Source organism: Patescibacteria group bacterium, assembly GCA_040390045.1.
Taxonomy (GTDB): domain Bacteria; phylum Patescibacteriota; class Minisyncoccia; order Phycocordibacterales; family SIBU01; genus SIBU01.
The window spans coordinates 57,672-112,286 of sequence record JAZJZC010000003.1 but is presented as its reverse complement, the minus strand read 5'-3'; the positions used below and the strand labels follow the sequence as shown (position 1 = coordinate 112,286).

At 43.7% G+C, this 54,615-nt stretch carries 67 protein-coding genes and 7 tRNA genes (2 of these 74 running past the window's edge); 21 read left to right on the top strand and 53 right to left on the bottom strand.

Translation table 11 applies throughout. The features are described 5' to 3' along the window. From argS to V4467_03415, 10 genes are all read right to left on the bottom strand, one after another. Positions 1-785, bottom strand: partial view of an arginine--tRNA ligase gene (argS, locus tag V4467_03460; GenBank protein ID MES2088022.1) — the start only. 928 nt of this gene lie to the left of the window's left edge; 785 of the gene's 1,713 nt are visible here — the first part of the coding sequence; the start codon lies at positions 783-785; its stop codon lies beyond the left edge, outside the window. Between the two features lie 45 nt (positions 786-830). Continuing rightward, the gene (dut, locus tag V4467_03455) at positions 831-1,253 is read right to left on the bottom strand and encodes a dUTP diphosphatase (protein MES2088021.1); all 423 of its coding nucleotides are present in this window, start codon (positions 1,251-1,253) and stop codon (positions 831-833) included. A gap of 4 nt (positions 1,254-1,257) precedes the next feature. Next, positions 1,258-1,905, bottom strand: coding sequence for a dTMP kinase (gene tmk, locus V4467_03450; protein ID MES2088020.1), 648 nt, complete (start codon positions 1,903-1,905; stop codon positions 1,258-1,260). Between the two features lie 52 nt (positions 1,906-1,957). After that, positions 1,958-2,278: a helix-turn-helix transcriptional regulator gene (locus V4467_03445; GenBank protein ID MES2088019.1), complete on the bottom strand. Its 321-nt coding sequence runs from the start codon at positions 2,276-2,278 to the stop codon at positions 1,958-1,960. A gap of 111 nt (positions 2,279-2,389) precedes the next feature. Then, a complete protein-coding gene (locus V4467_03440) occupies positions 2,390-2,752 on the bottom strand; it encodes a helix-turn-helix transcriptional regulator (GenBank protein ID MES2088018.1) in 363 nt (120 codons plus the stop codon). 109 nt (positions 2,753-2,861) lie between these two features. After that, positions 2,862-3,071, bottom strand: coding sequence for a hypothetical protein (locus tag V4467_03435; protein ID MES2088017.1), 210 nt, complete (start codon positions 3,069-3,071; stop codon positions 2,862-2,864). Between the two features lie 86 nt (positions 3,072-3,157). Next, complete coding sequence (locus V4467_03430; protein MES2088016.1) at positions 3,158-3,478, bottom strand: hypothetical protein; 321 nt, start codon at positions 3,476-3,478, stop codon at positions 3,158-3,160. A gap of 47 nt (positions 3,479-3,525) precedes the next feature. Further along, complete coding sequence (locus V4467_03425; protein ID MES2088015.1) at positions 3,526-3,918, bottom strand: hypothetical protein; 393 nt, start codon at positions 3,916-3,918, stop codon at positions 3,526-3,528. A gap of 2 nt (positions 3,919-3,920) precedes the next feature. Further along, a complete protein-coding gene (glyA, locus tag V4467_03420) occupies positions 3,921-5,093 on the bottom strand; it encodes a serine hydroxymethyltransferase (protein MES2088014.1) in 1,173 nt (390 codons plus the stop codon). 168 nt (positions 5,094-5,261) lie between these two features. Then, positions 5,262-5,765 carry a deaminase gene (locus tag V4467_03415; protein MES2088013.1) on the bottom strand — a complete coding sequence of 168 codons (504 nt, stop codon included), beginning with the start codon at positions 5,763-5,765 and terminating at the stop codon, positions 5,262-5,264. Between the two features lie 72 nt (positions 5,766-5,837). Here V4467_03415 and V4467_03410 point away from each other — a divergent pair, with 72 nt between their 5' ends. The 3 genes from V4467_03410 to dcd are packed head-to-tail and all read left to right on the top strand — an operon-like array spanning position 5,838 to position 7,875. Then, positions 5,838-6,674 carry a thymidylate synthase gene (locus tag V4467_03410; protein ID MES2088012.1) on the top strand — a complete coding sequence of 279 codons (837 nt, stop codon included), beginning with the start codon at positions 5,838-5,840 and terminating at the stop codon, positions 6,672-6,674. A gap of 2 nt (positions 6,675-6,676) precedes the next feature. Then, the gene (locus V4467_03405) at positions 6,677-7,174 is read left to right on the top strand and encodes a dihydrofolate reductase (protein ID MES2088011.1); all 498 of its coding nucleotides are present in this window, start codon (positions 6,677-6,679) and stop codon (positions 7,172-7,174) included. Between the two features lie 47 nt (positions 7,175-7,221). Beyond that, entirely contained in the window at positions 7,222-7,875 is a 654-nt protein-coding gene (dcd, locus tag V4467_03400; protein MES2088010.1) for a dCTP deaminase, read from the top strand. Positions 7,876-8,129: 254 nt separating this feature from the next. Here dcd and V4467_03395 read toward each other — a convergent pair whose 3' ends face one another. From V4467_03395 to V4467_03365, 7 genes are all read right to left on the bottom strand, one after another. After that, positions 8,130-8,381 carry a hypothetical protein gene (locus V4467_03395; GenBank protein ID MES2088009.1) on the bottom strand — a complete coding sequence of 84 codons (252 nt, stop codon included), beginning with the start codon at positions 8,379-8,381 and terminating at the stop codon, positions 8,130-8,132. 255 nt (positions 8,382-8,636) lie between these two features. Beyond that, a complete protein-coding gene (gene rplK, locus V4467_03390; protein ID MES2088008.1) occupies positions 8,637-9,062 on the bottom strand; it encodes a 50S ribosomal protein L11 in 426 nt (141 codons plus the stop codon). Between the two features lie 94 nt (positions 9,063-9,156). After that, positions 9,157-9,702, bottom strand: coding sequence for a transcription termination/antitermination protein NusG (nusG, locus tag V4467_03385; GenBank protein ID MES2088007.1), 546 nt, complete (start codon positions 9,700-9,702; stop codon positions 9,157-9,159). A gap of 6 nt (positions 9,703-9,708) precedes the next feature. Further along, complete coding sequence (gene secE, locus V4467_03380) at positions 9,709-9,888, bottom strand: preprotein translocase subunit SecE (protein ID MES2088006.1); 180 nt, start codon at positions 9,886-9,888, stop codon at positions 9,709-9,711. A gap of 155 nt (positions 9,889-10,043) precedes the next feature. After that, complete coding sequence (locus V4467_03375; GenBank protein ID MES2088005.1) at positions 10,044-10,850, bottom strand: SIMPL domain-containing protein; 807 nt, start codon at positions 10,848-10,850, stop codon at positions 10,044-10,046. Positions 10,851-10,956: 106 nt separating this feature from the next. Beyond that, complete coding sequence (locus V4467_03370; protein ID MES2088004.1) at positions 10,957-11,559, bottom strand: hypothetical protein; 603 nt, start codon at positions 11,557-11,559, stop codon at positions 10,957-10,959. A gap of 104 nt (positions 11,560-11,663) precedes the next feature. Beyond that, entirely contained in the window at positions 11,664-12,599 is a 936-nt protein-coding gene (locus V4467_03365) for a bifunctional 5,10-methylenetetrahydrofolate dehydrogenase/5,10-methenyltetrahydrofolate cyclohydrolase (protein MES2088003.1), read from the bottom strand. Positions 12,600-12,666: 67 nt separating this feature from the next. On the opposite strand from V4467_03365, the gene V4467_03360 reads away from it, so the two are divergent. From V4467_03360 to V4467_03345, 4 genes are read left to right on the top strand one after another with little or no spacing between them, the layout of a single operon-like run. Further along, positions 12,667-12,939, top strand: coding sequence for an AbrB/MazE/SpoVT family DNA-binding domain-containing protein (locus V4467_03360; protein ID MES2088002.1), 273 nt, complete (start codon positions 12,667-12,669; stop codon positions 12,937-12,939). Further along, entirely contained in the window at positions 12,936-14,480 is a 1,545-nt protein-coding gene (locus tag V4467_03355) for an efflux RND transporter periplasmic adaptor subunit (GenBank protein ID MES2088001.1), read from the top strand. The genes V4467_03360 and V4467_03355 overlap by 4 nt, the downstream gene beginning before the upstream one ends. A 2-nt stretch (positions 14,481-14,482) precedes the next feature. Beyond that, complete coding sequence (locus V4467_03350) at positions 14,483-15,199, top strand: ABC transporter ATP-binding protein (protein MES2088000.1); 717 nt, start codon at positions 14,483-14,485, stop codon at positions 15,197-15,199. A gap of 3 nt (positions 15,200-15,202) precedes the next feature. Further along, positions 15,203-16,441, top strand: a complete 1,239-nt coding sequence (locus V4467_03345; GenBank protein ID MES2087999.1) for an ABC transporter permease — start codon at positions 15,203-15,205, stop codon at positions 16,439-16,441. 45 nt (positions 16,442-16,486) lie between these two features. Here V4467_03345 and V4467_03340 read toward each other — a convergent pair whose 3' ends face one another. The 8 genes from V4467_03340 to V4467_03305 form a co-directional block, all read right to left on the bottom strand. Further along, positions 16,487-17,239 carry a hypothetical protein gene (locus V4467_03340; GenBank protein ID MES2087998.1) on the bottom strand — a complete coding sequence of 251 codons (753 nt, stop codon included), beginning with the start codon at positions 17,237-17,239 and terminating at the stop codon, positions 16,487-16,489. Between the two features lie 191 nt (positions 17,240-17,430). Next, positions 17,431-18,009, bottom strand: coding sequence for a TIGR00725 family protein (locus V4467_03335; GenBank protein ID MES2087997.1), 579 nt, complete (start codon positions 18,007-18,009; stop codon positions 17,431-17,433). An 80-nt stretch (positions 18,010-18,089) separates the two neighbouring features. Next, entirely contained in the window at positions 18,090-18,404 is a 315-nt protein-coding gene (locus V4467_03330) for a YerC/YecD family TrpR-related protein (protein ID MES2087996.1), read from the bottom strand. 199 nt (positions 18,405-18,603) lie between these two features. Beyond that, complete coding sequence (locus V4467_03325; GenBank protein MES2087995.1) at positions 18,604-19,476, bottom strand: UTP--glucose-1-phosphate uridylyltransferase; 873 nt, start codon at positions 19,474-19,476, stop codon at positions 18,604-18,606. A gap of 139 nt (positions 19,477-19,615) precedes the next feature. Beyond that, on the bottom strand, positions 19,616-20,710 hold the full coding sequence (locus V4467_03320; protein MES2087994.1) for a hypothetical protein: 1,095 nt from the start codon (positions 20,708-20,710) through the stop codon (positions 19,616-19,618). Positions 20,711-20,882: 172 nt separating this feature from the next. Continuing rightward, the gene (locus tag V4467_03315; GenBank protein MES2087993.1) at positions 20,883-21,740 is read right to left on the bottom strand and encodes an aminoglycoside phosphotransferase family protein; all 858 of its coding nucleotides are present in this window, start codon (positions 21,738-21,740) and stop codon (positions 20,883-20,885) included. 11 nt (positions 21,741-21,751) lie between these two features. Then, entirely contained in the window at positions 21,752-22,315 is a 564-nt protein-coding gene (locus V4467_03310) for a hypothetical protein (GenBank protein MES2087992.1), read from the bottom strand. 164 nt (positions 22,316-22,479) lie between these two features. Further along, on the bottom strand, positions 22,480-24,162 hold the full coding sequence (locus V4467_03305; protein ID MES2087991.1) for a helix-turn-helix domain-containing protein: 1,683 nt from the start codon (positions 24,160-24,162) through the stop codon (positions 22,480-22,482). A gap of 78 nt (positions 24,163-24,240) precedes the next feature. Between V4467_03305 and V4467_03300 the strand changes: the two genes are divergently transcribed. Next, entirely contained in the window at positions 24,241-26,577 is a 2,337-nt protein-coding gene (locus tag V4467_03300; GenBank protein MES2087990.1) for an HAD-IC family P-type ATPase, read from the top strand. 190 nt (positions 26,578-26,767) lie between these two features. On the opposite strand, the gene V4467_03295 is transcribed toward V4467_03300, so the two are convergent. From V4467_03295 to V4467_03265, 7 genes are all read right to left on the bottom strand, one after another. Next, a tRNA-His gene (locus tag V4467_03295) sits at positions 26,768-26,838 on the bottom strand. A gap of 42 nt (positions 26,839-26,880) precedes the next feature. Then, positions 26,881-27,456 carry a cob(I)yrinic acid a,c-diamide adenosyltransferase gene (locus tag V4467_03290; protein MES2087989.1) on the bottom strand — a complete coding sequence of 192 codons (576 nt, stop codon included), beginning with the start codon at positions 27,454-27,456 and terminating at the stop codon, positions 26,881-26,883. A gap of 189 nt (positions 27,457-27,645) precedes the next feature. Further along, positions 27,646-27,727, bottom strand: a tRNA-Leu gene (locus V4467_03285). Positions 27,728-27,820: 93 nt separating this feature from the next. Continuing rightward, positions 27,821-28,264, bottom strand: coding sequence for a 50S ribosomal protein L19 (rplS, locus tag V4467_03280; GenBank protein ID MES2087988.1), 444 nt, complete (start codon positions 28,262-28,264; stop codon positions 27,821-27,823). Between the two features lie 72 nt (positions 28,265-28,336). Continuing rightward, positions 28,337-29,185 carry an RluA family pseudouridine synthase gene (locus tag V4467_03275; GenBank protein ID MES2087987.1) on the bottom strand — a complete coding sequence of 283 codons (849 nt, stop codon included), beginning with the start codon at positions 29,183-29,185 and terminating at the stop codon, positions 28,337-28,339. A 75-nt stretch (positions 29,186-29,260) separates the two neighbouring features. Further along, complete coding sequence (gene uppS / locus V4467_03270; protein ID MES2087986.1) at positions 29,261-29,947, bottom strand: polyprenyl diphosphate synthase; 687 nt, start codon at positions 29,945-29,947, stop codon at positions 29,261-29,263. A 3-nt stretch (positions 29,948-29,950) separates the two neighbouring features. Further along, on the bottom strand, positions 29,951-30,247 hold the full coding sequence (locus V4467_03265) for an acylphosphatase (GenBank protein ID MES2087985.1): 297 nt from the start codon (positions 30,245-30,247) through the stop codon (positions 29,951-29,953). 59 nt (positions 30,248-30,306) lie between these two features. Between V4467_03265 and V4467_03260 the strand changes: the two genes are divergently transcribed. Further along, positions 30,307-30,380, top strand: a tRNA-Val gene (locus V4467_03260). A 492-nt stretch (positions 30,381-30,872) separates the two neighbouring features. On the opposite strand, the gene V4467_03255 is transcribed toward V4467_03260, so the two are convergent. From V4467_03255 to ruvX, 8 genes are all read right to left on the bottom strand, one after another. Then, a tRNA-Arg gene (locus tag V4467_03255) sits at positions 30,873-30,947 on the bottom strand. Between the two features lie 53 nt (positions 30,948-31,000). Continuing rightward, positions 31,001-31,342, bottom strand: a complete 342-nt coding sequence (locus tag V4467_03250) for a hypothetical protein (GenBank protein MES2087984.1) — start codon at positions 31,340-31,342, stop codon at positions 31,001-31,003. 3 nt (positions 31,343-31,345) lie between these two features. Continuing rightward, positions 31,346-31,930, bottom strand: a complete 585-nt coding sequence (locus V4467_03245; protein ID MES2087983.1) for a hypothetical protein — start codon at positions 31,928-31,930, stop codon at positions 31,346-31,348. Position 31,931: 1 nt separating this feature from the next. Continuing rightward, positions 31,932-32,468, bottom strand: coding sequence for a hypothetical protein (locus tag V4467_03240; protein MES2087982.1), 537 nt, complete (start codon positions 32,466-32,468; stop codon positions 31,932-31,934). Then, complete coding sequence (pilM, locus tag V4467_03235) at positions 32,461-33,552, bottom strand: pilus assembly protein PilM (protein MES2087981.1); 1,092 nt, start codon at positions 33,550-33,552, stop codon at positions 32,461-32,463. Before pilM ends, V4467_03240 begins: the two co-directional genes overlap by 8 nt. Positions 33,553-33,635: 83 nt before the next feature. Next, a complete protein-coding gene (locus V4467_03230) occupies positions 33,636-34,229 on the bottom strand; it encodes a VTT domain-containing protein (GenBank protein ID MES2087980.1) in 594 nt (197 codons plus the stop codon). An 88-nt stretch (positions 34,230-34,317) separates the two neighbouring features. Then, positions 34,318-34,695: a hypothetical protein gene (locus V4467_03225; GenBank protein MES2087979.1), complete on the bottom strand. Its 378-nt coding sequence runs from the start codon at positions 34,693-34,695 to the stop codon at positions 34,318-34,320. Positions 34,696-34,789: 94 nt separating this feature from the next. Further along, positions 34,790-35,173 (bottom strand): Holliday junction resolvase RuvX, encoded by a 384-nt coding sequence (ruvX, locus tag V4467_03220; GenBank protein ID MES2087978.1) that lies wholly within the window; start codon positions 35,171-35,173, stop codon positions 34,790-34,792. A 116-nt stretch (positions 35,174-35,289) separates the two neighbouring features. Between ruvX and V4467_03215 the strand changes: the two genes are divergently transcribed. From V4467_03215 to V4467_03195, 5 genes are all read left to right on the top strand, one after another. After that, positions 35,290-35,376, top strand: a tRNA-Ser gene (locus V4467_03215). Between the two features lie 263 nt (positions 35,377-35,639). Then, entirely contained in the window at positions 35,640-36,734 is a 1,095-nt protein-coding gene (locus V4467_03210) for an aminopeptidase P family protein (protein ID MES2087977.1), read from the top strand. Positions 36,735-36,780: 46 nt separating this feature from the next. After that, positions 36,781-37,248, top strand: a complete 468-nt coding sequence (locus V4467_03205) for a hypothetical protein (GenBank protein ID MES2087976.1) — start codon at positions 36,781-36,783, stop codon at positions 37,246-37,248. Positions 37,249-37,331: 83 nt separating this feature from the next. Then, positions 37,332-37,403: transfer RNA gene (locus V4467_03200), tRNA-Arg, on the top strand. A 301-nt stretch (positions 37,404-37,704) separates the two neighbouring features. Then, positions 37,705-38,301 (top strand): methyltransferase, encoded by a 597-nt coding sequence (locus V4467_03195; GenBank protein ID MES2087975.1) that lies wholly within the window; start codon positions 37,705-37,707, stop codon positions 38,299-38,301. Between the two features lie 443 nt (positions 38,302-38,744). Here the strand turns inward: V4467_03195 and rpsT are convergent, their stop codons facing one another. Beyond that, complete coding sequence (gene rpsT, locus V4467_03190; protein ID MES2087974.1) at positions 38,745-39,008, bottom strand: 30S ribosomal protein S20; 264 nt, start codon at positions 39,006-39,008, stop codon at positions 38,745-38,747. A 120-nt stretch (positions 39,009-39,128) separates the two neighbouring features. Between rpsT and ruvA the strand changes: the two genes are divergently transcribed. Continuing rightward, positions 39,129-39,704 carry a Holliday junction branch migration protein RuvA gene (ruvA, locus tag V4467_03185; protein ID MES2087973.1) on the top strand — a complete coding sequence of 192 codons (576 nt, stop codon included), beginning with the start codon at positions 39,129-39,131 and terminating at the stop codon, positions 39,702-39,704. Positions 39,705-39,735: 31 nt separating this feature from the next. Here ruvA and V4467_03180 read toward each other — a convergent pair whose 3' ends face one another. Beyond that, the gene (locus V4467_03180) at positions 39,736-39,939 is read right to left on the bottom strand and encodes a hypothetical protein (GenBank protein MES2087972.1); all 204 of its coding nucleotides are present in this window, start codon (positions 39,937-39,939) and stop codon (positions 39,736-39,738) included. 134 nt (positions 39,940-40,073) lie between these two features. After that, complete coding sequence (locus V4467_03175) at positions 40,074-40,637, bottom strand: hypothetical protein (protein ID MES2087971.1); 564 nt, start codon at positions 40,635-40,637, stop codon at positions 40,074-40,076. On the opposite strand from V4467_03175, the gene murE reads away from it, so the two are divergent. The 3 genes from murE (at position 40,636) to V4467_03160 (ending at position 44,081) form a co-directional block, all read left to right on the top strand. Then, positions 40,636-41,922, top strand: a complete 1,287-nt coding sequence (gene murE / locus V4467_03170; protein MES2087970.1) for a UDP-N-acetylmuramyl-tripeptide synthetase — start codon at positions 40,636-40,638, stop codon at positions 41,920-41,922. The genes V4467_03175 and murE overlap by 2 nt on opposite strands. Before the next feature lie 213 nt (positions 41,923-42,135). Beyond that, positions 42,136-43,083, top strand: coding sequence for a bifunctional DNA-formamidopyrimidine glycosylase/DNA-(apurinic or apyrimidinic site) lyase (gene mutM, locus V4467_03165; GenBank protein ID MES2087969.1), 948 nt, complete (start codon positions 42,136-42,138; stop codon positions 43,081-43,083). Positions 43,084-43,139: 56 nt separating this feature from the next. After that, on the top strand, positions 43,140-44,081 hold the full coding sequence (locus V4467_03160; protein MES2087968.1) for a hypothetical protein: 942 nt from the start codon (positions 43,140-43,142) through the stop codon (positions 44,079-44,081). Here V4467_03160 and V4467_03155 read toward each other — a convergent pair. After that, the gene (locus V4467_03155; protein MES2087967.1) at positions 44,078-44,590 is read right to left on the bottom strand and encodes a TrmH family RNA methyltransferase; all 513 of its coding nucleotides are present in this window, start codon (positions 44,588-44,590) and stop codon (positions 44,078-44,080) included. The two genes, V4467_03160 and V4467_03155, sit on opposite strands and share 4 nt — an antisense overlap. Before the next feature lie 22 nt (positions 44,591-44,612). Between V4467_03155 and V4467_03150 the strand changes: the two genes are divergently transcribed. Next, positions 44,613-45,014, top strand: coding sequence for a DoxX family membrane protein (locus V4467_03150; protein MES2087966.1), 402 nt, complete (start codon positions 44,613-44,615; stop codon positions 45,012-45,014). 287 nt (positions 45,015-45,301) lie between these two features. Here the strand turns inward: V4467_03150 and V4467_03145 are convergent. From V4467_03145 to V4467_03110, 8 genes are all read right to left on the bottom strand, one after another. After that, positions 45,302-45,374: transfer RNA gene (locus V4467_03145), tRNA-Lys, on the bottom strand. A 52-nt stretch (positions 45,375-45,426) separates the two neighbouring features. Further along, complete coding sequence (locus V4467_03140; GenBank protein MES2087965.1) at positions 45,427-45,840, bottom strand: hypothetical protein; 414 nt, start codon at positions 45,838-45,840, stop codon at positions 45,427-45,429. A 9-nt stretch (positions 45,841-45,849) separates the two neighbouring features. Further along, on the bottom strand, positions 45,850-46,581 hold the full coding sequence (locus tag V4467_03135; protein ID MES2087964.1) for a hypothetical protein: 732 nt from the start codon (positions 46,579-46,581) through the stop codon (positions 45,850-45,852). Positions 46,582-46,656: 75 nt separating this feature from the next. Continuing rightward, a complete protein-coding gene (locus tag V4467_03130) occupies positions 46,657-46,971 on the bottom strand; it encodes a hypothetical protein (GenBank protein MES2087963.1) in 315 nt (104 codons plus the stop codon). Positions 46,972-47,096: 125 nt separating this feature from the next. Further along, the gene (locus tag V4467_03125) at positions 47,097-47,774 is read right to left on the bottom strand and encodes a hypothetical protein (GenBank protein MES2087962.1); all 678 of its coding nucleotides are present in this window, start codon (positions 47,772-47,774) and stop codon (positions 47,097-47,099) included. Between the two features lie 102 nt (positions 47,775-47,876). Continuing rightward, positions 47,877-48,161: a MoaD/ThiS family protein gene (locus V4467_03120; GenBank protein MES2087961.1), complete on the bottom strand. Its 285-nt coding sequence runs from the start codon at positions 48,159-48,161 to the stop codon at positions 47,877-47,879. Between the two features lie 92 nt (positions 48,162-48,253). Continuing rightward, entirely contained in the window at positions 48,254-50,797 is a 2,544-nt protein-coding gene (locus V4467_03115; GenBank protein ID MES2087960.1) for a DNA polymerase, read from the bottom strand. A gap of 101 nt (positions 50,798-50,898) precedes the next feature. Then, a complete protein-coding gene (locus V4467_03110) occupies positions 50,899-51,591 on the bottom strand; it encodes a hypothetical protein (GenBank protein ID MES2087959.1) in 693 nt (230 codons plus the stop codon). A 277-nt stretch (positions 51,592-51,868) separates the two neighbouring features. Here V4467_03110 and V4467_03105 point away from each other — a divergent pair, with 277 nt between their 5' ends. Next, entirely contained in the window at positions 51,869-52,144 is a 276-nt protein-coding gene (locus V4467_03105; GenBank protein MES2087958.1) for a hypothetical protein, read from the top strand. A 19-nt stretch (positions 52,145-52,163) separates the two neighbouring features. Here V4467_03105 and tsaE read toward each other — a convergent pair whose 3' ends face one another. After that, positions 52,164-52,610 carry a tRNA (adenosine(37)-N6)-threonylcarbamoyltransferase complex ATPase subunit type 1 TsaE gene (gene tsaE / locus V4467_03100; protein MES2087957.1) on the bottom strand — a complete coding sequence of 149 codons (447 nt, stop codon included), beginning with the start codon at positions 52,608-52,610 and terminating at the stop codon, positions 52,164-52,166. A gap of 517 nt (positions 52,611-53,127) precedes the next feature. On the opposite strand from tsaE, the gene V4467_03095 reads away from it, so the two are divergent. Next, positions 53,128-54,615 carry the 5' portion of a type II/IV secretion system protein gene (locus V4467_03095; protein ID MES2087956.1) on the top strand. Its footprint extends 189 nt past the window's final position, so the window shows 1,488 of its 1,677 coding nt (coding positions 1-1,488); the start codon lies at positions 53,128-53,130; the stop codon falls past the right edge of the window.

The window sequence follows — 54,615 nt, the reverse complement described above, 5'->3', positions numbered from 1 at the left end:
AAATAATAATCAAACTTTGTATCAAGTTTTTTGTAGAGAATTTCAAAATGAGCAAGACTCACCTCCCTGCCCCAGGCGTACAATTGGTTTATTTCAGAATCACTTTTTTCAAAAATGATTTTGTTTAATTCCTTAATGCGGGCTTCGGAAGTTTTATCTTCGTCGTATGCCACAGAGCCGGCTGCGTACGCCTTTCCAAGAAACACAATTTTTTCATGCAAACTAGCGCTTTCTTTTGGCATTTCTGAAACCAACTTTTGCATACCGAAAATGGCTTTCGCCACGTGAAGGCCGACATCACCCTGATACGTATCTCGTTTTACTTCTGCCGCTTGAAATTCCCAAATACGAGAAAGCGATTCACCGATATTGTTACTCATCATGTGGCCGATATGGAGTTCCTTGAAAAGGTTGGTGTTGGTGTATTCAACAATGATTTTTTCGCCCTTCCGTGTCGAATTTTTTCCAAAATTTCCGCCCTCCTTTAAAACAGTCGCAACATTTTCCGTAAAGAAAGTTTTGGCAAGATAAAAATTAATGAAGCCCGGGCCGGCGATTTCGAGCCGCTCGAAATCGCGAGGTTTACTTTTCTCCAATTCAACTAGAATTTTTCCCGCTAACTCTCGCGGTTTCATTTTTAAACTTTTTGCCAAAGCCAGAGCGATATTCGTCGAAAAATCTCCGTTAGTAATTTCGGCTGGGTGCTCGAGAACTACCTCGGCCGACTCAATGCCGATTTTTTTTAGACTTTCCTGTATTAATTTTTTTATTTTTTCCTCAATCATAATTATTTTCTCCTCTTGTCTACATACTACTGTCTACCAACTAATCTACTTTCTTCCAGTGCTCCCAAACTGCCCCATCCCCCTACTGCTATCTGAAAGTTCCTTCGCCTCAACAAGCTTAGCAATTGCCACCGGAAAAATCACGAGTTGTGCCACTTTATCACCTTTTTCAAAGGTGTACGCTTTGTCACCTAAATTTACCAGATGCACATTGTACTCGCCACGAAATCCTGCATCAAACACTCCGCCCATACAATGAAGTCCTGCTTTTGAAATACCTCCCTTGTCTTTGACGATAGCGGCGTAACCCTCTGGAAATTCTAAAGCGAAACCGTTAGCAAAACGATGGTGCGCTCCGGGAGCTACCGTCACCTCCTCCAACGAAAACAGATCAAGCCCCACGTCTCCCGGATGAGCGTAACTCGGCAATTTGGCGTCGGGGTGTAATCGTTTAATTTTAATTTCCATACAATTATTTTAATAGGGCGCTTTTTATTGCCTCAAAAAACTTTTCCTTCCCCTCCGGAATTGTGCCACTCGAATCAATAATCACGCTTGGTACTTTTTTTAGAAATTCTAAATAGCCTTCGCGAATTCTCTGGTGAAAATCCAATTTCCGCTGATCAAAATGGTCTGTCTCCTTGCGACGTTCTGCCACACGCTTGAGGCCAATCGCAGGATCGATATCGAGAAAAATATAGAGGTCAGGCTGCGCATCACGTAAGTAAATATTACGAATATCCCAAAAAAGTTTTTCTAATTGCGGCGCCTCTTGGCCAAAAATTTGATAGGCGTAGGTTGAAGAATCGAAGCGATCAGAAATAACATGAACTCCCTCATTAAGTGCTGGAATAATTTTTTTCTGAAGGTGGTCGTGTCGCGCGGCCCACACAAGACCAAACTGAGTTTCAGGCGAAGCATTTTTTGATTCGGGACGAGAAAGCATCAAATTGCGAATTTCTTCAGCAAACGGAGAACCTCCAGGCTCGCGTGTAGCTAGAAATGTGGCTTGTCCCGAGCTCGGCGTCGAGGGAAAAATTTCCGGCAAAAAACCCATCAGGGTACTTTTCCCTGCCCCTTCCCCACCATCGATCACAATAAATTTTCCTTTCTGCGTCATACACGACATTGTAACCGACAAAGAAAAAAGACGCGAGGTGGCGTCTTTCAAATCAAAACTTTCGAGCGAGACTACTGCGAAGTAAAGTCTCAAGTGACCCTATTATTTCTGCACGAGTTGCGACAGGAAACTTTTCAAGAACTAGAATTAGTGATCTGTAGTCTGTTTTTGTCGGTCCTTCAACCATCAACTTAATTAACTTAACCAGAGTTACGGATGGTTGGCCGCCACCATTAAGAATTCCATTAATGTGGGTAAAGGATACCCCAAGATGCTGGGCGCACTCTCTTTGATTCCACCCGCTCATGAGAAAAAGTTGCTGAAACTCCCTGGCGAGCCCTGCTAACTCAATATCAATCCTGTGTTTTGCCATAAACGCATGAGTTGTTCTGTAAGCTGTTTGAACACTACCACGCGACCTAAACTTCCTCAAGTTTAAAAAAGAAAAAAGACGCGAACCATAAACGGAGTGCGTCTTTGAAAATTAAATTTGGTAATCGTCTTCCGCGCTCGGGCTCAGAGTCGTTGGATCGAATAATTCCAAAAGTTGCATCCCACTTCCGGTGAGTTGTCCTCCGACCTGGACTCGGCCTTCATGTGAAAGGTTTGTGAGCAGTCGAGCGATAGCAACCGGCTGTGAAGATTCGTGTAAAAGTACCAGCGCCCTTAAAGAAACGACGAGTCGGATACTTGGTTGATCACCACGAAAAATCTTAAAAATACAATTTGGAGTAACTCCAAGGGCCTTTGCTAGTTTTGTTTTGGTCAAACCTAATTTCTCAGCAAGCTCCATAAACTCCTTCCCCAAATCACATTCGCTGTACCTCCGCCATCTTCTTTTGCTCATAAAAAACTAAAAAATCTAACAAAACTATATCACGAAGATGTATCCACCTTGAAAAAAATCAAAAGAAAAAGACGCGAACCGAACCGTGAACGGAGTGCGTCTTTGAAAATTACTTTGCCGAGCGGGCTCTTTCGCGAGCTATCTCGCCCGCCTTTTGACGGTCGCCTTCAGTAAACCCAGTCAGGTTGAGAGATTGTCCAGAACCTTCATCTTCCAAAACCTGCCAAAGCGGGCGCGAGCTCGGAGGTTTGGGCGCGCCACAAGTCCAAAGAAAATTGAAAATTTTCCCTGGAAGATCAATCAAAAAATCAATAATCATAGGTCAAATTTCGACTTCATCCATCATACCCTCTTCTATTTTTTTCGCAATTTCTTAGGATTTTGCTCAAAATTTGGTTTTTTTGTTTAACTCTCAAACACAGGAAACACTTTGTATCCTGGCTTTAAAAACCTACCGTCAGTTTTTGCTGGGTCATTCACCTTAACCTTAAAACCGAATTCTGTATCGCAGAACTCCTGAAAATCTAATGCTTCCTGCCAGGTTTTAAATTCAATATAACGAGAACCATTGTAGCTACTAAATTGGCAACCCAGATCAGTGGCATATTTTTCCATTTTCCTATACGCCGATTCACGCATGGCTTCATCCTTTTGAAAATCCTCTTGGGAATGAAACATAGCACTCTTAGAAACCTTGCCCAAATTTTCAGGCTGTTCTGGATTCATATTATTTCGATAATTATATATTTACTTTTTTCATGCTTTTCACGTAATTAAAATCTAACCCGCAAGTCTTCAGTGTCGGATAAATCAAGAGGCAAATCAAATAAACGTTTGAAGTTCATCCTCTGTTCGATTACAACTTTTGCCTTTTCAACCCTAGGGCCGCCAGGAGGCATATGTAATTCCGCATCCTTAATATAGATACGCTGACCATGTGTTCCAGTACCTACGTTTATCTCTGCTCTTCCGGTTTCCAGTAGCGTACGGATATCCTCATCATCCAAAGGTGAAAAACTTGTCCTATCTGTCCCTTGAACATTTCTCTGAATTCCATTTATGACTGACCCAAGAAGCGTTGCGTCCTTTGAGTCGAGGGCTTTACGAAGTTGTGTAAGATATACATTGATAGGTTGTTCCGGAACATTTTGGGGAATTTCATTCATAGTTATTTTCTCAAAACTTCATCTATTTTCTGCGCAATCTTGCGAAAATCTTTTTCTTTTTTTCCGCGTGTCGTTTCTGCTGGCGTACCGAGACGAATGCCCGATGGATCCATGGGTTTTCTAGTATCGAAAGGAATCGTATTTTCGTTAACAATAATTCCCGCCGCTTCCAGTTTATCTGCCGCTTCTCGCCCGCTAATTCCTTTCCCGTCTTGCCAAACATCAACGCGCAACAAATGGGTTTCTGTCCCACCTTCAACAATTCTCCAGCCAAGTTTGGCAAGTTCGTCCGCTAGCACTTTCGCATTTTTAATTATTTGGGACGCGTACTTTTTGAATGCGGGCGTATTGGCTTCTTTGAGAGCAACAGCCACCGCGGCAATTTGATTGAAGTGTGGGCCACCTTGAAGACCTGGAATAATAATTTTGTCTATTTTTTTGTTAAACTCGCGTTCGTCAATTTTGGAAAAAATCATGGCCGAACGCGGACCGCGAAGTGTTTTGTGCGTAGTAGTAGTCACTATGTCAGCATACAAAAATGGTGACAGATACACTTTTCCTGCTACAAGTCCCGCGAAATGCGACATGTCTACCATGAGAATTGCTCCTGAAGCGTCTGCAATTTCTCGAAACTTTTTGAAATCTACCACGTGCGCGTAGGCGGTAAAACCCGCAACGATAATGTTGGGCTTTTCAGCAACAGCAATTTTTTTTACTTCTTCATAATCAAGTTGTTCAGTTTCTTTTGAAAGTCCATACGGCACTTGCATCCAAAATTTTCCAGTCATAGAAACTGGTTGACCGTGAGTGAGATGTCCTCCATGCGAGAGTGTCATACCCATAATTTTCCCTCCTGGTGGCACAAGCGCGGAATACACTGCGAAGTTGGCAGGCGAACCTGAAAGCGGCTGGACGTTGACACTCCACCGTTGCGGATCAAGATCAAAAAGTTCCAACGCGCGTTTTTGCGCGAGCAATTCAACCTCATCGACAACCTTTGTACCGCGATAATATCTTTTTCCTGGATACCCTTCCCCATACTTGTCGGTCAGTTTTGAACCGAGTGCTGTCAACACATCTTTTGAAACATAATTTTCCGAAGCGATAAGATTGATCACCTTCTTCTGCCGAGCTTCTTCGAGTTTTATAAGTTTTTCAATTTGTTTGTCTTTCATGTGGATAGATTAAAAGAATTAAGTCCCGATGCGAAGCGATCGGGATCCCGAACTCCGAGTACGGAGCATCGGGAAATAAAATCAGATTTGGAAAAACTTATACCATAGTAAAACCATTCTAACACAGCCTTTTGGCAAAAGAAAAAGGACCCTAGACGGGCCCTTTTCCTACTTTCCAATTATATTTTCCGGAAATTTAGGATTAAAAAGCTTATCACTGCCCTCAAGAAGATAGACATCTTTGATACCGCCGGCGATCATCGAATTCCAACACGGTTCACAACACCACCAGTGTCCCCACAGATAGACATCAGCCCCTGTAGTATCCAGCCCTTGTTTTTGAGCAGTTTTGACGACACGCGTTTCGGAATGATTTTTTGATGACGCGCATCCCGGGCAAAGCCAATATTTTTGCCCTGAAGGAATTTTTAAAATGCGGCGCACACACCAACCGGCTTTATGAAGTTGAAGCATTTTTTTATTCTTCAAACCAGACTGATTTGCGGCGCGAGCAATTACCGTTCCGTCTTTAACCAAGACTGCGCCATTCGGATGGTTATAATCTGTCGAAAGTTCCCTGCACGCTGTTTCAGCCGCGCGCATAAATCGATCATGAGCAGGGACAAATTTAACGGTTCGTCCTTCGGGCATGTAGGGAAAAGGAATATTCATGGGCCCATTATAGCAAAACGTTTTTTGATTGCGAGAGCAACATAAAGGCACTATAATTCAATTCAACAAATCATGGCAATATTCGATGAAGTCTATAAAAACATCCTGAAAGATATCCAAACCAAGGGTATCTCTGAGATGAACGAGCGCACCGGACACGAAACCAAAGCTATTCCCGGCATGCATTTTTCCATTGATCTTGAAAAAGATGGCTTCCCTCTTTTGACCTTGCGGAAAATTCCAATACCAATGTTTGTGGCCGAACAAGTTTGGTTTATTACCGGCGCAAGGAAGCCCGAAATTTTCCTGCGACAATTTACAAAAATTTGGGACATGTTTACCAACCCGGGAGATGTGGTCACTGTTGCCTATGGCTATCGATGGCGGAAACACTTCGGTCGCGACCAGCTTGGATTACTCATTAAACTTTTGCAAAAAGAACCGAGCTCCCGACACGGCGTGGTGGTGACTTGGGATCCGGCGCAAGATGGGCTTGGTGGAGCTGTGAAAAAAAATGTTCCCTGCCCATATACATTTACCGTAAATATTATTGGCGGACGACTAAATTTTCACAACATCGTCCGATCAAACGATATCGTTCTGGGATTTCCCTCTGACGTCGCCGGTTTTGCTCTACTCGCTCACATTCTGGCGCAAAAATTAGGAGTTCGTCCCGGAATTTACTCGCATTCAATTTCCAACGCGCACATTTACGACAATCACTATTTTGCAGCTGACGAAATGATCAAACGCGAAAACAATCATCCAAAAATTGTTTTAAGCTTGCCAAAAAATGCCTTCGACCGTGCTGAAAAACAAGATAAAAAATTGGTGGAAGAAATTGTAGAAAATCTAACTAATCAATACAAACCACACGAAGCCATTAAAGGCCTCAAAATCGCTTTATAACTATGCTATCGATAATTGTCGCCACGTCAGAAAATAACGTCATCGGACAAGGTAATAAAATCCCTTGGCGAATGCCTAGCGATCAAAAACATTTTGCCGCAATAACAAAAGGCCATACGGTGATTATGGGCCGAAATACGTACGAATCCATCATGAATAGTTTGGGCAAACCCCTTCCCGATCGAGTTAATATTGTCGTAACACGTAATGCGGATTTCAAAGCGCCTGGATGTATCGTTGTTCATTCTTTTGAAGAAGCCCTTGAAAAAACCTCAGCCGAAACAGAGGTATTTAATATTGGTGGAGCTCACTTGTATGCTGAGGCTTTTCCAAAAACCGACAAGGTATACCGAACACTCATTCACACAACGATTGAAGGTGACGCCTTCTTCCCTCCCCTTGATCCAACAATCTGGAAACTTACCGAATCAAAATTTGAAGCGAAGGATGATAAAAACCCATTTGACGCTGATTATCAAGTTTACATCCGCAAATCTTAGTATAAAATAAACCGGTCTAACTAAACCCTAACCCCTACACCCTTCCCATGAGCGTCATAACCAAAAAACAAATTATCGAACGCGTCGAGAAAGGTGAAATCACTTTTAGCCCAAACCTCGACAGCATGCAACTGCAGGAACACGCCGTTGACCTTCGATTGGGATTTACATTTCTTATTCCTAAAATTTGGCACCTGACTGCGAACGGCAGAGAGTCGCTCGACAACACCCACTTCGATAAAAATAACAGCGGCTTTTTCGATGTTGTGGAACTTGAAGAGGGACAATATTTTGAACTGTTGCCTCACGAATACGTATTGGTTTCAACACTTGAAACTATTAAAATTCCTAAAGATTTGATGGCGGTGCTCTACCCAAGATCATCCACCAACCGCAAAGGACTTTCTCTCGATCTTACCGGTATTATCGATTCAGGGTACGAGGGACAACTCACTCTTCCTCTTCGTAATAACACTCATTCGCAAGCGGTCAGGCTCTATCCTGGAGAGCGCGTCTGCCAAATTGTTTTTGAAGAACTAACTGAAGCAGTCAACGCACGTAAAAGTAAATACCACAAAAAAGACATCGTCGATGGCGTCGGTCGGGAAAAACGCGACGAAGCCACACTCATTATGAAAGGCCAAATTCGAAAACTAAAAGCAGATTTCGCGGTACTCAAGTCACCTGAGGAGAAAAAATAAGCGAGACCGTGCGGAACGAACGCTGAAGTACGCGGAACAGACGCAGAAGGAAAAGTAAAAATTTGTACGATATATCGTACAAATTTTTACTTATTTTAAATATTTTTCCACTAGCGCCGGAACTTCCTTTTCAAAATCCGTGTATCGCTCGAAATGAAAATTTGGTTTAGAGATACCGCGAACAATTTTGGAAACAAATGAGTCTGTGTGAGCCACAGCGAGCACTGGCAAGCCACGCTTCTCAATAACAGTCGCTAGTCATAGCCCATCCCCGTGGAGGGATAATCACAAATCGCAAGCATGGCATCGCAGGCGGCAACACAGCCCAAAATATCGTGCTGGTAAATCTCGGCAGGTGTGTGTTCTCCCAATCCCACAAATTCTAAAACTTCAAATCCTTGACCTCTCAAAATATTTTTAACCCGAACAATCTTTTCAAGAAATTCTTTTTTATTGTCTTCGGTCAGTCCTCCTAGGGCGCAACCGACGTATAGTTTAGTTTTCATATATTTTTTATTTAAAGCAATTTTACCACAAAACCCCCACTATCACGTAGTAGTTTTGCTAACTCATTCTTTCGCGATTCTTATCGCGAAATCCTAGCGAGAACTATCCTTGTGCGGAATGTTCGCAGGCGGTTTGCTTGGTCCGATACTGAATATTTTTGAGAAAAAATATTCAGTATCGGAAACCGCCGAGTACTAAAAAGCCCTCCGCAGGAGAGGGCTTTTGCGTTCCGCATAAGGATAGTTTGAGCGCTTCTAACCCTTAACTTCTATCCCCATCGATCGGCATGAACCTTCGATAATCTTCATAGCAGCCTCAACGGTATTAGCATTTAAATCTTTTAGTTTTTTCTCAGCAATTTCGCGAACTTTAGCTTTGGTAATCGTTCCGGCTTTACTGACCACATTTTTGCCTGAACCCTTCTCCTTTCCGGCAGCCTTGAGAATAAGCGACGTAGCCGGAGGAGTTTTGAAAACTAAATCAAAAGTTCGATCTTCGTATACAGAAATTTCTACAGGAACAATATCCCCTTTCATATCCTTGGTCCCAGCGTTAAAACGTGTGACAAATTCACCAATGTTTACTTTAGCTTGACCGAGCGCGGGTCCAATCGGCGGTGCCGGGTTGGCTTTTCCACCTTCAATCAAGAGTTTAAGTTTTTTTACTGCTTTTTTGGCCATATATAGATTAAAGTTAAAAGATTAAAGATTTAAGTAAGAAAAAGTCGGAGAAACACTACTTTAATCTATAATCTTAAATCTGACAACTGTCGAATTAGATTTTCTTCACCTGAAGAAAATCTAATTCGACTGGTGTTTCCCGACCGAACATGCTGACCAAAACCTTTACCTTGCCACGCTCACTATCGACTTCACCCACTTTTCCTTCCAAATCTTTAAATGGGCCGTCAACAATGGTTACTGCGTCTTCTACTTCCAAATCAATATTGTGTTTGACCACATCGGAATTCATTCTACTAAAGAGTGTTTCCACTTCGGCCTTATCAAGTGGCACCGGAAAAACTCCGGAACCTACGAACCCGGTTACTCGTGGCGTATTTCGCACCACATACCAAGAGTCATCCGTAACGGTCATATCAACGAGCACATACCCGGGATAAATTTTTTCCTCCTCCTCTACTCGCTTGCCTCCCTTGATCTTAATTTTCTTTTCAACGGGCACGAGCACATTAAAAATGCGGTCTTCCATTCCCAGAGATTCGATACGCTGTTTTAGATTTCGCGCCACCGCGTTTTCATATCCTGCGTAGGTATGAATAGCATACCAATTTCTTCCTTCTTGAATTTTTTGTTTTGACATAAAAAATTAAAGTACAAATTTTTGCAATAACGTAGAAAAAATAAAATCGAGTCCACCGAGATAGAATGCTGTGGCAAAAGAAATAACAACTACCACGATACTGTAGATAATCGCTTGGCTTCTGGTTGGCCAACTGACATGGGCGAGTTCGGCTTTTGTTTCCTGTAAATATTGTCCTAATTTCATGTTTTGTTTGCTTATTACTCTTTATTGTATCAAAAAACCCCGCTCGGGGTTACCCCAATACAATACTCCTTTCGTTTGAAATGTCAAGTAAAATCCCCGTCCCGATGTACATCGGGACGGGGATTTTTGTTAAATTTTGTCTTCCAAAACTCGATTTACCGAATCTCGTAGGTAATGCTAACGTTTGAAGTGATTTTGTTTGTTCCCCCCGGTAGCTCTGGTGTTGCCATATCAGCCCCGCCCATGCCCAAAGCTTGTGATTTGGCATAATACATTGGCATTGGATAGGAACCGCTTTCAGAGAAACTGACAATTCTTACGAGGGAAACGCCGAGGTCGTTGGCCAAACTTTTGGCACTTGTTTGAGCGTCTTTTATAGCTATCACGCGAGCTTGTTTTGCAACTTGCTCCTGCCCATCAACACTGAAAGTGAGACCGCTCAAGTCGGTGACACCGAGCTCACCGAGACTGCCGATAATTTTTCCGGCATCAGCAATTTTTCGAACCTTCACTTCCACGGATTCAGTCACAACATATCCTGCGAGAATTTGTTTGCCATTTGGACCGTAGATGCTAGCGTTCTGATATTCATAACGAGGATACAAATTGTATCCAGAAACTTTTACGTCATCCTTAGAAACACCGGCTTTCTCAATGAATGCCAAAACCTCTTTTTCTTTTTTGGCAACCTCATCCTGAGCTGTAGCAACCACCAACGATTCCTCGGTGATGCTAAACGTAAATGTTGCGATGTCAGGCTTAACAACTACATCACCCTTTCCAGAAACCGTGATAGTTGTTTGTGGCGGAATGTCCTTGCCAATCAAAGACCAACCCTTTACTTCAGTGACCGATTTCGCCACCAAAAAAACTGTTAACAAAACCAAGGCGGCAATCCCCGCTTTGTGAAGTCTACCGTCTACCCAATGAGAGCAATTACATGTATTTTTTTCGTTTTCCATAATTTTATTGATTGATTAACTGCTAACGTTTCAATTCTAACACAAAAAAACAGCATCGCACATTTCTGAGCGATACTGGTAAAGCGAAAGTACTAAAGTCGAGGGGTTAAGAAACCCTAGCTTCCAAAGGCTCGGGATTTACAAACGAAGCTACAAGGAATTCACGATCGACCTTAGATTTAAGGCAATGGGGGACACGCTCCCACTCCACGCCTTTCCGAAAGAGACACGCCACATGCCGATCGCCATCCCAATGGCAAAACACGGTGTTAGGAAACACAACAACTTCGACATTCCTGGGCAAATATTTCCAATTCTGCTCCTTGGCATAAAAATCGAACGCGCAGGCGTTCATTGAACCGGGCACTGCTTGCGCCCTTAGCAGAAAATCATCGCCGTCAATAACCTTTTCTCCGTCTTTTAGAACATCAGTGAGAGCGAACTTCGAAGGATTGACCCACCCACACGGAAGATGTTGGATAATTGGTTTTTCCTGCTTCGCCCAACCTGGAATTTCTGGCTGACCGTTGCAGCTGAAGGAACCTATTGTCATCTGCGTTAGCTCCTGCAAACCAGCAAGAACGGCCTCAGTGTCGAGCACCCCCTTTAGGAGTTGGCGACGGAGCTGGCTTTCGTACCGAGTATAGGTGGAGGTTTGTTCCGCACTTAGTTTCCGACGATCGTCGATAGCAACCCTACTACTGGTCATAACAATTTCCTTTGTTTCTGCCCGACGCTAAAAACAGCGGGCGGTTTTGATGTTTAACAAAACAATCTTTTTCAAAAATCTAAATGGAATACTGACACAAATATTTACCTATTGTCAACCGCTGCTGCCTCAATCAGATTCTCGAATAAAGAAAGCACTGTCATCGGCCCCACTCCGCCGGGAACTGGTGAAATGGCGGCGACAATATTTTTAACAGCTTCAAAATCGACATCCCCTACCAATTGCCGCTTTGGGATTTCATACTCCAATTTTTCAACACTTTCTTGTTTGAACGTGCTGCTAGCCACTGAGTTGATACCGACGTCAACCACCACCTGACCCTTCGAAACGTATTCGACAGTTACAAAATGGGGGTGGCCAACGGCGACAATCAGAATCTCAGCGTTTCTACTTTTTTCAGGAACATTATTGGTTTCCCGATGACAAACCGTAACTTCCGCCCCCTCTCGCGCCAACAGTGTTGCAATCGGGGCGCCGACTAACGCCGATCTTCCTATTACCGTCACTTTTTTCCCAGAAACGGAAACATCGTATCCGCGCAGAAGTGATAAAACCCCTCGTGCAGTTGCGGGAATTACCGCTTTGGAATTTCCAGACTCAAGCAATTTTTTATTTTCTGATGTGAGTCCGTCAGTGTCCTTCGAAACACTAATAGTGTCGATCACTTTTTGTTTGTTGAAAGATTCTGGAATCGGCAACTGAACAATAATACCGTGGATGCCCGGATCAACATTTAGTTTTTCAATAGCGTTTTCGAGATCAGCCTGAGAAACATCATTCGGAAATTGGGTATGAAAAAAACCTGCGCCAATTTTCTCAGCAAATTTTCTTTTTTGCTCAATGTAGGCTTTGGATTCAGCGAGATCCCCCACCTGTATGATGGCCAAGGTCGGTTTCCTGCCGCTTTGCACAATGGCGGTTTTTAACCTATCCACACCTTGGTCGCGCAACACACGGCCGTTAAGAATGGTCACTCCCTCTGATTTTATTTCGTTGTCGTTGAAATGTATGCGAGCCATTGCCAATCGAGTATATCACGGTGACACGTGAAGAGCCCAGTTGGTTGACAGAGGTTTTGTAGGGTGTATGATAAATCCTACATTTCATACTTCTTCACAAAAAACTATGTTAAAACCAAACAAACATTCTATCGGTATCACCACTCTTGGAGAAAAGGGGCAGGTTGTCATTCCCTCTGAAATACGAAATAATCTTAAGTTGAAAAAGGGCGACAAACTGATCGTGTTTGCTAAAGATGAAGACATGATCGGCATAGCAAAAGTATCCAACCTTGAAAAATTTGCATCGCATCTCTCCACGATTCAAAATATTATTCAGAAACTTAAAACAAAAAAATGAAATTAGATTTCCTCAAGAAAAAAAGTGTATACATCCCCATTGCAATTGTAGTTTTTGTGGTGCTTCTCCTAACCTACTTCGGAAACAGAAAACCAACTCTTACTACTACCGTCGTGGCAAAACTAGAAAATCTGTCACAGGAGGTTACTGTCTCTGGTGCGGTTAAAGCCAAAGAAGCGGTGGAATTGGCCTTTGAAAAAGGAGGCCGAATCAGATCAATTAACGCCAATGTTGGTGATCATGTAACCGCCGGAAGCATTGTCCTGGCGCTTGAAAATGGTGTTGAAATTTCTGCCGTCGAAGATGCTCAAGCTAAACTGGCTTCAAAACAAGCCCACTTTGACGACCTTAAAGCCGGTGGCCGCCCCGAAGAAATCGCCCTAAAAGAATCTGGGTTAGCAAAAGCTGAATCAGATTTGGCAACCGATTATTCACAAGCGCCAAATATTATTCTCGACGCCTACAACAAAACTGACAACGCCATACACCGCCAGGCTGATATTCTTTTCGGAAATACCTCGTCTTCAAATCCTCAAATTAATTTTAACTCAGGAGACCAGCAAGCTGTTATTGATGCCCAGGCGGCGCGTTTCAGTATGCAAGGTATGCTCAGTAATTTTAAAAATTTAATTCAAACACCGCTCACCACTACCCTCGAAACCGAAAAGGCTTTGTCGCAGGCAAAAGATTACTTGCTCGCAGCCAATGACTTTTTAATAAAAACCAGCCGAGTATTGAACGCCGCTATCAATCTTTCAGAAAGTACGCTCGCGACGGACAAAGATGCGCTCAGTACCGCTCGAACCAATATCAACACAGCGCTCACCAACATTAACGACCAAATTCAAACCATCGCCACTCAAAAAATTACAGTACAAACATCAAAAAATGATCTCGAACTGACCAAGGCTCCTGCAACGGTAGAAGTATTGGCGGGTGCGACAGCAGATATCGACAGCGCCAAAGCTAACGTCAGAAATGCTCAAGCCCTTCTTCTTAAAACCTATATTGTCAGTCCTATTTCCGGAGTTATCACCAAGCAAGATGGAAAGATCGGTCAAATCGCCAGTGGCAACTCCCCTATCGTTGCTGTAATGAGCGGAAATTTTAAAGTGGAAGCCTTCGTACCTGAAGTTGATGTAGCAAAAATCGCTGTGGGCAATCCGGCTGACATTACACTCGATGCCTATGGAAGCGATGTGGTGTTTAGTAGTCATGTAGTCAAAGTTGATCCCGCGGAAACTATTATTGATAATGTGTCGACCTACAAAGCCACGCTAGAATTTGATAAAGATGACGCGCGAATCCGATCGGGCATGACTGCCAACACCGACATCCAAACAGCCGAACGTAAAAATGCACTCTCCCTTCCACAACGCGCTGTTTACGAAAAACTCGGCAAGAAATTTGTTCGAGTAACCACGGATGGAAAAAATCTTGAAGAGCGAGAAGTAACTGTCGGAATCAGAGGATCAAATGGAGACATTGAAATTTTGAGTGGGCTTGAAGCCGGAGAAACTGTAATGGCCACCGGAAAATAAAAATGCCCCTAATTGAAGTAAAAAATCTAAACAAAACCTATAGCGACGAAGGTGTCTCAACCACGGCACTTAAGGATGTTTCCTTTTCCATAAACGAAGGTGACTTTGTGGCGATCATGGGACCATCGGGATCAGGAAAATCCACCCTGCTCCACATCTTAGGCCTTCTCGACAAACACAGCGACGGTGATTATTTTTTCCAAGGAAAAAATGTGGCGCTGTACAGCGATCTTGAATTGGCGAGAATGCGTAACGAAGAAGTGGGATTTATTTTCCAAACTTTCAACCTCCTGGCCCGCACCACAGTACTCGAGAACGTAAAACTTCCCCTTCTCTACTCTCGTGTTCCAGAAAAAGATTGGGATAGACTGGCCCGTGAAGCGATTGAATCCGTCGGCATGTCACACCGATTGACGCATGAACCTTCGGAACTTTCAGGAGGTGAACGCCAGCGCGTCGCTATCGCTCGGTCTCTCATTAATAAACCGAAAATTATTTTCGCAGACGAACCAACCGGAAACCTCGACTCAAAATCGGGCCAAATTGTTATGGAGCTCATTCAAAAACTTAATGATAACGGACACACCGTCATTCTTATCACCCACGAAACCTACACCGCGGAAAATGCCAAAAGAATCATCCGCCTGTCTGACGGCTTGATTCAGAGCGATGAAATCGTTTCCAATCGAAGAAAGGCGTTTGAAAAATTTGTAAAATAATTTATGAAACTTACCTATAGTGTAAAAAATGCCGTCACCGGACTTAAGACGAACAAAACTCGTTCCTTTTTGACGATCTTCGGTATTGTCATCGGTATCACCTCGATCATTCTGGTTATGTCACTCGGAGCGGGAGCCCAGAATTTTATTCTCTCTCAAGTCCAAGGTCTCGGCACCAAAACCGTAGCGGTCATTCCGGGACGCGAACCCAAGGGACCGTCGGATTCCGCCCAACTTTTTAGCGACTCACTCAAGGAAAAAGATTTGATTGAATTGAATAAAAAACAAAATGTGCCCAATCTTTCTAAAGTGATGCCCGTAGTTTTCGGCGGAGAAACCGGACTCTACGAAAGTAATACCTACCGACTAACGGTCTTCGGAGGCACCGAACTCATGTCGAGTATTTTTGATCTTGAACCTGAAGAGGGGCAATTTTTCACCGAGGATGATGTCAAAGCCCGGGCAAATGTCGTGGTTATCGGCTCAAAAGTTAAAGAAGAACTTTTCGGATCGAGCGAAGCCGTTGGTCAAAAAATTAGAATCAAAAATTTAAATCTACGAGTCATCGGTGTTCTGCCCAAAAAAGGCCAGGTGTCATTTTTCAACTTTGACGAAATCGCCATGATTCCCTACACCACTGCCCAAGAATATATTTTCGGTATTAAATATTTTCATCGATTGATCGTTGAAGCCGACAGCGAAAAAAATATCGACAACGTGGCAGAAGATGTTCGCATCACTTTACGAAATTCCCACGGCATTACCGACCCTGAAAAGGACGATTTCTTTGTTCAAACCCAAGCTGACCTTGCGAGTAGACTCGGATCAATCACGACCGCTCTTACCTTATTTCTCGTTGCCATGGCATCGATTTCCCTTTTTGTTGGTGGTGTTGGCATCATGAACATCATGCTCGTTTCAGTAACTGAACGCACCAAAGAAATTGGTTTGCGAAAATCAATCGGCGCTACTAATAAAGATATCCTGACCCAATTTTTAATCGAGGCAACAGTACTCACGGTGTTAGGAGGGTTCATCGGAATTTTAATTGGAACAGGACTCTCGTTTATTATCGCTCAACTCCTCACGAAATTTGCCGCTATCGATTGGTCATTTAGTTTCCCATGGCTCGGTGCCCTGCTCGGTCTCGGTGTTTCGGCTACGATTGGACTTGTCTTCGGTATCTACCCTGCCAAAAAAGCCGCTGAAAAAAGTCCTATGGAGGCACTGAGGTATGAATAAATAAAAAAACCAGCAATGGTTTTGCTGGCTTGAAACGTATCTAACTCAATAACAAGAATCGCTAATCCCGGGTCTTGTGATCCACTCTTTAACAACTACTTTCTCGAAAAACTTCAAAAAGTCTTCTGACAATCTTTTGAAGTGTTTTGTGGCGTACGCCCGTCTCACGTCTTCTCCGCCACACTCACAGAGAGTGCTCAAAGAATTGATAGGAACCTTCAAGCCCTTATCGGAAGAATGCGCAACAAGCAGTGAGGAATAGAGGGTCTCATAACCCTTAAGGCTGTTCTTTCTGGTTATCCAGCTACCAGCATGCCAAACCGCATTAGGAAACTTCCAAGCATTGCGCTCACGAAGTTTAACGAGAGTTTGACCAGAACTAATAACATCGTCCAAAACAAGAATCGCTCTAATTCCGGAATTGATAAACCTTCTCGTGTAAATTTCTCCAACTGTAACTACGGGATCTTGATCGGGAAACCAAAAACGTTTGGCGTAGACATGTTTGTACGTATACGAATCTTTAAAGACTGAGCCTCTACAAACATCAACCGCACTCGCGCCAGGAAACACAAGTAAGGCCTCCTCTTTCTTAACTCCGTTGAGATCGCAAAATGTGCAGAGCAGTTGATCTAGACTCTCAGCAAGAGTGGATTCATAAAATGAGAGAAGTTTTTTCCCATCCTCCCAAGCAATTTCCTGTAACACACTGAGACTTTTTGAACTGATACAAGTTGGAGCGATGAGAACAAGGCCGTTAGTCGAAACCGTCTCGTTAATTCTATATTTGATTTTCATTTTTAACTTTCTTCAAGCGATCGTGATTAGGTTTACAAAGAGCACACTCTTTCCAAAAGAAAAATCCCTTCTGAAAAGGGATTGATGGTGAGCACCTTGAAAATAAAAATCACACCCAATCTCTTTTCATAAGAAAATTGAGGGAATGATGAGTGATATTAAAATTTTTGTTTCGTTGGCTCTTCATAAATTTAAACTAGAGATAAAACTTTAGTAACTGCGTCCTTTGGTGTTTTGGCTCTGATGAGCTTGACTAATTGACGCTCATCAACAAATTTCCCTACCAACTTCTCGCCCCATCCGCCCATGCCACCCAAAACGACGACCGGCTTTTTGTTGCGATAGGCAATTGCAATCTCTTGAAGCGTCCCGGCGCCACCGCCAAGTACGATAAGTGCATCCGACATTAAAACAAGAAAAAGTTCATCCATACCGTCCGCCTCCATACCCGTCAGCACTTCAACGTCAGTAAATTTGTTCGATGTTCGACGACGATTTCCTTTAATTATTCCAACGGTTACTCCTCCACCCCTCTTGGCGCCACGAGCAGCCGCTTCCATAATCCCACCTTTACCACCAGTCACGACAACAGCTCCCCGCTGCGCCAAAAGAAAACCGATATCTTCGGCCGCTTTCTCCATAGCTTGTGACGCCCCACCTTTCCCAGGATATTCGGTTTGCGACGCAGACCCGATAACACCAATTTGTAATTTTCTTTTTTGGTCTAATGGTTTTTCTGCTTTTATTTTTGTTAGTTGTTTCTTTTTCATACACGTAATATATTTTCTCTGCACTTTAGTTAACTAAAGTAATTATTTTAAAAAAATTCGGTAAACTTCTATTTCTTCATCTATTTCTTTTTTGGGAACCGTGAGAGTGCGATACGATACCCTCCCATTCCGCCTTTCACCCACTTCTTTACCCGAGCGATAGTCGTTGAACTCAAACCGGTTGTTTCGCTAATAGCGTTGTAATGCACCTTTTTATCGAGCATTTGAGCCACATAAAAACGATGGCCAAACTCAACCAGTTCCGCTTCCGTAAGTAAATCTCGCAAAAAGGCTTTGATTTCGGAACCGTTTCGCAAAACTGAAAATGCCTTTACCAGAGCCTCGGTGCGAGCATTGTCCCATGTTTTTTTAACTTTGCCTCTGGTTTTTTTCATGTGGTGTCTGTGTAACTAAATTCAGCTTGTTCTTCTCTTCTTCAAATTCTCACAAACTAATTACTTTAGTTGACTAAAGTGTAGCAAAACAGAATTTTTTGTCAATACCTGTTACTTTAGTTGACTAAAGTAACAGGTATTGGGTTTTTGGTTATTTTAAACTAATTTGGAGTAACCTGAGCCACTTTAAATTAGTACGCTATAGATTTTTAAGATAGGCCTTGAGTTTTGGGCCCAGTTCTGGATGTTTCAAACCAAAATGAATGTTGGCTTTCATGAAATTAAATTTATCTCCCGTGTCGAGCCATTCACCTTCCAGCATTCGTCCGTAAATTTTTTCACCGCGGGAGAGCATGAGCTCAAATGCGTTCGCCAGTCGAAGTTCACCAGAAAATCCGCCTTTTTTATTTAACTCCTCGAGTGCATCAAAAACTTGCGGCGTAATAATATATTTCCCGGGCACCACAATGTTGGTCGGCGCAGTTTCCACACTTGGCTTTTCCACAAAAGATTTTATTTCCCAGTGCTTGTCATCAATTTTTGTGCCATCGATAACGCCGAACTTTGAAACCTCATCTTTCGGAATTTCGGCAAGACCAAGAATCGGCGCGTTAAATTTTTCATAGGAATCCAAAAGTTGTTTGCAGGTTGGCACGTCGCTGTCGTACAAACAATCGCCAAAAACTACGAGCACCGGTTCGTCTCCGATAAGTCTCCGTGCTTGCAATAAGGCGTGTCCATCTCCACGAGCATCCTTCTGGCGAACGTAGGAAAATTCAGCGAGATTTGAAATGTCCCGAATCAGCTTCGCTTGCTCAGGTTTCCCCTTTGCTTCGAGTGTACCCTCAAGTCCTGGCGCCACATCAAAATGATCTTCGATAGTTCGCTTCTCACGTCCGGTGATAAAAATAATTTCCTTTATGCCTGAGGCCACGACGTCTTCTACAAGATATTGGACGACTGGTTTATCAACCACAGGAAGCATTTCCTTTGGCATGACCTTGGTCGCTGGCAAAAAACGGGTCCCAAGACCGGCGACTGGAAGTAAGGCTTTGGTGATTTTTGAGGGCATAAGTAAAAGGAGTATAGCAAAACTTATATTAAATGTAACCTCGAAGAGAGGAAGTTATTACAAAAGCTAGACACTTAGTGTCTAGAAACTGTTGGAAAAATAAAAAATGCCACCAAGGTGGTGGCATACACAAAAACTTTCACTGATAACAAAAATATTCCTCTGGCTCCCACCTCCATTGACCATCACCGGTAACGTGTTTGAGTAAAAATCGGCCGGTCCGATTTTGCAAATATTCTTCGAATCGTCCACAATACGCTGTTTTCTCGTCAATTGGCCCGCGAGGTGGGAACAAAACTACGCCATGGCCAGCTGAAACCTTTTTGCTGACAAAGGCTGGAAATTTCCTTTCCCAAAGCTCGTGTTGGACTTCGGGATGGAAACCGAACTCAAACTTTGTCGGGGTCCAATTCCTATAAACCGCTGGAATCCGAAACTGCCAGGAGGCAATTTTTCCTTGCTGCAGTCTGCTGTAGCCTTCGAGCACCTCACCTTGCTCTTTCCCAACAAAGAGAAAAGCGAACGGATGCCAAAAACCAAAGTTGGAACCACCAGCTTCCCGTAGCATTGGCATGTGATACTCGTGATGAATAGCCAACGACATGGCGGATTTGGGAATATTAAATAAATTCAAAACTTCCCTCGCGTGAACTACCCACAAAGCGGCAGTCAGGTCGTCACCTTGTCGTTGTTGATGTTTGCAATCGGCACACAAGCTAGGGAAAAGAGCGCCTAGTTTTCTGGTAGGTTCGCTTAATTCCAATACCGCCTGATGCCTGTACATTGAAACACCGGCAAACGAACCAAGCTCCACTATAGAGTTAACAAAAAGCCAGTGAAGCATGGCGAACGTTTTCTCGGGATCAAAAACCACGAGTGTCATCGGCGTAGTTTCGTGAATTGGAACTGTTTCCCCAACAAGGAAGTAAGAGCGGTTGAGTAACGCGTTGCGCAAGTCATCAGCGGCAACATTCCAATATTTTTCCATAAGCGAGTTGTACAACTCCGCCATGATTCGAACTGCACCTAAACGTGCATGAAGTTTCGCCGAAAACTGACTCTTCGTTAAACCAGGGAACTCCCTGCGAATGTCATCGATAAAATCCACGGGGCTTCTGTCGAACTGGCCGCGACAAACCCTGAAGGCCTTGCTGGTCGCCAACTTAGAAACAAGCCACGCTCTTTGCTCATCCGAGCAAGGTATGGCTTCAGGCACTCGATCTTTTATTTTCATGGTACTGATCACTTCTGAAGCGAGAAACCTCGAGGAGGTCTCCCAGGTTTTAGCCGTTCCCCGCGGGGGAAAAACTAGGACATCAAAAGTCTTTTGCGTGCGCAAAAGTATGTCCAAATCTAATACTGGCCTACAAAATCTAAAAGGTCAAGGTTGGGAAATCGTCGAAAAATTACAACAGATAATTTTTCTTAAAAAGCTCGTAGCGCCATTGTTGGAGCTTGGGCATCCGATGATTCCTTTTCACAAGCCAGATGGCTCGGAGAAATTCAAAATGCTGAAGATAATCAGAAATTTTCGGCAACCCTGCCGCTATGTAAATTGCGTCGAGCCTCTTGTAGTACAGGGCTTTCTGCTCATCAGTAAAAGAACTGAGGCGAATGTATTCATAACCAGTAACACTTGGAAAATACTCGTTGCTAAAAATGTTGGTTACGAGGTCATATCCGGCCGGTCCATAATAGGTTTCCTCAAAATCAATAACACCTTTAGGAAAAATATTGTGAGGGTTAAAATCACCCTGTGTTAAAACTTGAGGGAAAACTTTGAGCCCTGTGAGAGCTTGCTGATAACGCTCAGAAATTCTTTGCGAAAATTCCGGCAATTCATCTTTCAAATCATCCGGCCCGACAAGCTTGGTGAAAGAGACATCTGTCATGTCTACGGTGGCGGAGCGAAGTTGGGCACGCGCAAATTTTTCGGAAACTGAAATAAACCGCTCGAACAACTCAGGCGAAATCACCCCGTCCTTGTCAAAGTCATGTTTGAACAGAAAACTAAAACACTCATCACCAAGTGACTCTTCAATAAAATAGGCTTGCGATTCAAATTCGCCAGAACCTACAGTAGGCGCAACTGGAAAACCAAATGAATCGAATTTTTTATGAAGCGACAACATTGCCGCCACCACTTCTGGCTTCCCCACCCGAGCATAAAACTTTCCAGAGGTGTAAACGGTAACCTCGCCTCGGCGACTCTGTCGGACGATTTTAAATTTTTTTCCATCGATAATAATTTCCGGTTCAGTCATAATCAGAAAAACTAAACCGTTCGAACAATCATTGCAAGTAGCAGAATGCCAAAAAAGTTAAATACGAAAGAAATAGGAATTAAAAAAATCAATCGGGTTTTTGAAACGCCCATCAAGGCGAGGCCCAGTTCATCGGGCAGTGGCGACGCGATAATAATTCCCCCGAGTACCGGCAAAAGCCACTTCAAGAATCCTAAATGAAACGAAGCGAAAAAATGCTTGCGCCAAAACTTTCGCAAGACTTTTATTAAGTCATCGGCGAACACATCGCGAATAAAGAAAAATAAAAGGAGATCACCAAAGACCGCGCCGAGCGCGCCCCAAAAAGCTACGACAAACATGGGGCCTGAAGCGGCTAACCCAGCTAGAGCTACCGAGGCTGGTGCAATGGTAAAGGCCGAGGTGAAAAAAATACCTGCAATGAAACTACCGATGACTTTGTAGCCTTCTGTGGCTGACAAAAAATGACTGACCACACCTGATCGCACGAGCCCGTAGGCCACCACAGCACTCAAAAGAATGATCGATATGTCATTGGCAAAGCGATAATTTTTTACATTTTTTTTCTGTTTCATTACTATAAGTATACAACAGTAAAAATGTGGGCGAAATGTGGCTTCACAAGTTTTTTAATTCTCCCTTTCTTAAAAGGAGTGGCTCATTCTTATGAGACGAGGGATTTAAAAATCCTCCGACCTCGAAGACTCGGCCACCTCCTTTAGGAAAGGAGGAATGAAATCTATTTCAAAAATGCGGCGCGAATGAGATTGAGATCATCGTATGAATATTTTTTGCCGAGTGCCTCAAACACCGGTGCCAATTTTTCAGAGCCCAGTTCTTTAAACACTGCTCTAATTTCGGTTAAATTTTTTTCGGCCTCGATTGAAATAATTTTCCGCAAATCGTCTGTAGTGACTTTTCCTCGCATGAAAAGTTCCTCAAAATGAGCAGTGACCGTTCGCGTGCCGATCTCACGCAACGTTGCAATCTCGGCGATTGACTTCCCCGCCTTCCACAAGTCAAAGGTTTCGTCGTATGTTGTCACGCCAGGAATTTTCTTTTTTAAACTTTTAAGTTTCTTAGGTTGTATCTTCTCAGGAGTTCCTCCACAAGCTCGAATAAAATTTTTCTCCATTTTTTGAAGTTCTGCTGGGGACAATTTTTCAAAAGCATCGCCCGCCTCTTCCGACTGCTCCTTAAACTTACTGTCAACAACTAAAATGTCTGGGTGGACTTCAAGCGCGCGCTGGTTGTACCCGAGTAAAAACAAACCCGAAAATGAACGGACTCGTGAAAGCGCTACGTAGCCTTGGCCGTATTCAAACGCCTGAGAAAGATCAATCACCGCCGCATCGAGTGTCATACCTTGGCTTTTGTGCACCGTTATGGCCCAGGCAAGTCGAAGCGGCACTTGGGTAATTTTAGCCAAAGTTTTTGAACCATCAGTAATCGTCCACTCCATCGGCTCAACTGCAATTTTAGCGCTGCCGAGCGTCGCGACTATTGGAGCGCCAGTGTCACTAAAGCCGGAAATTTCTCCGAGTGTTCCATTGGCAAAACCTTCTTCAAAATTATTTTTGGTAAACATCACTCGCGCGCCAACTTTAAGCAACAATCGTTCCGGCGACAAACAGCCTTTTTTAAGTCCGAGTAATAATCTCTCCGGCCCAACTGAATCCATAATAAACTCACGAACGTCGCTCGCAATGGCGGCTAATTTTTGATTATTCACTTTGTCGACATCAATATTATGCGAATACAATCGCGTATGGGTATGCGCCGCTCCGGCTTTTGGTTCAATTCTTCTCTCGGTGAGCGCTAAATGAGCACCCTCATCCACATCCCCACTGCGAAGACTCGATAAAAAGGAAATAAATTGTTCGTCATCCTGACGGTGTTGCTCGGTGAGATAACAAATAAGTGGCGACGCATCCTTCCACGATGGCGACATAAAGGCAAACTTCGATGGTGGCTCACCCATTCTCGAGATTGGCGGTAACTGAAAAAAATCTCCCACAAACACCACCTGAAGTCCGCCAAAAACTTCTTGATTTCTTCTGAGTGCGCGACACGCCTGATCAACCGCGGTCAGTGTTAAAGCATCGAGCATTGAAATCTCATCAATGATCAAAACTTTGGCGCGAGAAACACGCCTGGTCAATCGTTCGTTGGTTCCCATTTTATCGAGATCTTGTTCCGACAAAACTTTGGCAATGCCGATGCCGGACCATGAGTGAATAGTCACACCTCCAATATGCGTCGCAGCAATGCCAGTTGAAGCGGTAATGGCTGGTTCAATGTCATGTTCACGCAAATATTCCACGTAGCGATTAACGCTATGCGTTTTTCCGGAGCCGGGCTCCCCCGTCAAAAAAACGTTGGCCCCGGTTTTTAAAATTGTGAAAGCCGCCTCTTGAGTCATGGGGGTATTGTAGCAAATTTAATGGTGCACTTGGGCTTTGGAGCTTTTGCCAATGCCACTCTCTGCTATAATTCCAGAATGAAATTAGATTCGCTCAACCTTCGTGATTTGGGATACATCATCTACCGGAATGTATTTCTCATGACGCATGCCATTATTATTGCAGTCGTAATTTTACTTATCGCTTTTGGTAACGTCCGCGCGGGAATTTTTCTTGGCATCATCGTTGTTATAAACTCCTCTCTCGGTTTAATTCAAGACATCAGCGCATGGAGAGCACTTCAGAAATTGCAACTCTTGACCGCGCCACGAGTATTGCGAGTGAAGAAAGATAAAACGGAGGAATTGATTTTGGTGGAGCAGATTAAAAAAGGAGATGTCATTAAACTAAAAATCGGCGATCAGGTCCCTTGTGATAGCAGGGTCCTCAATGCTTTCAACCTAGAAGTAAACGAGGGTTTGATAACCGGAGAATCGGACTCCATTAACAAAAAAGATTCCGACTCGCTTCTTGCCGGCTCGGTTATCACATCAGGCTCGAGCACTATCGAAATCGAAACTCCGTTTACTGAAAGCCGAATTGCTCGAATGACTGAGGGTATTAAAAAATATTCCACGAACGCGAGTTTAATTCAAAAATCATCTGAGAAAATTATAAAAGTTTTCAGTTACATTCTGATTATCTCTTTAGCCTTTGTCGTTACGCGTGGAATCATCCTCCATGAATCGGCAGTAAACGTCGTTCTGGAAATCGGAACCTTAACCAGTATTTTGGTGCCACAAGGTTTGGTGTTTGCTGTCACGTTGTTTTTTGCCTACGGAGCGGCCAACCTGTTCCGCAAGCACGTCTTGCTTCAAGAGGTCAACGCCACAGAGAAACTCGGGCGCATCAAAAATCTTTGCATGGATAAAACCGGCACCATCACCGAAAATATTTTGTCGGTCAAAGATATTTCAGTCCCCGACGGCGTGACAAAAGAAGAAGCACAGGAGCTTTCTGCAGGATACCTTGAAGGTTCGGGCGACTCATCACAAACAGTCGATGCCATTAAAAAGTTTCTCACTAAAAGTTACGGTGGCACAATCTTAAAAGCGCTTCCCTTTTCCTCATGGCGACAATATGGTGCGACACTTCTGAAAAATAGTTCAGGGAAAGGAGAAGTTATTTTCGCGGGGCCTGCACAGATTTTCTTGCCGCACATGGAACGTGAAGAAGAAAAACTCTGGCTGGAAAAACTTTTAGCTGCCCTGGCCACCAAAGGAGAACGCAGTCTATGTTTTTTCCGAGCCTCCGAAGAAACGCCTCTTGAGAGTTTGGACCAAACAAAACTTTCCGTAGTCGCTGTTTTTGTATTTCATAGCGATCTTCGCCCAGGCATTCGCGAAACTATCGATTTTTTCCAAAATCGAGGTGTGAATATTAGAATTATTTCGGGAGATAATCCGGAAACGGCCGCCGCGGTTGCCGCGGCGGCGGGAGTGAAAAATAGCGACACCGTAATCAGTGGTAAAGAATTGAAATTGTGGAACGAGCGAGACTTCGAAACAAAGGTAAAATCCTACGCCATCTTCGCTGGTATTTTGCCAGAACAAAAACGCCAAATTATTGAAGCTTTTAAGAAAGACGGCTTCACGGCCATGATTGGCGACGGCGCTAACGACGCGCTTGCCATCAAAAGCGCCGACCTCGGCATTGCTATGTTTGATGGCGCGCCAGCCATACGAAGTCTCGCGTCAGTTGTTCTCACCAACAACAGTTTTTCCGCGCTCCCCGGAGGAGTTGAATTGGCAGACAACATCATTCGCTACCTTGAAATGTTTTCAAGTATGTTTCTCAGCCAAACCTTCATTGGCCTTTTGTTTTTCATAATCACCAGCATCGCAAACATATCCTACCCACTCACGCCTTTCAACGTCACACTGATCAACTACTGCGTCATCGGTTTACCTGGAGCACTTATTTCGTATTGGGTTGTTCGCTCTCCGGCAAAAGTTCGCAGAGCAAGCGGCGGTTTGTTTTTGAAACGAGTTCTGCCTTTTGCTTTTGCCTCATCAGTCATTCAAACTATTGGGGTGGCCGCGATATTTTTCTTAAATCAAAATTTTTTGAAATTAGCAGAGCCGAACACCCTCGTCTCCTTCGCCTTTATTATTTTTGGTTTCAGTTTCTTCGTCTTCGCGCCAAAAGTTTTCCAAGAAACGGTGACAAGATCGCAAAAAGTGGAAATCCTTTTCCTTGGTATGGCCGAGTTTTTGTTGTTACTGGCAGTCTTCAATATTCCATGGCTTACGATATTCTTCACTGTTGCCACACCAAACATTTCCCTCGCTAATCTAGGTATCATTTTGGGCATTATTTCTCCGCTTTTAGTTGTTCAATACGGTCTTGCGAAATATTTTGGATCTAAAATTTAAGTGACTATCGGGAGCTTCCCTCGAAATTTTTCGGGAGTTTCTCCTTACAGGAGCAGTACACCTTTCCTATTTCTTCGTCATGAGAATGTCTCAGAAATTTAGGAGAAGGTTTTCAACTCCCGACCGGAAGTCGGGTCGCCGACTTCCTTAGTCACACACTCAAAAAGCGGCTCGCGCCGCTTTTATCGTGGGTGACTATCGGGAGTTGAACCCGAACTTATTCCTCCACAGGGAACTGTGCTACCGCTACACCATAGTCACCATCATGAGGAAGCTTACAGCTAAAAGCTAAAAGCTTCAAGCTTATTTGTAATTAGGTGGCTGCTCTTTAATTCCTCCGAAGTGATTACTTAATCTTGCCAAGGCATACAAAAGTGACGAGAGCCGGTTGAGATAGGCCAAAGTTTCAGGTCCAATTTTTTGCTTTCCCTCCTTGTCTAAAGGCATGTTGAAAGATTCAGAAACTGCCACCACTCGCCTTTCCGCTCGTCGGGCGAGAGTACGAGAAACATCAAAAAACGATGCAAGCTCAGTGCCCCCTGAAATAAAAAAAGTTTTGATTGGGGGTAATTCTTTCTCAGCTGCATCAACAAAGGCTTCGACTTCTTTTACTTTTTTCTTTTCAATTTTTTTTGGCGAACCTGCCAATTCGGCTTGAACAATAAAAAGGTTTTGCTGAATACCGTGAACAATTTTCGGGAAGCTGACAGCTTTAAGCTTGTAGCTTAAAGCTTCCGAACGCACCTTGCACAAACCTAAAAAAGAATTGACTTCGTCGAGCGAGCCGAGCGCCTCTGCCACGGCAGAACTCTTACTAATTCTTTGATCGCAGGCAAAAGTTTTAGTGGTTCCTTTGTCTCCAGCGCGAGTGTAGAGCATTAAAGTAGAATAAATTATTAGAGTAACGAAAGTTATTGCCTAGGACAGGAATCTCGAAACTTACAGTTTCAGTACACCTTTTCTGTTTTCTGTTCGTGATTACACTCCAGAAAACTATCAAAGGTCTTCGAGTCCTTATGTAAGCTCTCCCAGAGCTTACATCCCGGCCATACTCGCTTCGCTCGTTTGTGCCCAGGACAGGACTCGAACCTGCATGCCTTACGGCGCTACCACCTCAAGGTAGTAAGTCTACCAATTTCTCCACCTGGGCAAATGTCACCGGCTCATTATGGCACAAAACTTGCCACAGTTTCAACTTTTTAAAAAATCCCCGATTCGCAGAGCGAATCGGGGATTTTTTCTGTTAAGCTTTTGTTTCTTCTGCAGCCTTTTCTGGAACTACTGAGACCTCTTCCACTGTCGGCATCATTCTGGTATTTCTCATTTGTCTGCGAATTTCTTTAGCGGCCTTATCACGAATGTGATAGAGCTTAGCTCGTCGAACTTTAGAGCGGCGCAACACTTCTACTTTTTCAATCGATGGCGCAAAAACAGGGAATATTTTTTCAACTCCAATTCCGTCAATAACTTTTCGTACCGTAAATGTACCGCCAGATTCCTTGCCGTGCTTTCGGGCCAACACCAAACCTTCAAACGCTTGGGTGCGAGTTTTTTCTTTCATTTTATCCTTTTCCATCACCTTTTCAGTGAATTTCTGCCAGACGCGGACAGTGTCTCCAGCGCGAATATCAAGCTTCTTTCGAGCCTCAACGTCGATCGGTGAAATGGTAAAATCGTTGGTTGCCATAGTTGCAGTACTCTATCACAGGTAGATTTAAGACTCAAGACCCGGGCTTTCTTCCTCCTACTGAGCCGGTCTTTATGCAGATTTTAAAGCTAAACCAATTTGCTCAAGAGCATTGATAAAATCTTTAGGATAGGGTGCCTCAACACTGACTTGTTTACCTTTTGGTAAAATAAATTTTATAGAAAACGCGTGAAGTGCCAATCGAGTAAAACCAAAAGCCGCTTCTCTCTTGGGTGCATACAGAGTGTCACAAACAACCGGGTGATTGATAGCTTTGAGGTGAACACGAATTTGATGCGTACGGCCAGTTTTTGGTTTTAATTCCAAAAAAGAAAAACCTTCACTGTCCCCGCCAATCTTTCCCGCAGCAACAGGAATTCTCGCCAAGACTTTATATTCAGTCACAGCCTCACGCTCTGCACCCTTGCCTCCACGTTGCGCCGACCACATTCTAAAATCTTTACGGCTTCGGGAAATTGGCCGGTCAATAACACCTTCGTCTGCCTTGACCACACCGTACACAAATGCTCGGTAAGATTTTTCGACTTCTCGATCTTGGAATTGCTGTTTTAAAAACAAAAAGGTTTTCTGATTTTTTGCAATCACTAAAGCGCCCGATGTGTCGCGGTCAATGCGGTGAACAATGCCGGGACGGTAGATAACAGATTCAGGATTCAAGATTTTGGATTCAGGAATAGAATCGGGAACACCTTGAGCCTTCCCTTCTCCTGAATCTTGAATCTTAAATCTTGAATCTACTTTCAACGGCTCTCCCACTTCTTTAATTTTCGGATAGTGCTCTAAAATCCAATCCACCAGGGTTGGTTCCGTAGTTCTACCGTCTGCGTGTACTACAAGACCAGCCGGCTTGTTTATAACCAATACGTCCTTGTCTTCGTAGAGAATGGAAACATGTAACATGTAACATAAAACATAGAGCATTAGGGACTTTTCTGCAACCCCTTGCTGCATGCTACGTGTTACATGCTCTGTGATTTAGCGCCCCATTCGTCGCTCGCGCTCTGAAAATTCCTCAATTACTTTTTTAAATTCTGCTTCAGAAAAATCTGGCCAAAAAGTTTCCGTGAAAAACAATTCGCTGTAAACGGACTGCCAAGGCAGGAAACCTGAAAGTCGCATCTCTCCTCCGGTGCGGATTATGATATCGGGATCAGCAATACCAGAAGTCCAAAGATTTTTACCAAAAGTTTCTTCACTGACTGATTTTGCTCCTGAATCGATGAGCCTCTGAGTAGCCTGCACAATCTCGGCGCGCCCACCGTAGGACAGTGCCAAGACAAGAGTTGGCCCAGCGAGAGACAGCGTTTCTTTTTCCGCCTTGGCCATAAGCAATTGCAGGTCTGATGAAAAACGCGAAAGCGCACCGACACAGCGTACCCTAATGCCCTGCTTTTTTAATGTTTCTAATTCCGAAGTAAGTACCATCTTAAATAAATCTAATAGGTAGGAAACTTCCGTTTCAGATCGATTCCAATTTTCGGTTGAAAAAGCAAAGACAATCACGTGCTCGACGCCTAAACTTTTTGCCCACCTTAAAACATCTTTCAATTTTTCATATCCTCGCCTATGACCTTCGAGAGTTGGTAACCCACGAGCTTTAGCCCACCGACGATTTCCGTCCATGATGATGCCGACACATTTTGGGGTAGATGTAAGATTCATGACTTAAAACCAATCAGATATATTTCTATATTGAATTCTAAAGTCCTTAAAAACTTGCCTGACTTCTGACCACGACACACGCACCGCATCCACCTTTGAAAAAATGCTGCCCTGTTCTAAATCGGTGATAAATTTTTTAAGCAATTCTTCTTCACCTTGCGCTAAAACATATACCGTGCCATTTGGCACGTTTTCTACGATGCCGGTAAGTTCGAGTCTCCGCGCTTTTCGGCGTGTAAAATCTCGATAGAGAACACCCTGAACTTTTCCTGATACCACACATTCAATCTGACGAATCATAACTCATAGTATAGCAAAATTTGATAATTACTCAGTAATGCTATAATCTATTGTTATCCGCGCGCTTAGCTCAGTTGGTTAGAGCATCGCATTTACACTGCGAGGGTCGGGAGTTCGAATCTCTCAGCGCGCACAACGAACGAAGTGAGTTGTGGCGCTAGGAAGCGTGGGACGCTTCCGTGAGAGATTCGAAGCCCGATTGAGCATTTTTTCTAGTTTCTGAACGTAGAAAAAATCCAATCGCGGGTACTGAAACTGTAAGTTTCGAAATCTCTCAGCGCGCACAAGCCAAAAAATCTCCATGACTGGAGATTTTTTCGGACTTGTGCGAGCCTGAGACATGTTTCGTCAGCAGACAAAACAGTCGAGGCAGGCGAACAGTAGTGAGTGTCGAGAGACTTCGTGAAAATTTTGTTTTGACGAAAACAAAATTATTCCTGACCACAACGAGTCTTTCTTTCGTGACTTTTGTGAGGCGACGGCCGAACAAAAAGTCCTGACCGCAAAATTTGAGTCGCGAGCGAATCTCCCCTTACAAAAGCAGTACCCCAATTTCCTCACGGAGCCAAATCGTTGGCTCCTCTCGGGCACCAAATAAAAAATTCCCTTCCGGGAATTTTTTATTTGGTGCCCTCGGAGGGAATCGAACCCGCATCAATGCCTTAGAAGAGCACTGCTCTATCCATTGAGCTACGAGGGCGTTGGTGAAGTGTAAAGCTAAAATTGAAAAATGTAAAACCAACAACCAGAAACCTACAACGAAGGATCCGGCAGAACTGACCGATCATTTCTAAAAATTTGGAAAGTACCACCTTTAACTTCAAAATAGTTGACCACTGCCCCAAGTTGTTTGCTGAGAGTTTGAGCAGACTTCGCCGTCACTTTCTTGTCATTTTGTGGCAAATCACCACTCACAACGTCGTCGTAAAAAAAGTAACTGTACGCAAAAATCAAAAGCACGGCCACTAAAAAAGAAATTACTATAATTTTCCAGTGCAACAAGGTCTTGGCGCTACGAGAAAGAGGAACCGCCTTTTTTTGAGTGGCTCCAAAAAATTTTCCATAAAAACCCTTGATATCGTTGCTCAATTTCATAATTTATTTAAATTTTAAAAGGCTCATTTTAAAATCCCCCACCCACTGCGGACCTGTGCCTGTAGATTTTTTTTGATTTCCAGAAAGTTCAGCATCAGACTGTTTGCGTATAGCGACATCACCCATAGAAATTTTATATGGGAGAAGCTCTAACAGAGCAAGAAATCGGGATACATTTGACCACGGACCCTGCACCTGCACCTCTAAATTTAAAAGCTCAAAAACACCGGAAGCTGCAGGTGAAGGGTCAATGCTCACCGAAGAAACTTCAAGCGATAGGCCTTCTTCGGTACCAAGAGTTTGTAAAAAATTTAAAAAATTAACTTCACCATCTTTAGCGACGAAATATTCATCAATTTTATTTCGCAGATCAATGGTTTCAGAAATGCTATCCTTGGCCGACACAACAGCTTGATTTTGTTCCTCCAAAGTTTGAATAGAGTTGGCCAACGCTTCAATGTGCTGTTTTTTTTGAGAGATTTGTGAAAACACAAAAACGTATAATGCTATCACCAAAACCGTACCGAGCAATGCTACTGAAAAAAGCTTCCAAACTTTTCCTATTTTTGAAATATCTGATATTTTCATACTACTTTGTGTTGGCTAAAATAGAAAAGTTTATATCAGCCGAAGAGGCAAAATTTGAGGGTGGAACTTCGACCGCAGACAGCCTTGGCTCACGCTCTAACGTCTGCTTAAAAGAAAACAACACGTCTCTATTTTTCGCTTTGCCTAAAATAGAGATGCGCCGAATGCCTTTGTTGGCCTCGCTCATTTCGACACCACTCAACCTAATTCCGGCAATCTTGTTATCCAAAATTTTGCCAAGTAGTTCATATAAATATGTTGGTAGCTTTTCAGCATCAAGCACTGTAATTTTCTCTCGCACCAACTTCAAGACGGTGGCCTGATTATCGCCAGAAACCGAAGTGGCCACTTTTTTCAAATCGGCTTCCCTATTAGTGAGAAAATTCTCTTTTTGATATAAAATGAAAAACGATGGCACAAGAGAAATGAGTGCGACTCCGCCCAGCATCATTAAAAAAACCAAAACAACCACAACGAGCCTCAGGTTGTATTCATACGCCAATCCTTCTTTTTCCTCTGTTGGTAAAAGATTAAACATGCATGTTAATTTCGTCTGGTAAGGCTAGCCCAATGGCGCTGGCATAATTGAGTGAATCTCTAAAACTGATAGATGGTGTGAAATCATCGAATGAAAATGCGTTCTGCCAAACATTGGCGAGTTCAACTGGAATTTTTACTGAGGTCGACAAATATTCACTGAAGCCAACCAAACTGGTGTCGCGACCACACAAAATTATTTTTTCGATTTTTTTGCCAGTAGCCCCCGGAGAATTTCGATGAGTTTGCCAGTACACCGAAAGCTTGTTCACTTCATCTCGTATGCCGGATACTGCGTCTACGAGAGACAAAAATACTTCAGTATTTTCTTTGGCCTTAACAAACCCGCGCTCCTCTTTTATTTTTTTGGCCGCCGGCATATCAACAGCAAAATGTTTAGCGATACCAGCCGTTAAGCTATCGGCGCCGATAGGTATCGTGATGCTAAATTGCACAACGCCACGACTGACAATAGAAAGGTAGGTACTGACTTTGCCAACGTTTACAATCAAAAAAGTTCCGAGATTTTTTGCGGGAACAACAGCGCGACTAATAGCCGTGGCCTCAACTTCAAGGGAAACAGGTTTCAATCCCGCGTCTTTTATAATTTCAAGATACACTTCGACAACCTTAGTAGGCAAGACCGACACGCTAACGTCGACATGATCTGAGTCCGGCTGTCCGGGAATTACCGCAAAATCAAATAAAGAGTCACGAGCGGACACGGGAGCGTTGTCCTCCAAGCGAAATTCGATCGTTTCTCGCAAATCAGTCACTCCAGCTTTAGGAAATTCTGTTTTGAACAAATAGGCTTTTTCTTCAGGAAGTGAAGCGCTGACAAACTCAATCGAAAGGTCTTTCTGTAATTTGCGCAAGACATCAGTGACCACTTTTTTGTCGTTGACATACCCGCCCTTAATAGCGCCGGCAGGAATTTTCCAAAGACCAAAACGCCCTACCCTCAAACCCTTGGGGCCTTTCACAAATTCAATAGCGTGGACAGAACGCTCAGAAATAGCGAGACCCACCGATCTCATTTCTAGAAATTTTGGTATCGGAAAAAATTCTGAGAAACTTTTTTTCATGGTAAATCAAATGACGATCATTTTGAAACTTTACCAATAGTATACTACGTTACGGTGTCTGGCAGAAAGGCAAGCTGTGACTACTAAGATTTTTTACGGAGGTATTCAAATAGCGTAGGAAGAAGGGACACAACAATGATCCCCAAGACGATCGGCAGAATATACCGGTCAATGCTTGGAATAGTTTTTCCAAGCGTGAAGCCTAGAGTTACCATACCTCCCGCCCAAGCCACGCCGCCAATAATGTTATATGAAATAAAGGTTTTATAATCCATGCCACCAACACCAGCTAAAATCGGGGCGAAGGTTCGAACGATCGGGACGAAGCGAGCCAAAATAATAGTTTTTTTGCCGTACTTTTCATAAAAATTTTTCGTGTGTTCAAGATGGGATTTTTTAAACAGCCAAGAATCCTCGCGTGTGAAAAGTTTCGGCCCCACCTTCCGGCCAAAAGCATACCCAACCGAATCCCCCGCGATTGCGGCAAGCACCGTGCCAAATAAAATTACCCAAAAATGTAAATAGCCTTGCGATGCCACAAGACCGGCCGTGAACAACAAGGAATCGCCCGGAAGAAAAAATCCGAAAAACAATCCGGACTCGGCGAAGGCAATCGTGATGATGCCGATAGCGCCGAGGGTTTTGATCAAAAAAATAGGTTCGAGTAAATCAAGCATAGTAATTAGTCGACAGTGAGTAGTTAGTAGTAAATAGGCTAGGCGAATTATTTCACATCTACCCACTACTTACTACCTGCTACTTATACTATTTCGCCTTAGTTCCGGGTGGGATGTCGCCCGAAGGTTCGAGTAATGAAAACTTTCCATCTGGAGTAGAAACCGCAAACAGCATGCCGTTGCTATCAAAACCTCGAATTTTTCTTGGTTCAAGATTGGTAACAAACATGCACTGCTTCCCTACCAAAACAGCCGGGTCAGGAAAATAGGCCGAAATCCCAGAAACAATTTGACGAATATCCCGCACCTCTGCCCCCGTTAGTACACTCGTGCCCGAATCGCTACTGATGGTGTTACCAAAATCAACCGACAACTTTAACAACTTGTCGGTATCCGGAATTTTTTCTGCAGATAAAATCTTGCCGACAGTTATCTCCACTTTTTTAAAGTCTTCAAATGTGATCATACGTTTCAATTTTATTACCTATAACAAATCTGTACAAATATACGAATGGATTTTGATTTGTAAATTCGTAAGTGATTCGCTATTGGTAGTATCGTTATTTAATATTTCTATCTAAAAATGATTGTAAAATAATCGCCGCTGCAGAAGCATCCACTAGTTCCGTTTTCCCCTGCCAGCGCTCAGCTTGAAACGATGTCCAGAATTCGGGTTCAAAATGAATTTCAATTCCGGTAGCTTCTGAAAGATTTTTTTTAAAAATCTCGATGTCTTTCATGATGGCATTTGGCGTGCCGTCGAGATTATTGGATTCGCCCAGAATAATTTTTTCAATTTTTTTATCCGCGATAATACCTACAACTGATGGCAGCAAGCTTTTGTTGTTAGGCAAAATGGCGAGTGGAAATGCCACCTTCCCCGTTTCGTCAGAATACGCAATTCCGACTCGCTTACTTCCATAATCAATTCCTAGAAAAGCCATACAGAACATTATACACGGCGGGAGCACGTAGCATAGAACATGGAGCTGGGATACGTAACATTAATTAAAATTGCAAATCGAGGGTTTTTTGGCTATCATGCCTGAATTGGTAGCGGGGAGGAGTGCCGGAGCGGTCTAACGGAACAGTCTTGAAAACTGTCACATCCGAAAGGGTGTCGTGAGTTCGAATCTCACCTCCTCCGCAAATAAAACCGCCTTTATGGGCGGTTTTAATTTGCGAGAGGAAAGAAAAATCAAAGATTTTTCGTGGGAGATTCGAACGGGTTTTCCGGTCTACGCTCGCACCAGCGAGTGTCGGAAATCCGGCGCCTAGGATTTTTTGAGCGACGGCGAAAAAAATTGTAGGAGAAACTCTCACCTCCTCCGCAACAAAATCGCGCGTCTTTGTGACGGCGATTTTTCTTAAATGAAATGTAAGAAAAATAGAATGTGTTATTGTAACGGGATGATGTCGACTCACCAGCAAAAAATCAAAAAACTTCTTACGGAAGAAGCCTGCGACGCTCTTCTTGTCATAAACTCCGAAGAAAGCGGGCAACCGACAACCCAATATCTGTCGGGCTTTTCGGGCTCCTCTTCAGTCTTGTTGATGTCGAGTAAAAAAAACTTTCTCACAACAGACTCGCGGTATGATGGCCGAGCGCAAAAAGAAGCTGCGGGCTTTACCGTTATAATTTTCAAATCAGGTGACACACTGAGCGGAATCTTAAAAACTCTCGTCAGAAAATTAAACATACAGAAAGTTTTGATTGACGGTTCAGAAACTTTTTATAGTTCCGTTGAGAATATCAAAACTGGCATTCCGGAAATTGAAGTAATTTCTAAAAAAGGAATTTTTCAAAAATTGCGAATCGTCAAAGACTCCCGGGAAATTGCACTCATCCGAAAAGCCGCTGAAATCGCCGTGAAAGGCTTCCTACGTTTAATTCCCGAAATTAAAATTGGTTCGTCAGAAAAATATCTCGCGGCGCGATTGGAAGTTCTTTGCAGGGAAGAAGGTGCCGACAGCATGTCATTCGACACCATCATAGCTTCCGGAAAAAACACCGCGCTTCCCCACTCATCTCCTTCAGACAAAAAATTGCAGACTGGCGACTTGGTCCTCATCGACTGGGGTGTGAAATATAAAGGCTATTGTTCTGACCTCACGAGAACCCTCGCCATGGGAAAAATTTCCCCACGCCTAAAAACCATCTACGAGACAGTTTTGAAATCTCAAGAGTTGGCGTGCTCAAAAGCCCGCGCTGGAATAACAGGAGAGAAACTTGATGCAATCTGTCGAGTTTTTTTAACGAAGCGTGGCTTCGGGAAATATTTCATCCACGCCACTGGCCACGGCATCGGGTTAGAAGTTCACGAACTTCCAATTATTTCTCAAAAGCAAGCCGATCCGCTTCCAGTAGGCGCTGTAGTAACCTGCGAACCTGGAATATACATTCCCAACATTGGCGGAGTTCGCATTGAAGATGATTTGGTGCTCACCAAAAAAGGAGTAATCAATCTAAGCGCGAGCTTAAGCAAAAAATTGCTCATTCTCTAACCCTACTCAACTTCTCAACTTTCTTAAAACAAGGTAAAATAAAGAGATGGAAAATAAAAAAGGTGTTCTCGAGTGGGAAGCCTACGAGTACAACTACACGGAAAAAAGTGCTGATTGGTATTGGGCAGTCGGAATCATCGCCGTCTCTGTCGCAATCACCGCCGTTCTTTTTAACAATGTGCTATTTGCCATCTTTATTATTCTGAGTTTGTGTACCCTGATGCTCTACGCCAACCGCAAGCCAAATCTTTTACCAATTAAACTCGACAACCGAGGCATTCAAGAGGGTAAAATTCGCTATCTCTATTCATCGATAGAATCTTTTTGTGTTGAAGATCAACACGTTGAACATAAAATTATTTTAAAATCAAAAAAGAAATTATTACCCTACATCGTAATTCCGATTCGAGACATTCCTGCCGACACAGTACATGACCACCTTAAAAAATATCTTCCAGAAGAAGAGCATAGTGAGCCGCTCGCCAAAAGAGTTTTAGAATATTTGGGTTTTTAGTGAAGCCACGCGGAACTTCGCAGAACAAACGCGGAAGACGCGGAATTTTACATTTTTTGCTTTTCGTTTTACACTTCACCGACGCTCCCGTCGTTCAATGGATAGGACACTCCCCTGCGAAGGGAGAAATGCAGGTTCGATTCCTGCCGGGAGCACACGAACGCCAGAGAGTGGCTCCCGGCAGGAATCGAACGGCGGAGTATAAAATTTTCAGCAGAAAATTTTTCGAGCCGGTGCCCAGGCAAAACTTTTCGACGGAAAAGTTTTAGCCGAGGGAGATACTCCTGCCATAAAGTTTCAACGAGGAGACCGTCCGTGTAACGGAAGATTTCCTGCCGAGGGAGATACTCCTGCCAAAGAAGATTCTTTGCAAAGAGTTCGATAGCGAAGCGTCTGGCCGGAGAGCCCGTGAATTAAGTCGTTGTCAAAATACCTTATAATAAAATTGCTTTCCCCATGCCCACCATCCCCATCACCGACCTAAAAAAAGATCTTATATTCAACGCCACGCTCCGCGGTCTGCCTTTTACTTTTGCCACCACTTGGGGACTCTTTAGCCCTGAAAAAATTGATGAGGGTACAAAAGTACTTCTGGAGAAAATTGACTTGAAAGAAAACCAAACCGGCGAAATTCTTGATCTCGGCTGTGGCTACGGTCCACTCGGCATTCCTCTCGCCAAACTTTACCCGAACACAACCGTCCACATGATTGATAAAGATTTCGTGGCAATTGCATACGCCAAAAAGAATGCTGTGCAAAACAGCGCAACAAATACACAAACCTATCTCAGCAACGGCTTTGACCAAGTGCCAAAAAACATTCAGTTCCAAACCATTGTCTCCAACCTCCCCGCCAAAATCAGCAAAGAATTTTTCTGGATCCTTTTTGAAGAAGCGCATCAGCACTTATTGCCCGGCGGAGAATTTTACGTTGTGACTATTTCTGGTCTCAGCCGATTTATCGAGAAAAATTTCAATAAAATTTTTGGAAATTACGAACTGCTCGCAAACAAAGGCACCTACTTCGTGGCGAAAACAACAAAACAGAATTAAAGTTCATGGACGTCAAGAGTTTCAGAGTTGCTTCGTAGATAGTGAGTGATACTATTAAATAGGAAACTAAACGAAGGCGTGTGTATGGAACCAATAAGAAACTTTTCACTTGGCCCATCACAAGTTGTAGTGACCTGTGATCGTTGCGGAATGATTATTCCGGAAACGGATGCTGGCCATCAAAATGGGAACTTCCTGTTCTGCGGTGCCAACTGTGACTGGTTATACTGGGAGAGACACTCAGACCAAGGCAGTCAGTCTATCCCCGCACACAGAACAAGGGGTCAGATAACGTCTCTTCGCAGATAGTAAAACGGCACCCTCTCGGATGCCGTCTTTTTTTAATTATTGCGACAAGCGAGGAGCGCGTGGAAAATTCAGATTTCACACAGCGTCCGAGTCGAAGTCGCAACAAGGGGTAATCCCCCTCCCGTCCTTACCCCTTATTTCGCTGCTGCAAACCATCGTGCCACCTGAGACTTCTTTCGTGAAGCAGTATTTCGGTGGAGAGTGTTCATCTTGGTTGCCTTGTCGATTGCTTGATACGCTTTCGGTACAAGTTTCTGAGCTTCAGCAATTTTCTTAGCTCCGATAAGAGTCTTGATTTCCTTGATAATTTTTCGGACGGCATCAGCGCGACGCGTGTTGAATACTCGCTTTCTAAGCGATACTCGGTGGGCTTTTTTTGCTGAAGATGTAATGGCCATTGTTTAAAGAGGCTTTCAGCTGTTAGCTTGTAGCTGTTAGCTCAAACACACTAACAAATATCGGAGAAAAAGGCAATCTCAATACTTTATACTTAATACAATATACCTTATACTTAGCCGATGATTTCTCACTTAACCGGAAAAGTAATCCATATCGACGAACGATTCGTTATCCTAGAAACGGCCGGCGTTGGCTATAAAGTCTTCACTTCTTCTGAAACCTTACACAACATCGGAAAAAATCCCGAGCGGGTAAGTCTCTGGACCTATCTCGCCGTCCGAGAAAACGCGCTTGATCTGTATGGCTTTATCGAAAAAACTGAACTCGACTTTTTTGAACTCCTTATTACCATTTCCGGCATCGGTCCTAAAACCGCTATCGGCATTTTGAGTGTCACGACGGTTAAAAACCTCAGACAAGCGATTGGCACGGGCGAAACCGCGCACCTGACAAAAATTTCCGGCATCGGTAAAAAAATTGCTGAGAAAATTGTGCTAGAACTCCGAGACAAAATTGATTTTCTGGATAGTGAAAAAGATGCCGGCGTAATGCGTGACGAATCAGATGCCATTGAAGGTCTTATGGCGCTGGGCTACCAAGAACGTGAAGCTCGTGAAGCTTTGAAAAAACTGCCGAAAGAAATTACGAAACCAAGTGACAAAATTAAACAGGCGTTGAAATTGCTTGGAAAGTAATTAGTGAAAAGAAAAAGGAGTAGTTTGAAAACTACCCCAGGGGATCACTCGAACCTTTTTCGAAACCAAAAAGACCAGAGAACAAAGCCGCCAAAAACAGCATCACATACTGCTCGGCATAGTTTGGATGTCCGAGCCATCGATCAATGGCAGGAACAATGTTCGCCAGAAAGAGCGAAGGGACAAAGAGCATCATGGCCCAACCAACAATGCTTAGCCGACTAAAAAAGTTCATAATTTTCAACCGTAACTAACCCACATAAATACCACAAAAATTGGATTTTTGTAAATGTCTAGAGAGGCTTATAAAAAACAAAAAACCACAGCATGTAACTGTGGTTGTATAAAACTAACGGAAATCTGACCCAACTACTCCCCGGATGTATCTCTGAGACCGCCCAGGATGTCGGAAATAATGCTCGCAAAAGGCGATGCTTTTTCGGCGCCGACGGCGATACTCAGAGCTTTGCTCAGGCCCCGAATTTCGCCAGCGGTCGTTGCCTTGAGGTGCTCGAGTTCCTTTTCGAGCTCCTGGCAACGTGTCGTGACGGCGGTCAAGTTACTCTGCGCTTGTCGGCACTCTTGCATGGACTGGCTGGCGCGAGCTTCAGCGTCATTCCAGCTTCGCTTGAGTTCTTCGTTGGCCTCGCGCAAATGCCCACCTTCCTTCACGAGGCCCAATAAGCGCTGGATTTCCTTCCGAAGATGGGCCTTCGTCGTTTGCTTATCCGCCTCCGCGTTTGCTCGCATCATATCTCCTCTTGTACTCATTTTATTTCTTTGTGTTGGCTCCCTATGCACAAAACAACTTGCCCAGACTAGGGTTAGCTGTTTTTTGCTTGAGAGCGGTTCTGTTGCAGGCCACAAATTAGCACTAAATACAGAGAGTGTCAATAGTCGTGTTTTATTGGTATGGCGGTATGATATCGACATGGAAAAAGTCTTTCGAATCGCTAAAAAAATCATCCCTGTAAAAATTTTTAAACTGTTTCAACCGGCCTATCACTATTTGCTCGCCTTGTTGGGTGCAATGATGTACCACTTCCCCGCCCAGCACACCAAGGTTATTGCGGTGACAGGAACCAAGGGCAAAAGTTCGGTGGTTGAACTAACTAACGCCATTTTGGAAGAAGCGGGATTTAAAACCGCGGTGCTTGGAACAATCCGATTTAAAATCGGCGAGCGAAGCAAGCCGAACCTTCATAAAATGACAACGCCGGGAAGATTTTTTGTTCAGAAATTTTTACGTGATGCAGTCACCGCTAAATGCGATTATGCCGTTGTTGAAATGACATCAGAAGCTGCGCGACAATTCCGTCACAAATTTATTGCCTTCGACGCCCTCATTTTCACCAATCTTTCTCCGGAGCACATCGAATCCCACGGTTCCTATGAAAAATATGTCGAAGCAAAACTCTCAATCGGAAAAGCCTTGGAAAAATCTTCGAAAAAAGATCGAGTGCTTGTGGTTAATGGTGACGAAAAAGAATCGATGCGATTTTTGGCACTCGACATACCAAAAAAGCTAAGCTACGGACTCAAAGACGCTGTTCCCTATGGCGTTGACGATGGCAAAATGTCATTTATGCTTGATGGTAAAAAAATCAACACCCACCTGAAAGGTATTTTCAACATTTATAATTGCCTCGCCGCGGCCACGTTCGCCAAAAGTCAAAACATTTCAACTGACACAATTAAAAATGCGTTAGAGAAAGTGGAAATTATAAAGGGACGAGTTGAGCACGTTGTGCTCGGCCCACTCGACCCAGCTCGGGGTAAACAGGATTTTGAAGTTGTTGTTGATTACGCGCATACAGCAGATTCCATGGAAAAGTTTTACCAAATTTTTGATGGCAAGAAAAAGATTTGTGTATTTGGCGCCACTGGCGGCGGAAGAGACACCTGGAAACGAAAAGAAATGGGACGCGTGGCTGACACCTACTGTGATGAAATTATCCTAACTGATGACGACGCCTATGACGAAGATCCTGAAAAAATCGCCAAAGAAATCGCCGAAGGCATAACCAAAAAACTTCCTAAAATTATTGTTGATCGAAGAGAGGCGATTGCCGCCGCGCTCCGCGCGGCGGCCCCAGGCTCAGTGGTCTTAATCACCGGTAAAGGTACCGACCCCTTCCTTATGGGTCCGAATGGTAAAAAATTACCGTGGAGCGACGTTGATGTTGCAAAGGAAGAGTTGGCAAAAATCAAAAGTTAAAAACTATTTTGCATTTCTTTACCCCAGTATTATTTTTGTGTAGTATCTTTACAAACAAAGCGCTTCGCCCGGCAAGGGTTGCGCTATTCGCGCCCGCGCTTTGTGTTTTCAATACGCTTAAAGTGGTTTTGTGTTACAAATTACAACATGATTGCTGCAAAAATAATACGGGGTGGCGATTTTTATAGTCGCTTCGCTTCTTAAAAATCAGCCATGCCCGAACTACCTGAAGTCCACACCACAGCCACCATGCTCAATTCGCTCATTAAGGGTTTGCGAATTGTTTCTACGTGGACCGATTACAAAAGTCCGAGTCATGCTGGTAAAGACGATATTAAAAACCCAAAATTTTTCGCGGACTTTGCCAAAAAAGTTTCAGACACCACATTCACTAAAATTTATCGCCGTGGGAAAAACGTCCTCCTTGAACTCGACAACAATCAAACAATACTGATTCACATGAAAATGACTGGACACATCCTATATGGAACATATAGGAAAATTCGAAGCACGAAATCCGAAATTCGAAACAAAACCAAATCAAAGGAGCGCTGGAAATCGGCAGAGGCGGGACCACTCGGAGATTTCAGAAACCAATTCCTTCATTTAGTTTTTACACTTTCAGATGGCAAACATCTGGCGCTTTCTGATATGAGAAAATTCGCCAAGGTAACACTCATTTCCACAAGCGAAATCGCCACTTCATCACACCTCGAAAGCATTGGCCCCGAGCCTCTTGAAAAAAGTTTCAACCTCGCAAGGTTCACTGAGCGCCTCCTCTGCAAACCAACGGGAAAAATCAAACAAGTGTTAATGAACCCCGAAGTAGTCGCCGGCATTGGAAATATTTACTCGGATGAAATGCTCTATCTTGCAGGAATTCACCCACTAAGTACTGTTAAAAAAGTGCCCCAAAAATCTTTGGAAAAACTTTTCGATGCGATGAAGCTTGTCCTCGAAAAAGGTATCGATTTTGGCGGAGACTCTACTTCCGACTATCGCAACCCGTTAGGAGAATTCGGCAAATTCCACCATCACCACAGCGCCTACCGAAAAACCGGCCAGCCTTGCGAAAAGAAAAACTGCGGGGGAACGATTAGAAAAATAAAACTCGGTGGCCGAAGCGCTCATTTTTGCGATAGGCATCAAATTCAATACTAAAATTTTCCTTTCCTCGGTCGTTTTCCTTTGTAATTTCTGTCGTGTATAATTCGCCTATGAACGAAGATGTTAAATGGTTATTAGGAATTGTCGTGCTTTTCTTTTTCTTTTGGTTTGTCTCAGGTGGTCCAACCAGTAATTCAGGAGTTTCAAATCAAAATACTACTCAGGAATCAACTAATACGGCGGACATTCAACATGTCGGCTCCAACTCTTCCAGCGTGTACGGCAACCAACTCAACGCCAACGAAATTCAGCAAAATTTGCAGGATGCCGGCCTCAAAGCTAATGAAATTCAGGCCGAAATCGACGCCTTGCAACAGGCAAGCCAAGCTTCCCCACTAACTGGCAAACTTTCCATCGCTGGCGTCAGTGAAGGCACTGGGGCAGTCGGTAGTGAATACGTAGTCGTACAAGCAAGTACCGCAAACACAAGCCAAGTTTTGCTTACCGGTCTTAGACTTCAAAGTTCGGCAAGTGGTGCGGGTGTTACTATTCCCAGAGGAGCAAAATTACCATTTCAAAATCAGCTCAACGTAGAGGAACCAATCTATCTAAAACCAGGAGAAATGGCTTACATCATTACGGGAGGATCTCCGCTTGGCATTTCGTTCAAACCAAACATGTGTACAGGTTTTTTCAATCAATACCAATCGTTTTATCCAGGCCTTCCAAGTCGCTGTCCCGGACCTCGTGAATCAGATCTACCAAACGGGCCATATCAATTTAACGATGCGTGTCGAGACTACATTAGTTCACTTCCAGGGTGTTACGTCATCACTGACCCACCGAACGACATTTCACCTGAATGCCAAAAATTTGTCACTGAAGAGTTGAGCTATACAAAATGCGTCAACAGATATAAAAACGATCCTGATTTCTATGATCCTGATTGGAGAGTCTATCTCAACCGAAGTTCTGTTTTGTGGAAAGACCGGAGAGAGCTCATTAAACTGTTGGACCAAAATGGAAAAACCATTGACGCCATCACCTATTAATCCAAAAACTGCGCGAGCGCAATCCCGACAGCAACAGAAACGTTCAGCGATTCCTTGCTTCCTTTCATTGGGATTTCAGCGATGATGTCGCTCCTCTTTAAAATTTTTTCAGAAACCCCCTCAACTTCGTTTCCAAAAATAAAAGCCACTGGGTAAGAAATTTCTATTTTTCGGTAGTCCTTTGAATTTGAAGCCTGCTCAACGGCCACAACACTAACGTTTTGTTTTTTGAATTTGCTTAAAAGTTTTGAAAGATCCGACACATGCTCCCACGCTACCAAATTTTCCGCTCCAAGTGAAACCTTGGCGAAGTCTTTCCGCACACGGTCAAAACGATCTTTCGGTGTTGGGGTAACACCTACCAAAAATATTTTGGACACACCCAAACAATCCGCCGTCCGAAAAATCGAGCCTACGTTGTGGACACTTCTTATATTATCGAGAACAAGATACACTCTTTGTTTTTCAGCTTCTTTTTGTGCCTCACGCTGTACATTTCGAATTTTCATTTCAGTATGCTACCATATTGGCATGTTAAGCACATTTCCTCTACTTCTGTCATACCAGTTTGCCGTTCCTTTTATTTTCCGGGTTGTTGTTGGCCTGATTTTTATTTGGTCCGGGTATAAAAATTTTTCTCCAGCAAATTCAAAAAACTCAACTCTGAGTATCCGATTTACAAACCTTACAAAAATGTGGCTCTGGAGCATTGCCATACTTGAAGTGCTCGGTGGAGTACTCCTTCTAGCCGGTTTGTTTACTCAAATAACAGCAATCGTTCTTTCACTTATTATTGTAGCGTCAATCGCTCGCTCCTACAGGAAAGGTAGCGATGTGTCGCCCGAACAAAATATTTTGTTACTTCTAACTCTTATTACAATTTCCCTTCTATTTCTTGGGCCGGGGTTTTACTCCTTGGATTTGCCGATTTAAAACTTTTTTGTTGTAGACGAGAAGTACTCTTCTCGGGGGGGGGAATCTTCCATTACATGGACAGTATACCTTTCCCATTTTTGGAATCGCCCGCGACTCAAGTTTCGCCGTCGCAAAGGTTTGTCTGTCCCACAAGGGGACTTCTATTTTTATAAATAAAAATAAGTCGAGCACCAGCTCGCGGTTTTGCGTGCTCGCAAAACAACACTCCGCTGTTCGATTCCCCACGCAAGCTCGTTTAGAGCTTGCTCCGAGCGCACAGCTAACGGCGCTTCGCTTGTTTGTTGTGCGCTCGGGGGGAATCGAACCCTCGACCATCTCCTTAAAAGGGAGCTGCTCTACCAACTGAGCTACGAGCGCATGGGGGATACGATACTTGAAAAAAGTTTTTTATTCAAGGGCTACCAAAAAGCTAGTCGGTTTTTGATTCCTCAGCGACAAGATAATTCCCTAAAAATTCCTTGAAAATTTCTGTACGGGGTTCAAACCGTGCCTCCAAAAAATGGCTCAGTGGGTGGGACTCAGGAGAATACTCGTAGTGAGCGCGAATTTCCCCATCAACAAAAAGTCTCAAGTGGTATTGATAAATTTCACTATCAATTTTTCTCATACTCAAAACTTGTCCAGGGTCGTGCCATGCAATAACCGCGGCCTCAAAACCAGCGGCGTATAATAGCTTAGCGAGCTCACTTTTATTAAATTGAGAATTCAGCCTTCCAAGTAAAAATTTCTGCCTGAAATTATGAAATCCGAGTTTTTCGGCCGTGCGAATACATGGTGGCCAAACCCGATAGGCTATGTTCCAAAAAAACCTAATCTTTTCCATTGAAATATCTTACACGTTTAAGACGAAGGTCTCAAGTCCCGAATCAAAATCTCGTTTCCCACGGTGCGCGTCATGGTACAACTCGATAATCTTGAGGGACATACCCTGTAACTCTTCCAATGAAAAATTGTGACTAAAACGCTTAGACTTACTAAACACGAAAGGAGAAACCCCCGCTTCCCCAGCCGTCGCCACCTCCTGCGCCAATATCAAATTTTTCAACTGCCAAAACAAAATCCCCGACAATTCTTCGGAAGATGCATCCTCCCGCACAGCCTTCTGGTACAGAACCCACAACTTTTTTTTATTCCTCTCACCTAGGGCGTCCGCCAAACTAAAAAAATTAAATCCCTCCCCCTCTGCTCCATAGACGCTCTGGGCTTTAATTTTTTCAAACTCCTGGACGCGATCGGCATTAGCTTCAACTAATTTTAAGGTTGGCTTGTCAACCGCACCTTCCAAAAAAACAAAAACATTTTCTGAATTTTTAATTTTAGTCAATTTTGAAAGCACGGCCTCTTTAATCTCCCTTTTTTCAAAAAGTCTTTTGGCAAAAACAATGAACCTTCTTTCAAAAAGTCCCTGCAACTGTAAAAAGTTATCAAACTGCGATTCCAGCCAATTATCAGCATCAAGCGTAAAAACTTGGGCATCAGGCTTTTTTTTCTTCATACTTAGAATAAGCTCGCTTGCCTTGGCGCGCGCTTTTTCCGAATCTTTGCCGTGTAAAAAATAGAACATGTGTAGCTATTAGCTTATAGCTTTTAGTTGAAAGAGACAAGAAAAAAACCGGCGGAGTTGCTTCGCCAGTTTACATTAAAGGGATGTTCCAGCATTCACCAAAATGCGTTCCCCACAATTACTTACAACGATTCTGAAAACAAGCGTTCCATTCTGCAAAAGCGAATAGCAGGTATCACCATCATCGGAAACAGTAATCCCTGGCACCTGCTTGTAAAAACTTTCGACGGCTTCCCAGATCGCGTGATCAGTAATGGGGTCGTTGAGAAGGAGCTTAAAGTGTGAATCCCGTAGATGCCCGCATTCGTTCCCCGCCTGAGGCGCCCGAAGATTTCCACCAAATCTCTGCAACATAAAGTCGCAAAGACCATCGGGAATTTCGATTTTCATTGTCATACTTTCTATTTCAAGAAACTGCTCAGAATAATACTCACTCAACAATAAAACGCAAGCAATTTTTCTTTTCCTAAAAACCACAAGTGATCGGCCTTAAAAGACAAGAAAAAACGGACTGTTTAGCCCGCTAGCGTGAGATTTTGCAAAATTACGAGAAGTGCGGTTTCGAGTTCGCTATCAGTGAGAATCACTTTGCCCTCTGGATTAAACTGCTCAACAGACAAACCCTTGACTGCCTCCTTGGTGCACGGCACATGAGCAAACATAAAAGGCACCTGCCTTCTGTGATTTTTGAGTGCCCGCGAAGCCAAATACATCAGAGCGTTGCAGCAAAACCCGCCGGCGTCCTGTGATATCTCGGCTTCGAAAGGAATCTCTGCCCGCCTCAGTTTTTTCTGAATGCTAGGGATGTTCCACGGGCGAAGATCGAGACCAATAATTTCTTTGGGTGGCCGAGTACCAACGATCGGTCGGTTGTTCTCTCCAGATTTGCAATATTTGTCATTGTGAACCCAATTTGAACAGCGACTTTCAAATCGAATCCCGGAAATGGTTGACCACATTCCAAGAGAAACCACTGCCGACGCGCCGAAGACAGTTACCAAGTGAGAAATGATCTCGCCACAGTGGCCCTCGGGACCAGCGTTAGCAACAGTCATTGACGAGTCAAAAAGCTTGCCAAAAATCTGAAAACCTCCTAAATTTTTCCCTTTCAAATTTTCCACCAACGTTTCGGTGGGATTGCACCGGTACACTCCAAACTTGCGGAAGCCCGTTATAAGTACAGTCTTGTTCACAAAACTCCTTTCTTTGTTTGATTCTACAATCAGTGTAGATAAAAGAGCTTAAAAAGCAAGAAAAAATCCCAACCGGAAAGTTGGGACACTCGAAATTTGCTTTCAGCCGCCAGCGATAGCCGGAACAATACTCACGTCGGCACCCTCATGAAGAGGAGAGGCTAAGTTTTGAAGGTGACGAATATCAACCTCGTCGATAAAAAATAGCACGAAGCGATTAGGCTGGCCATCATCTTTGATGAGGCGCTGACGAACTCCGTTATGGGGTGCACAAAGGAAGTCGAGCATTTGGCCAAAGGTGGCCGATTCAGGAAGCATGAGCGCAACCACCTCTTGACCTCCCATCGCACTTCGCAGAATGTGCGGAAGACGAACTGTCACATTCATAAAATAAAATTTCCTCCTTCTATCTATCTGAAGTATAAACTACCCCTCTTTGTTTCAAAACGCAAATTTTTTTAAGCTGACAGCTACCAGCTTTAAGCTTCAAGCTTCTTCATCTCCCCCCAATTCTCACCCACCTTTGCTTCCACCTTACAGACAATGTCGCTAATTTTTTCCGGTGGAATAACCAACTCCATAATCGGTTTCACTTTTTCAATAAATTTTTCTACCTGCGAAGTTTCAACTTCGTACACCAATTCGTCGTGCACCTGAAGCAGAAGATAGGCTTTCTCAGAAAGTCCGGACGATTTGATTAACTCATCAGCTCGAACCATGGCAATTTTAATAATATCTGCCTCAGTTCCCTGAATCGGCGCATTGATCGCCATGCGTTCTGCTGAAGCGCGGATGAACGGAATTTTTGAAGTAATGCCAGGGAAATAACGTCTCCTGCCAAAAAAAGTTTCGGTAAAACCTGTCCGTGCGGTTTGAGCTTTAACAGAATCGAGATACTTCGCTAGGCCCGAAAACTTTTCAAAATAATCATTATAAAATTTCTGCGATTCTTCTCGTGTCGCTTGCCCTGAGCCGGTTGAAGGGTTGCCACCGAGATTTGCCCGCAATGCATTGACTCCCATGCCGTACATCACGCCGAAATTAATTACCTTGGCTTTTCGTCTCATGTCAGGCTTCACATCGGCAGGCGAAACTCCAAACACTTCCGAAGCTACAGCCGTGTGAACATCCTCACCGTTTTTGAAAATCTCGATCAGTTTCTTGTCACCCGACAAAAAAGCCGCGATGCGAAGTTCAATTTGAGAATAATCAAATGCTACCAAACTAAATTTGGGTGTGGCCACAAATGCATGCCTAATCGCTCGGCCGAGTTCGGTTTTATTGGGAATGTTTTGCAAATTTGGATCTTCACAACCCATACGCCCGGTCGTCGTTCCCGATTGCAAAAATTGAGCGTGCAGTTTCCCGTCAGCGCCAACCATGTCAGGAATGGTGTCGATGTAGGTGCCGAGCAATTTCGCCAACTCGCGATACTCCAAAATCAAGGTGATAATCGGATGACTCTCGCGCAACTTCTCAAGCTCAGATTCTTTGGTGGAAAGCGCGCCACTGCCAGTTTTCTTCTGATTTTTAGCCTTCAGACCGAGCTTTTCAAAAAGAATTACCCCGAGCTGTTTGGGCGATGCCACGTTAAATTCTTCACCAGCTAATTTCCAAATTTTTTTCTCGAGCGAATTCAATTCGTGATGGTACTCCTTGGAAAGTTTTTTCAAACAATCTTTGTCGATGCTAATCCCTCGCTCTTTCATGGCGCGCACAATCGGCAAAAGTGGTTTTTCAATACTCTCAAAAACAAAATCCAATTTTAATTCCGACAAACGTTTAAAAATTGCCACGCGAGCTTCGTCAAACGTTGTCGCCCCACTGAAATTTAAAATATCTGAAAGTTGCGGATTGGTAATGTTGGAATTAACCAACCAAAGCGCCACAGAAGTTTCAGCTAAAATTTTTGGATCAACGCTTTCAACACTCACCATACTGGAAAACATCCCTTGGCCAGCATCGGGAGCTGGAGTTCCTCCGGCGCCCGCCGCTCGAAGTTCCGACGGAGATGCCGGACCCTTCCCCATCAAAGCTTGCGCGAACCTCGGTCCCAAATTCCTAAACTCAAACTCAGCAAACATTTTATTTACTTTTCCCATATCAAGCGTTTCTCTCCACGTTTTCTCAGGCAACACGAAATCTATCGGCGCATCCCTTCGAATAGTCGCCAACATTTTGCTAAACAACGCCTCCTCTTCATTATCCTTCAAAAGTCCGATGATCCGATCTGTCAGTCCAGCTTTTTTAAATTCTTTCGTATCTTTTTTTAATTTTTTATAAATATCCTCAATCGTGCCGAATTTGCTGATCAAAATCCCGCCAGTTTTTTCTCCAATTCCCTTGATGCCGATAATATTGTCCGACGGATCGCCTCGCAGACCTTTGTAATCCGGCAAAAGTTTTGGCACAAAACCAAACCGCTTCACCACCGCTTCCTCATCGTATAAAATCGTATCCTGAATTCCCTTCTTCAATGTATACACCTGCACTTTTTTATCATCCACAAGTTGAAGGGTGTCCATGTCTCCCGAAGCGATGATGATATCGAGATCGAAGGGGTTAGGGTTTAGGAGAAAGGGTTTAGAAGTTTTTGAATTTTTTTCTTTTTCTTTACCCTCTACCCTAGACCCTAGACCCTGTTTTACCTTCTCCACAATGGTTCCCAGCACATCATCCGCCTCAAATCCCTCCTTGTCATACATCGGAATAGAAAATGCTTCAAACACATCGCGAGAACTTTTCATCTGCGACACCAGTTCCGGATCGGCCTTAGCGCGTCCTGCTTTGTATTCTTTGTACGCCTCGTGACGATAGGTCGGCTTCGGCAAATCATACGCCGCTACAAGATAGTCCGGTTTTAAATCAGTAATAATTTTAATGAGCATGCTCGAAAGCCCGTACAAAGCTCCCGTGGGAATTCCCTTACTCGAAGAAAAATCCGGCAGCGCGTGGTAGGCACGATGCAAGATGGCGTGAGCGTCGAGCAAAACTAAACGTTTCTTTTTGGATTCAGGATTCAAATTTTTAACTCTTAGCTTTTAATTTTAACTTTATTACCCATTCTAGCATTTCCCACCCAAAGAAAAAGCCGGAGAAAATATTCTCCGGCGACTCGATAAACTTAAGGGTGCTTGGTTGATCCAACCAACAGGGTACCTCTACCTGACGAAAGCTTTGGCCATAGATCAATTTTTGCCCTAAGGCTTTGGTGTTGATGCACCTCGGCATGCAGAAAACCTTCGAAAATTCTTAAGCCAATGGGTCTGACCGAAATATCCCTTTGAGCCCTGTCGCTCATGAACTGGTCGACAAAAGGAAAACTCTTGGCTGAAACTAACCCAATTGCATTTGAAAGATCCCCGGCATAGGCGCTCGATTCCGCTTCTCCAGAGAATTCATGCGCCACAATGTCAGAATAATAACCACCAAGTTGGCGTAGGGTTTCCTCGGTATATCCTTCCGATCTGGCTACCCCCCTCAGAAACCCGAGAAAAAAACCGCGTTGAAATTCAACAAATCGTGTCCAGCGCGCTTGACCCCCTTCTACTTTTGGGACACCTCGCATGGCCAAAGCAATTTCGGTTGCCGTTTCCGCGTTAAGCGAAACAAAAAAGGCAACTGCCGGCGCCACGTCAATGGCACACACATTAGAGAAGCTGTCCAATTGATGCATACGAACAAATTGCTCGTCCTTTCGAACATTCTGTTTTTGGTTAGGTGTGTCACTAAGACAGATCTGTATCACTCTGCCCAACACAGTGGGATTGCTAATCTCAGACACAATTCTTCGCAACAACTTTTCTTCTATTTTCATATAAACCCTGTAAGGTTTTGTTCCACTTGGAACGATTTTAAGGTTCAACCGCATTCTCCACAACAGAGAATCTGGCCCTGTAAGGCGCTCTTGTCGCCAATGACGCGACGAGGAGACCCCGTGAACCGTTTCGGTAATCTGACCTCAAAATTACACGTCCCGGATTAAATGTCAAATTATTTTAAAGGCTCAGTTACAATATTGAGGTCTATACCAAAATTTTACAAAGGTTTATAATTGTACATAGCTTTAGAAATTATTAAGTAACTAAAAATGTATGGCATTTTTTGCAGACGGCAATAGAATTTCGCAACATGAATTCCACAAAGCTCTCTATGATTTAAAAGAGAGTGCGGGTTTTTCTGATCATCAAATAAATAAAGTGCGGAGCACTTTCGGTGGTGACCTTGAAGAAGGAGGTTTTGGAAAAGGCATCAGCCAGCATGAATTTAAAAAAGGTATTGAGCGCCTCAAAGAAGAACACATGGGTGAACATCGCTTCGACAACTCTCACTTTGATCATATTGAGAAAACTTTTGGCCGCTATCTCTAAAGAGAGCCGCGAATTCGTACTATATTCCTGATTCTATCTTTCGAGTTTTTTCGTCTACAAATTCAAACTGCAGTTTGATAACATCGTTGGGTAAGATGTCCGCCACCAAATCCGCCCACTCGATTAAGATTAAATTTTTGGGATCAGCGAGCAACTCGTCGAATCTGAGCTTCAACAAGTCTCTTCCGTCTTTAAGTCTATACGCGTCGATGTGGTGAAGAAGCTTAAAGCTCTCAGCTGTCAGCTTATAGCTTTTAAGAATAACGAAAGTGGGGCTAGTCAAATGTTCTTTGACCCCCAAAATTTCCGCCACACATTGCACAAAGGTGGTTTTACCCGAACCGAGATTGCCGTACAAACCAACAACGGTTGCGCCGCCGCGAGTTTTTTCGAGAGTGGAAATTTTCTCCACAAAATCCTTTGCGAATTTCTTAGTATCTTCTAAAGATTTACTACTTATTTCCATTTGAAAATCATAACACAAGCAACAAAAAAGCGATCCGAGTAAACTCAGATCGCTTCGTGAAATTTTGACACCACTCTTAGTGGTGTCGCCCGCCGCCCCCTTGTGGGGTATAGGTGGGGGCAGAGACGCCCCCACTCGGCGCGCACTGGGTTTGGGGAACGTAGACCGGAGCGCTCCGATACCCGCCACCGGGATAATATGCCCGGTAACCGGGGTAGTCATAGCCTGGATCGTAGTACCGATCAACCACGACGCCCGGTCGCACAGCGACGACACAACCCGTGAGGAAGGTTGATAGGAACGCGATGGCGACAACAAAGAACAAACGACTAGTTTTCATAGAGTGACAGAATTTCTGAGTTGAGTGGTGAATTTCAGCATCTAAAATGCCTGTTTTAATAATAGCATTATTTACCATTTCTGTCAAGGTTTTTAATCTCCTCAAAAACCTTAATTTAAAGCCCAGTTTTGAACCTTTCGTTTGTGCCCTACTCTCAAACAGTGGTAGAATATCGCAATGACTATCATCTTCGACGAAGACAAACAGACTGCGAGACTCGACTTATTGCGAAAAAAAGAGGAAGAGGATTTTGCGCGATCATTGGCAGAACAACATGGGGTTGAATACGCCAATCTCGTGAATTTCCCAATCGATACTGACGCTCTCAAATTAATAAAAGAAGCGACCGCCAGAGAAAATAATGTCGCCGCTTTTAATATTCTCGACAAGAAAGTTCATCTTGCCGCGACCTCTCTCGACTCTGAAGGTGTAAAATCTGTCACAAAGTCTCTCACCGACTCCGGCTTTTCAGTTGTTCTGTTTATTACCACCAAAGAAGGTTTGGAAAAAGCCTGGACGCACTATAAAGAGCTTTCCTATTCAACCGAATCCACAGGCGGTGCGCTCGACGTGTCGAGCGAGGAAATGGGAAAATTTTTGGAAAGCGTTCACTCGATCAGCGATATTGGCGCTCTCATTGAAAAAATTTTGGCTGAGAAAAAAAGTTATCGCATCTCGCGCATGATTGAAATTATTTTAGCCGGTGCGCTCGCCACCAAAGCATCAGATGTTCACATCGAGCCCGAAGAAGATTACGCTCGCCTTCGCTACCGTTTGGACGGCGTGCTCAACGACATCTTACGATTTGATAAGGCGACCTATGCATTGGTCAATTCTCGAATTAAATTGCTTTCGGGTATTAAATTGAACATCAAAGCCGAGGCGCAAGATGGCCGTTTTAGTGTAAAAATAAATGAGGACGATATCGAAATCCGAACCTCTCTCTTGCCAGGCGCCTATAGCGAATCGATCGTGTTAAGAATTTTAAATCCAAAATCAATTTCAGTTCCAATTGAACAATTGGGAATCCACCCAAAACTTTTGGCTATTTTGCAACATGAAATCAGCAAGCCCCACGGTATGATCCTCACGACCGGTCCGACAGGAAGCGGAAAAACCACGACCCTTTATGCCTTTCTCAAAAAAGTTCACACGCCTGATATTAAAATTATTACGATTGAAGATCCGATCGAATATCACTTGCCCGGGATTGTCCAAACTCAAACTAACGCAGAAAAAGGCTACACCTTCCTCGAAGGTTTGCGCAGCGCACTCCGACAAGACCCCGACATCATCATGGTTGGTGAAATTCGAGACAGCGAAACAGCCGAAATTGCGGTCAACGCCGCGGAAACTGGTCACTTAGTGTTTTCTACTTTGCACACCAACACCGCGGCCGGCACTTTCCCTCGCCTCATTGACCTTGGCGTGAATCCCAAAACCATGGCCTCCGCCATTAACGTTTCAATGGCTCAACGACTGGTGCGCGTTCTATGCAAGGACTGCAAAAAAGAAGTGATGATTGAAGGAAAAAACAAAGAGCTTGTTGATAAGGTTGTCGCGGAAATTGAAGATAAGAGTGAAATAACTAACACTACTAAAATGTGGGTAGAGGGCAGTTGTGACATCTGTAATCACACGGGCTACAAAGGACGCGTTGGTGTA

Excerpts from the sequence above, each read along its gene's own strand:
- dut (MES2088021.1), bottom strand. The coding sequence starts at position 1,253 with ATGGAAATTAAAATTAAACGATTACACCCCGACGCCAAATTGCCGAGT.
- tmk (MES2088020.1), bottom strand. The coding sequence starts at position 1,905 with ATGACGCAGAAAGGAAAATTTATTGTGATCGATGGTGGGGAAGGGGCA.
- V4467_03445 (MES2088019.1), bottom strand. The coding sequence starts at position 2,278 with ATGGCAAAACACAGGATTGATATTGAGTTAGCAGGGCTCGCCAGGGAG.
- V4467_03440 (MES2088018.1), bottom strand. The coding sequence starts at position 2,752 with ATGAGCAAAAGAAGATGGCGGAGGTACAGCGAATGTGATTTGGGGAAG.
- V4467_03435 (MES2088017.1), bottom strand. The coding sequence starts at position 3,071 with ATGATTATTGATTTTTTGATTGATCTTCCAGGGAAAATTTTCAATTTT.
- V4467_03430 (MES2088016.1), bottom strand. The coding sequence starts at position 3,478 with ATGAATCCAGAACAGCCTGAAAATTTGGGCAAGGTTTCTAAGAGTGCT.
- V4467_03425 (MES2088015.1), bottom strand. The coding sequence starts at position 3,918 with ATGAATGAAATTCCCCAAAATGTTCCGGAACAACCTATCAATGTATAT.
- glyA (MES2088014.1), bottom strand. The coding sequence starts at position 5,093 with ATGAAAGACAAACAAATTGAAAAACTTATAAAACTCGAAGAAGCTCGG.
- V4467_03415 (MES2088013.1), bottom strand. The coding sequence starts at position 5,765 with ATGAATATTCCTTTTCCCTACATGCCCGAAGGACGAACCGTTAAATTT.
- V4467_03410 (MES2088012.1), top strand. The coding sequence starts at position 5,838 with ATGGCAATATTCGATGAAGTCTATAAAAACATCCTGAAAGATATCCAA.
- V4467_03405 (MES2088011.1), top strand. The coding sequence starts at position 6,677 with ATGCTATCGATAATTGTCGCCACGTCAGAAAATAACGTCATCGGACAA.
- dcd (MES2088010.1), top strand. The coding sequence starts at position 7,222 with ATGAGCGTCATAACCAAAAAACAAATTATCGAACGCGTCGAGAAAGGT.
- V4467_03395 (MES2088009.1), bottom strand. The coding sequence starts at position 8,381 with ATGAAAACTAAACTATACGTCGGTTGCGCCCTAGGAGGACTGACCGAA.
- rplK (MES2088008.1), bottom strand. The coding sequence starts at position 9,062 with ATGGCCAAAAAAGCAGTAAAAAAACTTAAACTCTTGATTGAAGGTGGA.
- nusG (MES2088007.1), bottom strand. The coding sequence starts at position 9,702 with ATGTCAAAACAAAAAATTCAAGAAGGAAGAAATTGGTATGCTATTCAT.
- secE (MES2088006.1), bottom strand. The coding sequence starts at position 9,888 with ATGAAATTAGGACAATATTTACAGGAAACAAAAGCCGAACTCGCCCAT.
- V4467_03375 (MES2088005.1), bottom strand. The coding sequence starts at position 10,850 with ATGGAAAACGAAAAAAATACATGTAATTGCTCTCATTGGGTAGACGGT.
- V4467_03370 (MES2088004.1), bottom strand. The coding sequence starts at position 11,559 with ATGACCAGTAGTAGGGTTGCTATCGACGATCGTCGGAAACTAAGTGCG.
- V4467_03365 (MES2088003.1), bottom strand. The coding sequence starts at position 12,599 with ATGGCTCGCATACATTTCAACGACAACGAAATAAAATCAGAGGGAGTG.
- V4467_03360 (MES2088002.1), top strand. The coding sequence starts at position 12,667 with ATGATAAATCCTACATTTCATACTTCTTCACAAAAAACTATGTTAAAA.
- V4467_03355 (MES2088001.1), top strand. The coding sequence starts at position 12,936 with ATGAAATTAGATTTCCTCAAGAAAAAAAGTGTATACATCCCCATTGCA.
- V4467_03350 (MES2088000.1), top strand. The coding sequence starts at position 14,483 with ATGCCCCTAATTGAAGTAAAAAATCTAAACAAAACCTATAGCGACGAA.
- V4467_03345 (MES2087999.1), top strand. The coding sequence starts at position 15,203 with ATGAAACTTACCTATAGTGTAAAAAATGCCGTCACCGGACTTAAGACG.
- V4467_03340 (MES2087998.1), bottom strand. The coding sequence starts at position 17,239 with ATGAAAATCAAATATAGAATTAACGAGACGGTTTCGACTAACGGCCTT.
- V4467_03335 (MES2087997.1), bottom strand. The coding sequence starts at position 18,009 with ATGAAAAAGAAACAACTAACAAAAATAAAAGCAGAAAAACCATTAGAC.
- V4467_03330 (MES2087996.1), bottom strand. The coding sequence starts at position 18,404 with ATGAAAAAAACCAGAGGCAAAGTTAAAAAAACATGGGACAATGCTCGC.
- V4467_03325 (MES2087995.1), bottom strand. The coding sequence starts at position 19,476 with ATGCCCTCAAAAATCACCAAAGCCTTACTTCCAGTCGCCGGTCTTGGG.
- V4467_03320 (MES2087994.1), bottom strand. The coding sequence starts at position 20,710 with ATGAAAATAAAAGATCGAGTGCCTGAAGCCATACCTTGCTCGGATGAG.
- V4467_03315 (MES2087993.1), bottom strand. The coding sequence starts at position 21,740 with ATGACTGAACCGGAAATTATTATCGATGGAAAAAAATTTAAAATCGTC.
- V4467_03310 (MES2087992.1), bottom strand. The coding sequence starts at position 22,315 with ATGAAACAGAAAAAAAATGTAAAAAATTATCGCTTTGCCAATGACATA.
- V4467_03305 (MES2087991.1), bottom strand. The coding sequence starts at position 24,162 with ATGACTCAAGAGGCGGCTTTCACAATTTTAAAAACCGGGGCCAACGTT.
- V4467_03300 (MES2087990.1), top strand. The coding sequence starts at position 24,241 with ATGAAATTAGATTCGCTCAACCTTCGTGATTTGGGATACATCATCTAC.
- V4467_03290 (MES2087989.1), bottom strand. The coding sequence starts at position 27,456 with ATGCTCTACACTCGCGCTGGAGACAAAGGAACCACTAAAACTTTTGCC.
- rplS (MES2087988.1), bottom strand. The coding sequence starts at position 28,264 with ATGGCAACCAACGATTTTACCATTTCACCGATCGACGTTGAGGCTCGA.
- V4467_03275 (MES2087987.1), bottom strand. The coding sequence starts at position 29,185 with ATGTTACATGTTTCCATTCTCTACGAAGACAAGGACGTATTGGTTATA.
- uppS (MES2087986.1), bottom strand. The coding sequence starts at position 29,947 with ATGAATCTTACATCTACCCCAAAATGTGTCGGCATCATCATGGACGGA.
- V4467_03265 (MES2087985.1), bottom strand. The coding sequence starts at position 30,247 with ATGATTCGTCAGATTGAATGTGTGGTATCAGGAAAAGTTCAGGGTGTT.
- V4467_03250 (MES2087984.1), bottom strand. The coding sequence starts at position 31,342 with ATGAAATTGAGCAACGATATCAAGGGTTTTTATGGAAAATTTTTTGGA.
- V4467_03245 (MES2087983.1), bottom strand. The coding sequence starts at position 31,930 with ATGAAAATATCAGATATTTCAAAAATAGGAAAAGTTTGGAAGCTTTTT.
- V4467_03240 (MES2087982.1), bottom strand. The coding sequence starts at position 32,468 with ATGTTTAATCTTTTACCAACAGAGGAAAAAGAAGGATTGGCGTATGAA.
- pilM (MES2087981.1), bottom strand. The coding sequence starts at position 33,552 with ATGAAAAAAAGTTTCTCAGAATTTTTTCCGATACCAAAATTTCTAGAA.
- V4467_03230 (MES2087980.1), bottom strand. The coding sequence starts at position 34,229 with ATGCTTGATTTACTCGAACCTATTTTTTTGATCAAAACCCTCGGCGCT.
- V4467_03225 (MES2087979.1), bottom strand. The coding sequence starts at position 34,695 with ATGATCACATTTGAAGACTTTAAAAAAGTGGAGATAACTGTCGGCAAG.
- ruvX (MES2087978.1), bottom strand. The coding sequence starts at position 35,173 with ATGGCTTTTCTAGGAATTGATTATGGAAGTAAGCGAGTCGGAATTGCG.
- V4467_03210 (MES2087977.1), top strand. The coding sequence starts at position 35,640 with ATGATGTCGACTCACCAGCAAAAAATCAAAAAACTTCTTACGGAAGAA.
- V4467_03205 (MES2087976.1), top strand. The coding sequence starts at position 36,781 with ATGGAAAATAAAAAAGGTGTTCTCGAGTGGGAAGCCTACGAGTACAAC.
- V4467_03195 (MES2087975.1), top strand. The coding sequence starts at position 37,705 with ATGCCCACCATCCCCATCACCGACCTAAAAAAAGATCTTATATTCAAC.
- rpsT (MES2087974.1), bottom strand. The coding sequence starts at position 39,008 with ATGGCCATTACATCTTCAGCAAAAAAAGCCCACCGAGTATCGCTTAGA.
- ruvA (MES2087973.1), top strand. The coding sequence starts at position 39,129 with ATGATTTCTCACTTAACCGGAAAAGTAATCCATATCGACGAACGATTC.
- V4467_03180 (MES2087972.1), bottom strand. The coding sequence starts at position 39,939 with ATGAACTTTTTTAGTCGGCTAAGCATTGTTGGTTGGGCCATGATGCTC.
- murE (MES2087970.1), top strand. The coding sequence starts at position 40,636 with ATGGAAAAAGTCTTTCGAATCGCTAAAAAAATCATCCCTGTAAAAATT.
- V4467_03175 (MES2087971.1), bottom strand. The coding sequence starts at position 40,637 with ATGTCGATATCATACCGCCATACCAATAAAACACGACTATTGACACTC.
- mutM (MES2087969.1), top strand. The coding sequence starts at position 42,136 with ATGCCCGAACTACCTGAAGTCCACACCACAGCCACCATGCTCAATTCG.
- V4467_03160 (MES2087968.1), top strand. The coding sequence starts at position 43,140 with ATGAACGAAGATGTTAAATGGTTATTAGGAATTGTCGTGCTTTTCTTT.
- V4467_03155 (MES2087967.1), bottom strand. The coding sequence starts at position 44,590 with ATGAAAATTCGAAATGTACAGCGTGAGGCACAAAAAGAAGCTGAAAAA.
- V4467_03150 (MES2087966.1), top strand. The coding sequence starts at position 44,613 with ATGTTAAGCACATTTCCTCTACTTCTGTCATACCAGTTTGCCGTTCCT.
- V4467_03140 (MES2087965.1), bottom strand. The coding sequence starts at position 45,840 with ATGGAAAAGATTAGGTTTTTTTGGAACATAGCCTATCGGGTTTGGCCA.
- V4467_03135 (MES2087964.1), bottom strand. The coding sequence starts at position 46,581 with ATGTTCTATTTTTTACACGGCAAAGATTCGGAAAAAGCGCGCGCCAAG.
- V4467_03130 (MES2087963.1), bottom strand. The coding sequence starts at position 46,971 with ATGAAAATCGAAATTCCCGATGGTCTTTGCGACTTTATGTTGCAGAGA.
- V4467_03120 (MES2087961.1), bottom strand. The coding sequence starts at position 48,161 with ATGAATGTGACAGTTCGTCTTCCGCACATTCTGCGAAGTGCGATGGGA.
- V4467_03110 (MES2087959.1), bottom strand. The coding sequence starts at position 51,591 with ATGAAAATAGAAGAAAAGTTGTTGCGAAGAATTGTGTCTGAGATTAGC.
- V4467_03105 (MES2087958.1), top strand. The coding sequence starts at position 51,869 with ATGGCATTTTTTGCAGACGGCAATAGAATTTCGCAACATGAATTCCAC.
- tsaE (MES2087957.1), bottom strand. The coding sequence starts at position 52,610 with ATGGAAATAAGTAGTAAATCTTTAGAAGATACTAAGAAATTCGCAAAG.